The 54,175-nt window shown below is 70.0% G+C and carries 53 protein-coding genes (2 of these 53 only partly in view); 22 read left to right on the forward strand and 31 right to left on the reverse strand.

Going from position 1 to position 54,175, the window contains the following annotated elements:
• Together hemF and FZO89_RS07350 are read left to right on the forward strand one after the other, a co-directional pair.
• On the forward strand, positions 1-5 hold the 3' portion of the coding sequence (gene hemF / locus FZO89_RS07345) for an oxygen-dependent coproporphyrinogen oxidase (RefSeq protein ID WP_149102637.1). The gene continues 925 nt to the left of window position 1, outside the view; 5 of the gene's 930 nt are visible here — the last part of the coding sequence; its start codon lies beyond the left edge, outside the window; its stop codon occupies positions 3-5.
• Between the two features lie 8 nt (positions 6-13).
• Positions 14-760 (forward strand): YggS family pyridoxal phosphate-dependent enzyme, encoded by a 747-nt coding sequence (locus tag FZO89_RS07350; RefSeq protein ID WP_149102638.1) that lies wholly within the window; start codon positions 14-16, stop codon positions 758-760.
• Here FZO89_RS07350 and FZO89_RS07355 read toward each other — a convergent pair.
• Positions 754-2,823: a TonB-dependent copper receptor gene (locus FZO89_RS07355; protein ID WP_149102639.1), complete on the reverse strand. Its 2,070-nt coding sequence runs from the start codon at positions 2,821-2,823 to the stop codon at positions 754-756. The genes FZO89_RS07350 and FZO89_RS07355 overlap by 7 nt on opposite strands.
• Positions 2,824-3,063: 240 nt before the next feature.
• On the opposite strand from FZO89_RS07355, the gene FZO89_RS07360 reads away from it, so the two are divergent.
• Positions 3,064-3,303, forward strand: a complete 240-nt coding sequence (locus tag FZO89_RS07360; RefSeq protein ID WP_149102640.1) for a hypothetical protein — start codon at positions 3,064-3,066, stop codon at positions 3,301-3,303.
• A 195-nt stretch (positions 3,304-3,498) separates the two neighbouring features.
• On the opposite strand, the gene glmS is transcribed toward FZO89_RS07360, so the two are convergent.
• Positions 3,499-5,328 (reverse strand): glutamine--fructose-6-phosphate transaminase (isomerizing), encoded by a 1,830-nt coding sequence (gene glmS, locus FZO89_RS07365; protein ID WP_149102641.1) that lies wholly within the window; start codon positions 5,326-5,328, stop codon positions 3,499-3,501.
• 181 nt (positions 5,329-5,509) lie between these two features.
• Here glmS and FZO89_RS07370 point away from each other — a divergent pair, with 181 nt between their 5' ends.
• The 8 genes from FZO89_RS07370 (at position 5,510) to FZO89_RS07405 (ending at position 13,765) form a co-directional block, all read left to right on the forward strand.
• On the forward strand, positions 5,510-6,805 hold the full coding sequence (locus FZO89_RS07370) for an efflux RND transporter periplasmic adaptor subunit (protein WP_149102642.1): 1,296 nt from the start codon (positions 5,510-5,512) through the stop codon (positions 6,803-6,805).
• Position 6,806: 1 nt separating this feature from the next.
• Entirely contained in the window at positions 6,807-7,019 is a 213-nt protein-coding gene (locus tag FZO89_RS07375) for a hypothetical protein (RefSeq protein WP_149102643.1), read from the forward strand.
• Between the two features lie 124 nt (positions 7,020-7,143).
• Positions 7,144-7,869, forward strand: a complete 726-nt coding sequence (locus FZO89_RS07380; protein WP_149102644.1) for an ABC transporter ATP-binding protein — start codon at positions 7,144-7,146, stop codon at positions 7,867-7,869.
• Positions 7,870-7,960: 91 nt separating this feature from the next.
• Positions 7,961-9,262, forward strand: a complete 1,302-nt coding sequence (locus FZO89_RS07385) for an ABC transporter permease (RefSeq protein WP_149102645.1) — start codon at positions 7,961-7,963, stop codon at positions 9,260-9,262.
• Positions 9,263-9,276: 14 nt separating this feature from the next.
• On the forward strand, positions 9,277-10,509 hold the full coding sequence (locus FZO89_RS07390) for an ABC transporter permease (RefSeq protein ID WP_149102646.1): 1,233 nt from the start codon (positions 9,277-9,279) through the stop codon (positions 10,507-10,509).
• Positions 10,510-10,562: 53 nt separating this feature from the next.
• Positions 10,563-11,042, forward strand: coding sequence for a nuclear transport factor 2 family protein (locus FZO89_RS07395; protein WP_149102647.1), 480 nt, complete (start codon positions 10,563-10,565; stop codon positions 11,040-11,042).
• Between the two features lie 40 nt (positions 11,043-11,082).
• On the forward strand, positions 11,083-12,426 hold the full coding sequence (locus FZO89_RS07400) for a sigma-54-dependent transcriptional regulator (protein ID WP_149102648.1): 1,344 nt from the start codon (positions 11,083-11,085) through the stop codon (positions 12,424-12,426).
• A gap of 13 nt (positions 12,427-12,439) precedes the next feature.
• Positions 12,440-13,765: a sensor histidine kinase gene (locus FZO89_RS07405; RefSeq protein WP_425480426.1), complete on the forward strand. Its 1,326-nt coding sequence runs from the start codon at positions 12,440-12,442 to the stop codon at positions 13,763-13,765.
• A 318-nt stretch (positions 13,766-14,083) separates the two neighbouring features.
• Here the strand turns inward: FZO89_RS07405 and glmU are convergent, their stop codons facing one another.
• Positions 14,084-15,451 (reverse strand): bifunctional UDP-N-acetylglucosamine diphosphorylase/glucosamine-1-phosphate N-acetyltransferase GlmU, encoded by a 1,368-nt coding sequence (glmU, locus tag FZO89_RS07410; RefSeq protein ID WP_149102649.1) that lies wholly within the window; start codon positions 15,449-15,451, stop codon positions 14,084-14,086.
• A 267-nt stretch (positions 15,452-15,718) separates the two neighbouring features.
• On the opposite strand from glmU, the gene FZO89_RS07415 reads away from it, so the two are divergent.
• Positions 15,719-16,102 (forward strand): GtrA family protein, encoded by a 384-nt coding sequence (locus tag FZO89_RS07415; protein WP_149102650.1) that lies wholly within the window; start codon positions 15,719-15,721, stop codon positions 16,100-16,102.
• Between the two features lie 149 nt (positions 16,103-16,251).
• Here the strand turns inward: FZO89_RS07415 and FZO89_RS07420 are convergent, their stop codons facing one another.
• The 10 genes from FZO89_RS07420 to FZO89_RS07465 form a co-directional block, all read right to left on the reverse strand.
• Positions 16,252-17,355, reverse strand: a complete 1,104-nt coding sequence (locus FZO89_RS07420) for a P1 family peptidase (RefSeq protein ID WP_222928099.1) — start codon at positions 17,353-17,355, stop codon at positions 16,252-16,254.
• A gap of 400 nt (positions 17,356-17,755) precedes the next feature.
• Positions 17,756-18,178 (reverse strand): F0F1 ATP synthase subunit epsilon, encoded by a 423-nt coding sequence (locus tag FZO89_RS07425; protein ID WP_149102652.1) that lies wholly within the window; start codon positions 18,176-18,178, stop codon positions 17,756-17,758.
• 168 nt (positions 18,179-18,346) lie between these two features.
• Positions 18,347-19,750, reverse strand: coding sequence for a F0F1 ATP synthase subunit beta (gene atpD / locus FZO89_RS07430; protein WP_149102653.1), 1,404 nt, complete (start codon positions 19,748-19,750; stop codon positions 18,347-18,349).
• A gap of 151 nt (positions 19,751-19,901) precedes the next feature.
• Positions 19,902-20,762 (reverse strand): F0F1 ATP synthase subunit gamma, encoded by an 861-nt coding sequence (gene atpG, locus FZO89_RS07435; protein ID WP_149102654.1) that lies wholly within the window; start codon positions 20,760-20,762, stop codon positions 19,902-19,904.
• Positions 20,763-20,887: 125 nt separating this feature from the next.
• Positions 20,888-22,453 carry a F0F1 ATP synthase subunit alpha gene (gene atpA / locus FZO89_RS07440; RefSeq protein ID WP_149102655.1) on the reverse strand — a complete coding sequence of 522 codons (1,566 nt, stop codon included), beginning with the start codon at positions 22,451-22,453 and terminating at the stop codon, positions 20,888-20,890.
• Positions 22,454-22,601: 148 nt separating this feature from the next.
• Entirely contained in the window at positions 22,602-23,129 is a 528-nt protein-coding gene (locus FZO89_RS07445; RefSeq protein ID WP_149102656.1) for a F0F1 ATP synthase subunit delta, read from the reverse strand.
• Between the two features lie 4 nt (positions 23,130-23,133).
• A complete protein-coding gene (locus tag FZO89_RS07450; protein ID WP_149102657.1) occupies positions 23,134-23,619 on the reverse strand; it encodes a F0F1 ATP synthase subunit B in 486 nt (161 codons plus the stop codon).
• 85 nt (positions 23,620-23,704) lie between these two features.
• A complete protein-coding gene (gene atpE / locus FZO89_RS07455; protein WP_149102658.1) occupies positions 23,705-23,992 on the reverse strand; it encodes a F0F1 ATP synthase subunit C in 288 nt (95 codons plus the stop codon).
• 70 nt (positions 23,993-24,062) lie between these two features.
• Positions 24,063-24,938, reverse strand: coding sequence for a F0F1 ATP synthase subunit A (atpB, locus tag FZO89_RS07460; protein ID WP_149102659.1), 876 nt, complete (start codon positions 24,936-24,938; stop codon positions 24,063-24,065).
• A complete protein-coding gene (locus tag FZO89_RS07465) occupies positions 24,935-25,264 on the reverse strand; it encodes a hypothetical protein (protein ID WP_149102660.1) in 330 nt (109 codons plus the stop codon). Before FZO89_RS07465 ends, atpB begins: the two co-directional genes overlap by 4 nt.
• Before the next feature lie 481 nt (positions 25,265-25,745).
• On the opposite strand from FZO89_RS07465, the gene FZO89_RS07470 reads away from it, so the two are divergent.
• Positions 25,746-26,672: a hypothetical protein gene (locus tag FZO89_RS07470; RefSeq protein ID WP_149102661.1), complete on the forward strand. Its 927-nt coding sequence runs from the start codon at positions 25,746-25,748 to the stop codon at positions 26,670-26,672.
• A gap of 281 nt (positions 26,673-26,953) precedes the next feature.
• Here the strand turns inward: FZO89_RS07470 and lpdA are convergent, their stop codons facing one another.
• Genes lpdA through aceF form a run of 3 tightly spaced genes read right to left on the reverse strand, consistent with a single transcriptional unit; the run spans position 26,954 to position 31,791 of the window.
• Positions 26,954-29,098, reverse strand: a complete 2,145-nt coding sequence (lpdA, locus tag FZO89_RS07475; protein ID WP_149102662.1) for a dihydrolipoyl dehydrogenase — start codon at positions 29,096-29,098, stop codon at positions 26,954-26,956.
• Positions 29,082-30,254 carry a mechanosensitive ion channel family protein gene (locus FZO89_RS07480; RefSeq protein ID WP_149102663.1) on the reverse strand — a complete coding sequence of 391 codons (1,173 nt, stop codon included), beginning with the start codon at positions 30,252-30,254 and terminating at the stop codon, positions 29,082-29,084. Before FZO89_RS07480 ends, lpdA begins: the two co-directional genes overlap by 17 nt.
• Before the next feature lie 7 nt (positions 30,255-30,261).
• The gene (aceF, locus tag FZO89_RS07485) at positions 30,262-31,791 is read right to left on the reverse strand and encodes a dihydrolipoyllysine-residue acetyltransferase (protein WP_149102664.1); all 1,530 of its coding nucleotides are present in this window, start codon (positions 31,789-31,791) and stop codon (positions 30,262-30,264) included.
• A gap of 339 nt (positions 31,792-32,130) precedes the next feature.
• On the opposite strand from aceF, the gene FZO89_RS07490 reads away from it, so the two are divergent.
• Positions 32,131-32,766, forward strand: a complete 636-nt coding sequence (locus tag FZO89_RS07490) for an OmpW/AlkL family protein (RefSeq protein ID WP_149102665.1) — start codon at positions 32,131-32,133, stop codon at positions 32,764-32,766.
• A gap of 152 nt (positions 32,767-32,918) precedes the next feature.
• Here FZO89_RS07490 and FZO89_RS07495 read toward each other — a convergent pair whose 3' ends face one another.
• From FZO89_RS07495 to FZO89_RS07505, 3 genes are all read right to left on the reverse strand, one after another.
• Positions 32,919-33,479 (reverse strand): DUF1453 domain-containing protein, encoded by a 561-nt coding sequence (locus tag FZO89_RS07495; protein WP_149102666.1) that lies wholly within the window; start codon positions 33,477-33,479, stop codon positions 32,919-32,921.
• 20 nt (positions 33,480-33,499) lie between these two features.
• On the reverse strand, positions 33,500-34,411 hold the full coding sequence (locus tag FZO89_RS07500; protein ID WP_262378563.1) for a DMT family transporter: 912 nt from the start codon (positions 34,409-34,411) through the stop codon (positions 33,500-33,502).
• 83 nt (positions 34,412-34,494) lie between these two features.
• The gene (locus tag FZO89_RS07505) at positions 34,495-35,607 is read right to left on the reverse strand and encodes a prephenate dehydrogenase (protein ID WP_149102667.1); all 1,113 of its coding nucleotides are present in this window, start codon (positions 35,605-35,607) and stop codon (positions 34,495-34,497) included.
• A gap of 245 nt (positions 35,608-35,852) precedes the next feature.
• Between FZO89_RS07505 and FZO89_RS07510 the strand changes: the two genes are divergently transcribed.
• Positions 35,853-36,335: a YajQ family cyclic di-GMP-binding protein gene (locus FZO89_RS07510; RefSeq protein ID WP_149102668.1), complete on the forward strand. Its 483-nt coding sequence runs from the start codon at positions 35,853-35,855 to the stop codon at positions 36,333-36,335.
• A 7-nt stretch (positions 36,336-36,342) separates the two neighbouring features.
• Positions 36,343-36,882: a DUF1415 domain-containing protein gene (locus FZO89_RS07515; protein ID WP_149102669.1), complete on the forward strand. Its 540-nt coding sequence runs from the start codon at positions 36,343-36,345 to the stop codon at positions 36,880-36,882.
• Between the two features lie 135 nt (positions 36,883-37,017).
• On the opposite strand, the gene FZO89_RS07520 is transcribed toward FZO89_RS07515, so the two are convergent.
• The 3 genes from FZO89_RS07520 to FZO89_RS07530 form a co-directional block, all read right to left on the reverse strand.
• The gene (locus tag FZO89_RS07520) at positions 37,018-37,698 is read right to left on the reverse strand and encodes an HAD family hydrolase (protein WP_149102670.1); all 681 of its coding nucleotides are present in this window, start codon (positions 37,696-37,698) and stop codon (positions 37,018-37,020) included.
• Entirely contained in the window at positions 37,695-38,405 is a 711-nt protein-coding gene (locus tag FZO89_RS07525; RefSeq protein WP_149102671.1) for a pseudouridine synthase, read from the reverse strand. The genes FZO89_RS07520 and FZO89_RS07525 overlap by 4 nt, the downstream gene beginning before the upstream one ends.
• Positions 38,406-38,559: 154 nt before the next feature.
• Positions 38,560-39,582, reverse strand: coding sequence for a class I SAM-dependent methyltransferase (locus FZO89_RS07530; RefSeq protein WP_149102672.1), 1,023 nt, complete (start codon positions 39,580-39,582; stop codon positions 38,560-38,562).
• Positions 39,583-39,754: 172 nt separating this feature from the next.
• Between FZO89_RS07530 and FZO89_RS07535 the strand changes: the two genes are divergently transcribed.
• Positions 39,755-40,012, forward strand: a complete 258-nt coding sequence (locus FZO89_RS07535; RefSeq protein WP_149102673.1) for a hypothetical protein — start codon at positions 39,755-39,757, stop codon at positions 40,010-40,012.
• A gap of 202 nt (positions 40,013-40,214) precedes the next feature.
• On the opposite strand, the gene FZO89_RS07540 is transcribed toward FZO89_RS07535, so the two are convergent.
• Positions 40,215-40,673, reverse strand: coding sequence for a hypothetical protein (locus FZO89_RS07540; protein WP_149102674.1), 459 nt, complete (start codon positions 40,671-40,673; stop codon positions 40,215-40,217).
• Entirely contained in the window at positions 40,670-41,266 is a 597-nt protein-coding gene (locus FZO89_RS07545; protein ID WP_149102675.1) for an RNA polymerase sigma factor, read from the reverse strand. Before FZO89_RS07545 ends, FZO89_RS07540 begins: the two co-directional genes overlap by 4 nt.
• Positions 41,267-41,409: 143 nt before the next feature.
• Here FZO89_RS07545 and FZO89_RS07550 point away from each other — a divergent pair, with 143 nt between their 5' ends.
• From FZO89_RS07550 to fabB, 3 genes are all read left to right on the forward strand, one after another.
• The gene (locus tag FZO89_RS07550; RefSeq protein ID WP_149102676.1) at positions 41,410-41,736 is read left to right on the forward strand and encodes a DUF6249 domain-containing protein; all 327 of its coding nucleotides are present in this window, start codon (positions 41,410-41,412) and stop codon (positions 41,734-41,736) included.
• A gap of 170 nt (positions 41,737-41,906) precedes the next feature.
• On the forward strand, positions 41,907-42,431 hold the full coding sequence (gene fabA, locus FZO89_RS07555; RefSeq protein WP_149102677.1) for a 3-hydroxyacyl-[acyl-carrier-protein] dehydratase FabA: 525 nt from the start codon (positions 41,907-41,909) through the stop codon (positions 42,429-42,431).
• Positions 42,428-43,660: a beta-ketoacyl-ACP synthase I gene (fabB, locus tag FZO89_RS07560; RefSeq protein WP_149102678.1), complete on the forward strand. Its 1,233-nt coding sequence runs from the start codon at positions 42,428-42,430 to the stop codon at positions 43,658-43,660. Before fabA ends, fabB begins: the two co-directional genes overlap by 4 nt.
• 294 nt (positions 43,661-43,954) lie before the next feature.
• Here the strand turns inward: fabB and FZO89_RS07565 are convergent, their stop codons facing one another.
• From FZO89_RS07565 to FZO89_RS07575, 3 genes are read right to left on the reverse strand one after another with little or no spacing between them, the layout of a single operon-like run.
• The gene (locus FZO89_RS07565; protein WP_262378564.1) at positions 43,955-44,200 is read right to left on the reverse strand and encodes an RNA-binding S4 domain-containing protein; all 246 of its coding nucleotides are present in this window, start codon (positions 44,198-44,200) and stop codon (positions 43,955-43,957) included.
• Entirely contained in the window at positions 44,197-46,722 is a 2,526-nt protein-coding gene (locus FZO89_RS07570; RefSeq protein ID WP_149102679.1) for an ABC transporter permease, read from the reverse strand. The genes FZO89_RS07565 and FZO89_RS07570 overlap by 4 nt, the downstream gene beginning before the upstream one ends.
• Before the next feature lie 7 nt (positions 46,723-46,729).
• A complete protein-coding gene (locus tag FZO89_RS07575) occupies positions 46,730-47,467 on the reverse strand; it encodes an ABC transporter ATP-binding protein (RefSeq protein WP_149102680.1) in 738 nt (245 codons plus the stop codon).
• Between the two features lie 65 nt (positions 47,468-47,532).
• On the opposite strand from FZO89_RS07575, the gene FZO89_RS07580 reads away from it, so the two are divergent.
• Complete coding sequence (locus FZO89_RS07580) at positions 47,533-48,195, forward strand: arylesterase (protein ID WP_149102681.1); 663 nt, start codon at positions 47,533-47,535, stop codon at positions 48,193-48,195.
• Positions 48,196-48,411: 216 nt separating this feature from the next.
• Here FZO89_RS07580 and FZO89_RS07585 read toward each other — a convergent pair whose 3' ends face one another.
• The 4 genes from FZO89_RS07585 to FZO89_RS07600 form a co-directional block, all read right to left on the reverse strand.
• Complete coding sequence (locus tag FZO89_RS07585; protein ID WP_149102682.1) at positions 48,412-50,667, reverse strand: Tle-like phospholipase domain-containing protein; 2,256 nt, start codon at positions 50,665-50,667, stop codon at positions 48,412-48,414.
• 25 nt (positions 50,668-50,692) lie between these two features.
• Positions 50,693-51,640 (reverse strand): ankyrin repeat domain-containing protein, encoded by a 948-nt coding sequence (locus tag FZO89_RS07590; protein WP_262378565.1) that lies wholly within the window; start codon positions 51,638-51,640, stop codon positions 50,693-50,695.
• 79 nt (positions 51,641-51,719) lie between these two features.
• Positions 51,720-52,442 (reverse strand): M23 family metallopeptidase, encoded by a 723-nt coding sequence (locus tag FZO89_RS07595; RefSeq protein ID WP_149102683.1) that lies wholly within the window; start codon positions 52,440-52,442, stop codon positions 51,720-51,722.
• A 4-nt stretch (positions 52,443-52,446) separates the two neighbouring features.
• Positions 52,447-53,403: a L,D-transpeptidase family protein gene (locus tag FZO89_RS07600; protein ID WP_149102684.1), complete on the reverse strand. Its 957-nt coding sequence runs from the start codon at positions 53,401-53,403 to the stop codon at positions 52,447-52,449.
• 234 nt (positions 53,404-53,637) lie between these two features.
• Here FZO89_RS07600 and FZO89_RS07605 point away from each other — a divergent pair, with 234 nt between their 5' ends.
• Positions 53,638-54,175 carry the 5' portion of a DUF3016 domain-containing protein gene (locus tag FZO89_RS07605; RefSeq protein ID WP_149102685.1) on the forward strand. 29 nt of this gene lie beyond the right edge of the window, so 538 of the gene's 567 nt are visible here — the first part of the coding sequence; its start codon is at positions 53,638-53,640; its stop codon lies off the right edge, out of view.

Genomic DNA, 54,175 nt, shown 5'->3' on the forward strand with positions numbered 1-54,175 from the left:
CCTGAGCATCGCGATGGATGCCACCGCGCAACTGCAGGCCAGCCTCGACGCGATCCGTGCGCGGATCGCCGCGGCCTGCCGCGCCGCCGGTCGCGATCCGTCCGGCGTACGCCTGCTGCCGGTGAGCAAGACCGTCGATGCCGCCCGGCTGCGGCTCGCCTACGATCTCGGCATCCGCGAGTTCGGCGAGAACAAGGTGCAGGAAGCGCTGGCTAAGTCCGAGGCGATGGCCGACCTGCCCGACCTGCGATGGGTGCTGATCGGCCACCTGCAGACCAACAAGGCCAAGCATGCGGCGCGCTTCGCCGGCGAATTCCAGGCGCTCGACAGCCTGCGCGTGGCGCAGGCGCTCGATACCCAGCTGCAGAAGCACGGGCGTGCGCTCGACGTGCTAGTGCAGGTCAATACTTCGGGCGAAGCCAGCAAGTTCGGACTCGCGCCCGGCGAGGTACCCGCGTTCGTCCGCGAGCTGCCCGCGTTTTCCGCCTTGCGCGTGCGCGGGCTGATGACGCTGGCGCTGTTCTCCGAAGACGAATCCCGCGTGCGTCCCTGCTTCGTGCGCCTGCGCGAGCTGCGCGACCGGCTGCGCCAGGAGGCGCCGGACGGCATCGCCATGGACGAACTGTCCATGGGCATGTCCGGCGACTTCGAACTCGCCATTGCCGAAGGCGCGACCACGGTGCGCGTGGGCACGGCGATCTTCGGCACCCGTTCCACGCCCGACAGCGCCTACTGGCCGGACGCGACGGGCCATCAGTAGGACACGTTGAGCTTGACCCAGGCCGTGCGTCCGGGTTCGTGGATGCGCGTCGGATCGGCCGGATATCCGAAGGCGCTGTTGCCCGCGAGGTTGAGGTGTTCAACGTAGTCGCGATCGAACAGGTTGTCGATGCCGGCGGCCAGGCGCCAACGGTCGTCGATTCGGTACGCGCCATTGAGCGAGAACACCGCGAACCCGCTGCTGGGGCCGAGGTCGCGTCCGACCACGTTGCCGAGCGCCGGGCTCACCCTGTCCTGCGCGGCCACCGCGCGCAGCAGCGCGCCGGCCGACCAGGTGCCGTTGTCCCAGGCGGCGTTGAGCCTTGCCTCCAGTGGCGGCATCTGCGGCAGGGCCTGGCCGCTGTCGGCCAGTTCGCCCCACGAGTAGGCGAGCGTGCCGCCGAGCTTCCAGTGTTCGGCCGCGCGCCACTCCACGCCGGCCTCGCCGCCACGGATATCCGCATCGGCGTTGCGCGCGCGCGTGGTGGTCCCGCCCATCGCATCGATGTAGTCGAAGGCGATGTAATCGCTCATGCGCCCGGCATACGCCGAGACCCAGGCATCGATCCGCTTGCCCGCATGGCGCATGCCGACGTCGAACTGGGTGGTGCGCTCGGGCCGCACGCCGGCGAAGGCGTTGGCCGCGCCGTCCGGTCCGCGATTGGGGGAGAACAGCTCCCAGTAGTCCGGCATGCGCCGGGTGTGGCCGATGCCGGCATACCAGCGTAGCGGCCGGCCATCGAGGTCCTGTTCGAAGCGGACGAAGGCCGAGGGCAGCGTTTCCGCGCGCGCCTGTCCCAGGGTCGGGTTGGGCGTCGGCATCATGCCGCCGGTCGTGGCGCGGCGGTCCTGGGCCTCGCTGCGGTCCACGCGCGCACCGGCGATCAGGTGGTTGCGTGCGTCCAGGTGCCAGTGCAGTTCGGCGAAGGCGCCGGCCTGGCGGAAGCGCGCGTCCACCGTCCACGGCTGCGCGAGGTACTGCCCGCGGCCCGTGGCGCTGCGGCGCGAATGGCGGCTGCTGCGTGCGTCGACACCCGCGGTGAGTTCCCAGTGCTCGCCGCCGAAGCCGAACGCGGACCGTCCGCCGCTGGTGCGGTGGGCGACGTTGCTCGCCATCGGCATCGGCATCGCGCCCGCGGGATCGGGTTCGCGCAGCGTGTAGTTGTCCATCACATGGTCGACGTCGTTGTAGTAGACGTTCGCCGCGATCTCGTGCAGCCGGCCCTGCATGCCCTTCTTCTCGAAGCGCAGGCCCCAGGTGGCGCGGTCGAACTGCGTGCCGTCCATGCCGCGTCCGGCATAGCGCGCCTGGCCGTCGCCGGTGCCGACGCTGGCTTCGAGCACGGTATCCGGATCCGGCGTCCAGCCGATGGCGGCGTCGGCGTTCCACTTCTCCCAGGCCGAGGGCACGGGGCGGCCGACGCCGTCCTCGTAGTCGTCCGATTCGGAGCGGTTGGCCGTCAGCCTCCCGTACACCTGCGGACTGCCGGCGATGGCATCGAGCACCTGGTCGTTGCGGCCGTGGCTGGCGAACATGGCGCTGCCGTCCAGGCGCAGGCCGGGCTGGTCGAAGTACGGGATCTCGCGTTCGAACCTCACCGTACCCGCCGAGGCGCCGCCGCCCCACAGCACCGTCTGCGGACCCTTGACGATGGTCAGCCGGTCGTAGGTTTCCGGCGACACGTAGGACATCGCGTTGTCCATGCGCGAGGGGCAGGCGCCCATCAGCGCGCCGTCGCCGGCGAGCAGGTTCAGGCGCGAGCCGAACTGCCCGCGCAGCACCGGATCGCCATTGGTGCCGCCGCTGCGCAGGGTGGCGAAGCCCGGCACGGTCCTGAGGTAGTCGGCGCCGTCGCTGGCCGGCACCGGCTGCCGCGGCAGGCGCGGATCGGTCACCCAGGTCAGCGATGCCACCGGCGCCACGCCGACGACCACCAGGCTGTCGAGGTCGACGATGCGCTCTTGCACTGGCGCGCCTTGCTCCGCCGCCTGCGCCCCGGCCGCCACCAGTTGCCACAACGCCACCGCGCCCGCGACCGCCACGCACAGGACCTTGCCTTTCATTTCGACTCCTCCGTTCATGGCGCCATTGCAGCGCCGTTGCGCACACGGAGAAAGGGACAAAATGTCCTGTTCGCGCAGTGGCTTGACCTGCGTCAGGCGGGCCATGCGATCGGCAGATCAGCTGATGCAGGTCAAGGTGGAACGTGCGCGCGCAAGCGATGCTGAGGTCGCCGCGGCGCATGCCGCGAGCGCGCTGCATGCGCACCGCGGGACACCCCCCCTTCTTCCAGGATGCACGCCATGACCCAGTTCAACATCCGCCTCGACCAGCGACTGGACGACCTCGCCACCTTCGAGCGCCGCCTGCAGGCGCAGGATCCCGCGGCCCTGGCCGATACCGATGCCAGCGACATCCTGCGCGTCTCCACCAGCCTGGGCGAGGACGAGATCGCCGCGAGCCTGCGCATGGCCGGCCACACGGGCGAGACGGTGCAGATCGAACGCCAGGCCTCGACCTGCTGCGGCGGCTGCGGAGGCTGATCGATTCGACCACGATGCGCTCGGGACGACGGCCCGGGCTCGACACGACGGCCCCACCCGCCTCCGGCACCATCCACCCGTGGAGGGCGCAATCCCGGAATCGCCGCCTTTCCCTTCTCCCGCGGGCGGGGGAAGGGAAAATCCCTATTCAGAAGATGTGATGGAGAGACAGCAAAGCGGGGGAGGAAACGCGGTTTACTCGACCGTGACCGCCTTGGCCAGGTTGCGCGGCTTGTCGACGTCGGTGCCGCGCGACAGGGCCGTGTGATAGGCCAGCAGCTGCACCGGGATGGTGTGCACGATCGGGCTGAGCACGCCGACGTGGCGCGGGGTGCGGATCACGTGCACGCCCTCGGACTCGTTGAAGTTGCTGTCGGCGTCGGTGAACACGAACAGCTCGCCGCCGCGCGCGCGCACTTCCTGCATGTTCGACTTCACCTTCTCCAGCAGGGTGTCGTTGGGCGCGATCACCACCACCGGCATCGCCGCGTCCACCAGCGCCAGCGGGCCGTGTTTGAGCTCGCCCGCAGGGTACGCCTCGGCGTGGATGTAGGAGATTTCCTTGAGCTTGAGCGCGCCCTCGAGCGCGATCGGGTAGTGCACGCCGCGGCCGAGGAACAGCGCGTGGGCGCGCGGCGCGAAGCGCTCGGCCCACAGCGCGATCTGCGGCTCGAGGTTGAGCGCGTGCTGGATGCTGCCGGGCAGGTGGCGCAGCGCCTCGACGTACTCGCCTTCCTTGTCCGCGTCGAGCCGGCCGTGCAGCTTGCCCAGGGTCGCGGCAAGCGCGAACAGGCCGACCAGCTGGGTGGTGAAGGCCTTGGTCGAGGCGACGCCGATCTCGGCACCCGCGCGGGTGTAGAACACCAGCCGGCTGGCGCGCGGGATCGCGCTCTCGGGCACGTTGCAGATCGACAGGGTCCTGTCGTGACCGAGTGATTTCGCGTACTTGAGCGCCTCCATCGTGTCGAGGGTTTCGCCCGACTGCGAGATGGTCACGATCAGCTGCTTCGGGTTCGCCACCGCCTTGCGGTAGCGGTACTCGCTGGCGATCTCGACGCTGCACGGCAGCCCGCTGATCGCCTCGATCCAGTAGCGCGCCACCGAGCCGGCGTAGAAGCTGGTGCCGCAGGCCAGGATCTGCACGCCCTCGACCCCGGCCAGCACCTCGCCTGCGTCCTTGCCGAACAGCGCCGGCTCGAACGCATTGGCGTCGATGATCGCCTCGAGCGTGTCGGCGATCGCGCGCGGCTGCTCGTGGATCTCCTTCTGCATGAAGTGGCGGTACGGGCCGAGCTCCAGCGACGCAAGCGAGACGTCCGACAGGTGCTCGTCGCGCTGCACCGGCGCATCGTCCGCGCCGAACACGCGTACGCCCTCGCGGCTGATCTCGGCGGTGTCGCCTTCCTCGAGGAAGATCACCCGGCGCGTGTACTGCACGATCGCCGAGACGTCGGAGGCGACGAAGTTCTCGCCCTCGCCCAGGCCGACCAGCAGCGGGCAGCCCATGCGCGCCACCACCATGCGGCCCGGCTCCTTGCGGCTGATCACCGCCAGCGCGTAGGCGCCGTGCAGCTCCTTGACCGTGTGCTGCAGGGCGCCGAGCAGGTCCTGGCCGCCCTTGAGGTAATGGTGGATCAGGTGCGCGATCACCTCGGTGTCGGTCTGCGATTCGAACGCGTAGCCGAGCTGCTGCAGCCGTTCGCGCTGCTGCTCGTGGTTCTCGATGATGCCGTTGTGCACCAGCGCCACGCCGTGGCTGATGTGCGGATGCGCGTTGGCTTCGGTGACGCCGCCGTGGGTGGCCCAGCGCGTATGGCCGATGCCGAGCGAGGCCCGCACGCCTTCGGCATGGGCCGCCGCCTCCATTTCCGATACGCGGCCGGTGCGGCGCACGCGGCGCACGTCGCTGCCGTCGACCAGGGCGATCCCGGCCGAGTCGTAGCCACGGTATTCCAGACGCTTCAGTCCGTCGATCAGGACCGGAACCACATCGCGATCCGCGATCGCGCCGACGATGCCGCACATGTATCCGCACCTCCCCGAATGTCCGCCAAGTGTACGGGAAAGGCCCGTCCGACCGGACAGCCGGAGTGTCCGCGCGGACACCCGGACAGACGCCTTTTCCTTTTCCGATCAACGACATCGCCGTTGGCACGGAGGTTGCGTGCAACCTTCCTGCCTCCCTCGACATCCATTGACCTTGCCCATGGACCAACCCGCCCGCATCCGCGACACCTCCGGCCAGGACCAGGTGCTGGCCCGGCCGTCCGGTCTGCGCCGGTTGCCGAAGGCCTGGCTGTTCGGCGCCGCCACGGTGGTGGTGCTCGGCCTGCTCGCGGCCTGGGTGATCGGGGGCTGGGCCTCGGGCTCGAGTTCGTTCGACGCTTCGCGCGTCCGCATCGCCGAGGTCACCCGCGGCGACTTGGTGCGCGACCTGTCCGCCGACGGCCGCGTGATCACCGCTAACAGCCCGACGCTGTACGCGATCGCCGGCGGCACGGTGACGCTGAAGGTGGTTGCCGGCGATGTCGTGAAGCAGGGCCAGGAACTGGCGGTCATCGACAGCCCGGAACTGCGCAGCAAGCTGGTGCAGGAGGAATCGACCCTGGCCAGCCTGCAGGGCGAGGCCAACCGGGCCGTGCTCGACGCCCAGCTCACCCGCTCGGACGCGCAGAAGCTGCTCGACCAGGCGCAGATCGACCACACCGCCGCGCAGCGCGACGTGGAACGCTACCAGCGCGCCTTCGAGGGCGGCGCGGTGTCGAAGAACGAGTACGACCGCGCGCTCGACGGCCTCAAGAAGGCCGACCTCGGCCTGGCCGCGGCGCGCAAGGATTTCTCGCTGCAGGGCGAGGGCGCGGGCATCGACGCGCGCAACAAGCGCCTGCTCGCCGAGCGCCAGCAGGCGGTGGTGGGCGAACTGCGGCGCCAGGTGGAGGCGCTGACGCTGCGCGCGCCGTTCGACGGCCAGGTCGGCCAGGTGCAGATCGCGCAGGGCACCAACGTCGCGGTCAACGCGCCGATCCTGAGCGTGGTCGACCTGAGCATGTTCGAGGTCGAGATCCGGGTACCGGAAAGCTTCGCCCGCGACCTGGCGATCGGCGTGCCGGCGCAGGTCACCAGCAGCGGCAACCGCTACGCGGCGCTGGTGTCGGCGGTCTCGCCCGAGGTGGTCAACGGCGAGGTCACCGCGCGTCTGCGCTTCGACGACGGCCAGCAGCCGCCCAACCTGCGCCAGAACCAGCGCTTGTCCTCGCGGATCGTGCTCGACACGCGCGAGGACGTGCTGATGGTCGAGCGCGGCCCGTTCCTGGAGCAGGACGGCGGGCGCTTCGCCTGGGTGGTCGACGGCAGCAGCGCCGTGCGCCGCCCGATCCAGGCCGGGGCCGCCAGCCTCAGCGCCGTGGAAATCGTATCGGGACTGGAGGCGGGCGATCGCATCGTCGTCTCCGGGACCGACCAGTTCCCCAACGCGGACCGCGTCCGCATCTCCGGACAATGACATGAACGCCTTCGCCCACTTCCCCGCCCGCCTGCACTGGACCGCGCAGCAGCTCGCCGATGCCGTCCCGCTGCGCCTCCACGAAGTGTTCGCCTTCGACGCCGCGCGCGACAACAGCGGCCGCTCCGCTGCCAACGGCGAGCGCAGGCGTGCACGCGCCGCCACCGCGTACGCGATGCGCTCGGCGTTGCCGCCGCGCTTCGGCGTGCACTGAGTCCCCCCACTTTTTCCATCCCGGTCCACCGGGGCGCGTCCGTCTCTCTCCGGACAACGCCCCGCGGCCTCACCGCCACGGCCGGGATGGCCCTTCTCCACCGCCGCGCCCGAAGGAACCCACCATGCTCGACATGCGCCAGGTCACCAAGGTCTACCGCACCGAACTCGTCGAAACCCATGCCCTGCGCTCGCTCGACCTGCAGGTGCGCGATGGCGAGTTCGTCGCCGTCACCGGCCCCTCGGGTTCGGGCAAGACCACCTTCCTCAACATCGCCGGCCTGCTCGAAACCTTCACCGGCGGCGAATACCACCTCGACGGCGTCGACGTGAAGGGACTGAGCGACAACCAGCGCTCGCGCCTGCGCAACGAAAAGATCGGCTTCATCTTCCAGAGCTTCAACCTGATCCCCGACCTCAACCTGTTCGACAACTGCGACGTGCCGCTGCGCTACCGCGGCATGCCCGGCAACGAACGCAAGCTTCGGATCGAGCAGGCGCTGTCGCAGGTCGGGCTGGGCTCGCGCATGAAGCACTACCCGGCGGAGCTCTCCGGCGGCCAGCAGCAGCGCGCGGCGATCGCGCGCGCGCTCGCGGGCAGTCCGCGATTGCTGCTGGCCGACGAACCCACCGGCAACCTCGACTCGCAGATGGCGCGCAGCGTGCTCGAGCTGCTGGAGGACATCAACTCGCGCGGCACCACCATCGTGATGGTCACCCACGACCCGGAACTCGCCGCGCGCGCGCAGCGCAACGTGCACATCGTCGACGGCATGGCGACCGACCTGTCGGTGGAGCCGAGCCTGGCGCGCGTCGCCCGCCGGGAAGCCGAGCCCGCAGGCGCCGCGTAGGGCGCACCCGTTCCGGCATTCGCGCCCGTCGACTGGCGACGGCACTGCAACCGACACCGGCGGGCCAGTCCCCGCCCTACGGAGCCAATCCATGTTCGGCTACTACCTCAACCTCGCGCTGCGAAGCTTCAGGCGCAACAAGGTGCTCACCGCGCTGATGGTGCTGGCGATCGCACTGGGCATCGGCGCGTGCATGACTACGCTGACCGTGTTCCGGGTGCTGTCGGGCGACCCGATGCCCGGCAAGAGCGGACAGCTGTTCTACGTCCAGCTCGATCCCGCCACCATGCAGGGCTACAACCCGGGCGAAGAGCCGAGCGAGCAGGTCACGCGCTACGACGCAGAAGCGCTCCTGCGCGAGAAGCGGGGGGACCGCCAGGCGATGATGACCGGCGGCGGGGTGTCGGTCACTCCCGGCGAAGCGGGCATCGCGCCGTTCCTGTCCGATTCGCGCTATACCAGCGCCGATTTCTTCCCCATGTTCGAAGTGCCCTTCCTGCAGGGCCGCGGGTGGACGGCGAAGGAGGACGAGGCGCACGCCCGCGTCGCGGTGATCTCCAAGGCGTTGAACGAACGGCTCTTCGGCGGCGGCAACAGCGTCGGCCGGACGCTGCGCCTGGACCAGGACGATTTCACCATCGTCGGCGTGATCGACGAATGGCGTCCGACGCCACGCTTCTACGACATGAACAGCGACCGCTACGGCGAGCTCGAGGAGGTGTTCCTGCCGTTCACCACTTCGCGCGACCTGAAGATGGGCCGCAGCGGCAGCATGGACTGTTGGGGCGACAGCGGCGGCGATGCCACCAGCGCCACCGCCCCCTGCGTCTGGATCCAGTACTGGGTGGAGCTGGGTTCCGCCGAGAAGCACAGCGCGTATCTCAACTACCTGACCAACTATTCCGACCAGCAGCGCGCGGCCGGGCGCTACGAGCGTCCGACAAACGTACGCCTTCGCAATGTCATGGAGTGGCTGGATTACAACCGGGTCGTGCCCAGCGACGTGGTGATGCAGTTGTGGCTCGGCTTCGGCTTCCTGCTGGTCTGCCTGCTCAACACCGTCGGCCTGTTGCTGGCGAAGTTCCTGCGCCGCAGCAGCGAGATCGGCGTGCGCCGCGCGCTCGGCGCATCGCGCATGGAGATCTTCAAGCAGTGCCTGGTCGAAGCCGGCACCGTCGGCCTGGCCGGCGGCATCCTCGGCCTCGGGCTGTCGCTGCTCGGGCTGTGGGCCGTACGGCAGCAGCCGTCGAGCTACGCCGAACTCGCGCACCTCGACGTCGGCATGCTGTTCACCACCTTCGCGCTCGCGATCGTCGCCAGCCTGTTCGCCGGCCTGCTGCCCGCCTGGCGCGCGATGCAGGTGACGCCCGCGCTGCAGCTCAAGTCGCAATAACACCGGAGAACGCCATGGAAATCCGCCCCATCCTCTCCACACTGCTGCGCCACAAGACCGCCGCGACGCTGATCGTGCTGGAGATCGCGCTGACCTGCGCCATCATCTGCAACGCGTTGTTCATGATCGGCGAACGCATCACCCAGGTGAACGAAGTCAGCGGCATCGCCGAAGACGAACTGGTCAGGGTGCAGCTCACCGCGATCGGCAACGACGACAACGCCGAGGCGCAGACGCGCTCCGACCTTGCGTCGCTGCGCGGCCTGCCCGGCGTCACCGCCGCGACCGTGCTCAACCAGGTACCGTTCGTGAACTCCTCGTGGAACAGCGGCGTGCGCCTGAGCCAGGAGCAGACCCAGTCGACGCTCAACGCCACCACCTACATGGCCGAGGACCAGTTCGTGGAAACGCTGGGGCTGAAGCTGGTGGCCGGACGCGATTTCGAGCCCGACGAGTACCTCGAGTTCGAGACGGTGAATGGCACCCCGGGATCGTTCAGCATCCCCGCCACCATCATCACTCGGGTGATGGCAGAGAAGCTGTTCCCCGGCGAAGACCCGATCGGCAAGACGTTCTACAGCTGGGGCGAAGAGCCCATCCGCGTGGTAGGCGTGGTCGAGCACCTGGTACGGCCGAGCATGCAGGGCGGGCCGGCCCAGCGCGAGTACACGATGGTGTTCCCGCTGCGACCGACCTACAACCTCGGCGGCAACTATGTGATCCGCACCTCGCCGGAACGACGCCAGGAGGTGCTGGAGGCCGCGGTCGACCTGCTGCGCAAGAACGGCCCGAACCGGATCATTCTCGACGAGAACACCAAGACCTTCGAGCAGTTGCGCAGCGAGTTCTACCAGCAGCCGCGGTCGATGGCCTGGCTGTTGGCCATCGTCTGCATCGGCCTGCTGCTGATCACCGCCTTGGGCATCGTCGGCCTCGCCAGCTTCTGGGTGCAGCAGCGCACCAAGCAGATCGGCGTGCGCCGGGCGCTGGGCGCGACCAAGGGACAGATCCTGCGCTATTTCCAGACCGAGAACTTCCTGCTCGCCACGATCGGCATCGTGCTCGGCATGTTGCTCGCATACGGCATCAACCAGTTGCTGATGGGCAAGTACGAACTGCCGCGGCTGCCGCTGTACTACCTGCCGATCGGCGCCCTGGCGTTGTGGCTGCTGGGACAGATCGCGGTGTTCGGGCCCGCGCGCCGCGCGGCCGCGGTGCCGCCGGCGATCGCGACCCGGAGCGTCTGATGGCGTGGCCGCGGACATCGCATGCGGCGTCTGTCCCGGGCGCCGGGGTGCGGATGTTCGCCAAGCCATTGCTTGGAGCCTTGCTGGCCCTCGTCGCCTGCCACGTGCAGGCCACGCAGGCACCCCCCCCGGAGGGCCTCGCCGAAGCGATCGCCGCCCGCGACGCCGCGGTGTTCGAGGCCTTCAATCGCTGCGCCGATCCGGCCCAGCTGGAAGCGCACGCCGGCCATTTCGATCCGCAGGTCGAGTTCTACCACGATACCGGCGGCGTCACCTGGACCCGGGACGAGATGCTGGCGAACACGCGCAGGCATGCCTGCGGAACCTACACCCGCGAACTCGTCCCGGGCAGCCTGCGGGTGTATCCGGTGCACGGATTCGGCGCGATCTCGCAGGGCACGCACCGCTTCTGCCGGGCCAATTCGGGGGCCTGCGAGGGCGTCGCGGACTTCACCATGGTCTGGCGCCATGCGGGCGGCGCGTGGCGCATCACCCGCGTGCTCAGCTACGGCCATCGTGCCGTCGCGGACTGATCGGCTTACGATACGCGCACACTCCATTCCCGCCGGCACGATGCCCACCGTCCTCGTCATCGACGACAACCCCTCCGTCGCCACCGCCCTGGACCTGCTGTTTTCGCTGCACGAGATCCAGGTGCTGCGCGCGGAGACGCCGGAAGCGGGCCTGGAGCTGCTGGAACGCGGTGGCATCGACCTGGTCATCCAGGACATGAACTTCCGCGCCGACACCACTTCCGGCGACGAGGGCGTTGCGCTGTTCCGCGAGATCCGGACGCAGCACCCGGACATGCCGGTGATCCTGCTCACGGCATGGACGAGGCTGGAATCGGCGGTCGACCTGGTCAAGGCCGGCGCTGCCGACTACGTGGGCAAACCCTGGGACGACCACAAGCTGCTGGCGTCGGTGAACAACCTGCTCGAACTGTCCGAGACCCGACGCGAGCTGGCCGCGCGCAGCGGAGGCGAGCGCCGCCGGCGCGAGGCGCTGGCGCGCCAGCACGACCTGCGCGGCCTGGTGTACGACGACGTCGCCAGCGAAACCGTGCTGGCGCTGGCGCTGCAGGTCGCGCGCTCGGAACTGCCGGTGCTGGTGACCGGGCCCAACGGCGCCGGCAAGGAAAAGTACGCCGAGATCATTCACCACAACTCGGCGGTGAAGTCGGGTCCGTTCGTGGCGGTGAACTGCGGCGCGCTGCCGAGCGAACTGATCGAGGCCGAGCTGTTCGGCGCCGAGCCGGGCGCCTACACCGGGTCCGGGAACAAGGCGCGCACCGGCAAGTTCGAGGCCGCCGACGGCGGCACCCTGTTCCTCGACGAGATCGGCACCCTGCCGCCGGCCGGGCAGGTCAAGCTGTTGCGCGTGCTGGAAACCGGGCGCTTCCAGCGCCTGGGCGGCAACCAGGAGCGCAGCGTGAAGGTGCGCGTGGTCAGCGCGACCAATGCCGACCTGCCGGCGATGATCGCCGACGCCCAGTTCCGCGAGGACCTGTACTACCGGCTCAACGGCATCGAGCTGCGCGTCCCGCCGCTGTCGCGGCGGCCACGCGACATCCTGCCGCTGGCACGCCATTTCCTGCCCGCCGGCAAGCAGTTCGGCGAAGGCGCCGAACGCGCGCTGCTGCGGCACGCCTGGCCCGGCAACGTGCGCGAGCTGCGAAACGCGGTGCAGCGCGCGGCACTGCTGTCGGGCGAGCGCATCGAGGCAGAGGCGCTGGGGCTGCAGGCGCTGGCATCGTCCCCGCACGCGCATGCCGGGGGCGACGAACCCGATCGCGCCGCGATCGAGGCCGCGCTGGCGCGCAGCGGCGGCGTGCTCGCGCAGGCGGCGGCCGACCTCGGCCTGTCGCGACAGGCGCTGTATCGCCGGCTCGACCGCTACAACATCCCGCGCGGCTGACAGCGACGCATCGATGCGCATCCTCCGCGTCCTGCCGCTGGCGATCCGCATGGTCGCCCTGGTGCTGTTCGGCGTCGCCGCGACCGCCGCATGCACCGCGCTGCTTGCCGGATGGCTGGCGCCGTGGCAGGCGGCCCTGGCGGCGGCCGCCATGGTCGGCGCCGCGATGGGGATCGCGGTCTGGCGCACGTTCGTGCCGTTGCGCGCGCTGTTCCGCGCGCTCGCAGGCACCGTCGCCGGCTACCGCGACGGCGATTTCAGCTTCGGCATCACCTGGGACCGCTACGGCGACCTGGTCGAACTGGTCGACGCCCACAACGAACTCGGCCAGGCCCTGCGCGACCAGCGCCTTTCGCTGGTGCAGCGCGAGCTGCTGCTCGACACCATGGTCCAGAACACGCCGGTGGCGATGCTGCTGCTCGACCCGTCCCGCCGGGTGGTGCTGGGCAACATCGCCGCGCGTCGCATGCTCGGAGATGGGCGACGACTGGAGGGCCACGCGCTCGACGAATTGCTCGACGCCGCGCCCGCCGCGGTGGGCGAGGCCTTCGCTCGCGGCGGCGACGGCATGTTCACCGTCGGCGACGAGGATCACGAGGACATCTACCACCTGGCCAGGCGCATGTTCCGGCTCAACGGCCGCCGGCACGAACTGGTGCTGCTGCGGCAGATGACCGCCGAACTGCGCCGCCAGGAAGTGCAGACCTGGAAGAAGGTGATCCGGGTGATCAGCCACGAGCTCAACAACTCGCTGGCGCCGATCGCCTCGCTGGCGCATTCAGGCGCCGAGCTGTTGCGCCGCGGTCAGTACGAAAAGCTGCCGATCGCACTGGCGACGATCGAGGAGCGTGCGCGCCACCTGGAAGGCTTCCTGCGCGACTACGCGCGCTTCGCCAAGCTGCCGTCGCCACGGACCGAGCCGATGCGTTTGCCGCAGTTCGTCGAGAAGCTGCGCACGCAGATGGACTTCGCGATCGATGGCACGGTCCCCGACGAGGTGGCGCGCTTCGACCCGGCGCAGCTGGAGCAGGCGCTGCTGAACCTGATCAAGAACGCGCACGAATCGGGCACCGCGCCCGGCACGGTCTCGCTCGCGGTGCGGCGCATCGCCGACGGCTGGCGCATCGACGTGCTCGACCGCGGCAGCGGCATGAACGAATCGGTGCTGGAGAACGCGCTGCTGCCGTTCTATTCGACCAAGCGCAGCGGCACCGGCCTGGGACTCGCGCTGGCGCGCGAGATCGCGGAAGCGCATGGCGGTCGCATCGCCCTGCTCAACCGCGATGGCGGCGGGCTGTGCGTATCGGTGGTGCTGCCGCGCCAGACCGACAACGGCTGAATATCCCGGACGGCGCAACACAGCCTTCGCGGGCGACGATCCTGCCCCCCACATGGGAAGCGAAGGCATCGCACTCCACGCGCGCCATTCACGGGCTTCGGAACGAGGCCGCGTCCTGGCGGCCGGAAACCGCTTTCCCTCGGTCAGGGCCTCCTGCCCTGACTCGGGCGCGTGCCATCCATGGCACGCTTGCCGCAGCTCCCGGCCGCCAGGACGCGGCTCATTGCGATCCCTCGCCAACCCCTTCGGCGGCGTACCCCACTGCCGCGAAGAGATTCGGGCTTCCCGAGCCGGGCAACGCGCCAGTCCCGTCGCCGCCTACCCCTTCTTCTGCGGCCGGGTCCAGCCCTCTATCGCGACCTGGCGCGCGCGCGCGAGGGTGAGCTTGCCTTCCGGTGCATCGTGGCTCACCACGGAGCCTGCGCCGATGGTCGCGCCAGCTCCCACCGTCACCGGCGCCACCAGCGCGGTGTTCGATCCGATGAAGGCGCCATCTTCGATCACGGTCTTCGATTTGTTCACGCCGTCGTAATTGCAGGTGATGGTGCCGGCGCCGACGTTCACCTTGGCGCCGATCCGGGCATCGCCGAGGTAGGTGAGGTGGTTGGCCTTGCTGCCCACCCCGAGGACCGCGTTCTTGGTCTCGACGAAATTTCCCACGTGCACGCCGTCGGCCAGCACCGTGCCGGGCCGCAGCCGCGCGAACGGGCCGATGGTCACCGCGCCTTCGGCACGCGCGCCGTCGAGGTCGCAGTGCGCACGCACCTCGGTTCCGGCGCCGAGGACCACGTCCTTCAGCCGCGTGAACGGCCCGATGCGCACGCCGTCGCCGAGTTCGACCCGGCCCTCGAGCACCACGTCCACGTCGATCTCGACGTCGCGCCCGACGATCACTTCGCCGCGGATGTCGATGCGCGCGGGATCGGCGACGCGCGCGCCCTGCAGGCACAAGGCCCGCGCCGCGCGCAGCTGGAACGCGCGCTCGAGCTGCGCCAGCTGCCACGGGTCGTTGGCACCCTCGGTTTCGCGCGGATCGTCCACGCGCACGATCTCGGCTGCGTTGAAGTCGGCCGCGGCCATGCCGGCCACGTCGGTCAGGTAGTACTCGCCCTGCGCATTGTCGTTCGACAGCCGCGACAGCCATTCCTTGAGGGCGGTCGCGTCGGCGACGATCACCCCGGTGTTGACGAGGCGCACCGCGCGCTGTTCGCGATTGGCGTCCTTTTCCTCGACCACCGCGGCGACGTGTCCCTCGGCATCGCGCAGCACGCGGCCGTAGCCGGTGGGATCATCGAGTTCGGCCACCAGCAGCGCCAGCCGGCCCTCGGCCGCGAGCAGCCGGCGCAGCGTCTGCGCGGTGAACAGCGGCGCGTCGCCGTACATCACCAGCACGCGTGCATCGTCGGGTACGTCCGGCATCGCCTGGCGCACCGCATGGCCGGTGCCGAGCTGTTGCGCCTGTTCGGCCCACTGCAGATCGTCCTGCGCGGCGAATGCCTCGCGCACCTGGTCGCCACCGTGGCCATGGACCACGTGGATGCCGGCCGGCTGCAGTTCGCGGGCGGTCGCGATCACGTGTGCCAGCATCGGCCGCCCGGCGACCTTCTGCAGCACCTTGGGCAGCGACGATTTCATGCGCTTGCCCTCGCCGGCGGCGAGGATGACGACGTGCAGGGGGGTGTTCATGGCGCTTCCATCGGGACCAGAACGTGATTCTAGGGCGGCCGGGCAGCGATGTCCGGTCTCGGGGCAGACTTGCCTTGCGTGGACTTGCCGGATGCGGCCTCCGGCCTTATCCGGGCTACGCTGGTCCGGGCCGTGGCGCGGGCAAGCCCAGCGCAGACCCCGGCCGCCGCGCGCGCTTGGGAATGTTCTATTCACTTCGCGGCGGTTAGGCTTGCCGCCGATGAGCTTCCTGCCCGCCCTCCGAAACCCGCTCCCGGAGCGCGGCCCATGAGCCTGCGCCGCCAAGGTAGTCACTTCCTCGCGATCGGCGTGCTCCAGTACCTGGTGGACTGGGCCGTCACGGTCTGGCTGTCCCACATGGGCATGGCGATCGAGGCGGCCAATGTCACCGGGCGCATCTGCGGGGCGCTGCTGGGGTACTGGCTCAACGGCCGGTTCACCTTCGCCGGCGAGGACACCGCGATGGGCCGCGTGCAGTTCCAGCGCTTCGCGCTGCTGTGGCTGGGCACGACCGCGGTCAGCACGCTGGCGATGAGCGCGATCGACGACATGCTCGGCCTGAAGTCGGCGTGGCTGGCGAAGCCGGTGGTCGACGCCGGACTGGCGTTGGTCGGCTTCGTGCTGTCGCGGCACTGGATCTACAAGCGCTGAGCCGGGCCTCGGGGCCGCGCCGGCCCGGACGCCCTGGTTGCGCGTCGGCGGACCAGCGATGCCGCCACGGCAAACCGGCCCATCGACGATGGTTGCGCCGTATCCTGCCGGATTTTGCCGTAGCTGTGAGGCCTTCCTGGGGCGGCCGGTCAAGGCGCCACGGTGTTGGCCCTGCGCAGCCGCGGCAGCACCCGCTCCAATGGCAGGGCCGGTACGGCACCCCGATGCCCGCGCTTGCCCGTGGCCCGGAACAGGGAATTGACGATCGCCTCTTCCGTGGCCTCGGCCACGGCTTCGAACAGCGGCGTCATCGCCTCGTTGGGCAGGACCTGCTGCGCGTGGCGTCGCGCGCCCAGCGCGCGGCGCACCTGGGTGGCGGTCGAAAACGCGATCACGTAGTCGCCCGAGCCGTTGCTCATCGACGAGCCGGTCCGCCCGACGCCGAGCAGCGCGCGCGCCGCCAGCCGGCGCAGCAGGCGGTCGTCCAGCGGCGCGTCGGTGGCGACCACGATCATGATGCTGCCGTCGCCGGTCGCGGGCGGCACTGCGTTCGCGCCGCGCGATGCGGAGCGTGCCGGGCGGACATCGTCGAGCGCCACGCCGCCGATCGTGAGCCGGCCACCGTAGTTGCTCTGGACCAGCACGCCCACGGTGTGGCCGCCTTGCGCATCGTCGAGCCGGCGGGAGCTCGTGCCGATGCCGCCCTTCCAGCCGAAGGCCACGGTGCCGGTGCCGGCGCCGATTGCGCCCTCGTCGACGTTGTCCGTCGCGGCAGTCTCCAGCGCCTGGACGACGTGCTCCGCGCGCAGGGGGCGGGCACGGATGTCGTTGAGATAGCCATCGTTGGTCTCGCCGACCACGGGGTTGAGCGATCGCACGTCCTCCATCCCCGGCCGCGCCAGCTGCCACCCGACCAGGGCGTCGGCCGCGCGCCAGACGCCGAGCGTCCCGGTCAGCAGGATCGGGGTTTCCAGTTCGCCCAGTTCGGCGACCTGGCTGATGCCGAGCAGCTTGCCGTAACCGTTGCCGATCACGATCGCCGCGGGCACGCGCTCGCGATAGAGGTGACCGGGGTGCGGCAGGATCGCGGTCACGCCGGTGCGGATGGCCTCGCCCTCGACCACGGTGGCATGCCCCACCGCCACACCGGGAACGTCGACGATCGCGTTGCGCGGGCCGGTCGGCAGCACGCCGATGACCACGCCGGCCTCGCGCGCGCGCGGCCGCTCGAGGCTCGTGTCAGGGAGTTCCATTGCCTGCGCTGGGCCGCACGCCACGGCAACCAGTAGCCAGACACTTCTCCAGTTCGCCATCGCTCGTTCCCGGGATCGACAGGGCGTCCATTGTGTCGCAATCCTCGCAGGCGGTGACTTTCGGGCAATCGCGATCATGCTGCGTCTGCCGCAGACAGCAGCGCGGAGCCCGTCGTCCGCGCGAAGGCGGCGACGAGCACCTACCGTCGCTGCAGGCGTGATCCCCGTGATTCCCGCCTTCGCAGGAATCACGGCGTGGTCGCGGGAGTGGCGGCGTCGGCTGTGGGAATGACTGCGAAACCCAGCCATCACGCCGCGGTTTGCAGTGACTGCCGGCGCCGGAAAGCAGGACGCCGGCGCATGGCCGGCGTCCCGATTCCCGCATGAACAGCAGCGGCCGTCAGTGCTTGAGGTTCTTGCGCAGGCGCTCGAGCGCCGACAGCTGGGCCATCACCTCGGCCATCTTCTGCTGCGCCTCGGCGATGTCCATCGCCTCGCCGCGGCCGGCCAGCACGCGCTCGGCTTCTTCCTTGGCCGCGCGGACCGATGCCTCGTCGATGTCGTCGGCGCGGATCGCGGTGTCGGCCAGGATCGTCACCACCTGCGGCTGCACCTCGAGGATGCCGCCACCGATGGCGAAGTCGAGCACGCTGCCGTCGGCCTGGGTCACCACGACCTTGCCGGGCTTCAGGCGCGTGATCAGCGGCGCGTGGCGCGGCGCGATGCCGAGCTCGCCCATCTCGCCGGTGGCCACGACCAGGGTCGCTTCTCCCTGGAAGATCTCGGCCTCGGCGCTGACGATGTCGCAACGGATGGTGGTCATGGCTTTTCCTCGCTACGCTCGGAGGGGATTCGGGATTCGGGAGTCGGGATTGGGAAAAAGGCATGTGCCTTCTCTACCCTCCTCGACCCCGAACCGGTGCCCGCTCTCTCTAATCCCTAATCCCGAATTCCGAATCCCGAGAAGATTTCCGCCCTCGCGGAAATCTTCTTATGCGGCAATCTTCTTCGCCTTCTCGACCGCCTCGTCGATGGTGCCGACCATGTAGAACGCCTGCTCGGGCAGGTGGTCGAATTCGCCGTCGACGATACCCTTGAAGCCGCGGATCGTCTCCTTCAGCGAGACGTACTTGCCCGGCGAGCCGGTGAACACCTCGGCCACGTGGAACGGCTGCGAGAAGAAGCGCTCGATCTTGCGCGCGCGGGCCACGGCCAGCTTGTCCTCTTCGCTCAGCTCGTCCATGCCCAGGATCGCGATGATGTCCTTGAGCTCCTTGTACTTCTGCAGCGTCGCCTGCACCCGGCGCGCGGTGTCGTAGTGCTCGTGGCCGATCACGTTCGGGTCGAGCTGGCGCGAGGTGGAGTCGAGCGGATCGACCGCCGGGTAGATACCCAGCGACGCGATGTTGCGGCTCAGCACGACGGTGGCGTCGAGGTGGGCGAAGGTGGTCGCCGGCGACGGGTCGGTCAGGTCGTCCGCAGGCACGTACACGGCCTGGATCGAGGTGATCGAACCGGTCTTGGTCGAGGTGATGCGCTCCTGCAGCACGCCCATTTCCTCGGCGAGCGTGGGCTGGTAGCCCACTGCCGACGGCATGCGGCCCAGCAGCGCCGACACTTCGGTACCTGCCAGCGTGTAGCGGTAGATGTTGTCGACGAACAGCAGCACGTCGCGGCCTTCGTCGCGGAAGTACTCGGCCATGGTCAGGCCGGTCAGCGCGACACGCAGGCGGTTGCCCGGCGGCTCGTTCATCTGGCCGTAGACCATCGCCACCTTGGACTTGGCGTGGTCCTGGATGTTGACGACGCCCGACTCCTGCATCTCGTGGTAGAAGTCGTTGCCCTCGCGGGTACGCTCGCCGACGCCGGCGAACACCGACAGGCCCGAGTGCTCGGTCGCGATGTTGTTGATCAGCTCCATCATGTTGACCGTCTTGCCCACGCCGGCGCCGCCGAACAGGCCGACCTTGCCGCCCTTGGCGAACGGGCACATCAGGTCGATGACCTTGATGCCGGTCTCCAGCAGTTCGGTGGTCGAGGACTGGTCCTCGTACGACGGCGCCGCGCGGTGGATTTCCCACGACACGTCGGACTTGACCGGGCCGGCCTCGTCGATCGGGCGGCCCAGCACGTCCATGATCCGTCCCAGCGTGCCCAGGCCCACCGGCACCGAGATCGCGCGGCCGGTGTTGTCGGCGACCAGGTTGCGCTTGAGGCCGTCGGTGGAGCCGAGCGCGATCGTGCGCACCACGCCGTCGCCGAGCTGCTGCTGCACCTCGAGGGTGATCTCGGTGTTCTGCACCTTCAGTGCGTCGTACACCTTCGGCACTTCGCCGCGCGCGAACTCCACGTCGACGACCGCGCCGATGATCTGAACGATCTTGCCCTGACTCATTTTGATGCTCCGGTTAACTTTGTTCTGTCCGGACGGCATCTGCCATCCGGTTGGGTTTTCGTGATTGGTGATTCGTCATTCGTGATTCTGGAAAGCGCGCTTCGCTGCCTTTTTCGAATCACCAATCACCAATCACGAATCACCGCCGTCGTCAGACGGCCGCCGCTCCGCCCACGATCTCGGAAATCTCCTGGGTGATCGCCGCCTGCCGTGCCTTGTTGTAGACCAGGTTGAGCGTGTCGATCAGCTTGGTGGCGTTGTCGCTCGCGGACTTCATCGCGACCATGCGCGCCGCGTGCTCGGACGCCACGTTCTCCATCACCGCCTGGTAGACCAGCGACTCGACGTAGCGGGTGAGCACGTAGCCGAGCACGGATTCGGCGTCGGGCTCGTAGATGTAGTCCCAGTCGTGCTGGGCCACGGCCTCCGACGGCGGAAGCGGCAGCAGCTGGTCGAACGCCGCGCGCTGGGTCATGGTGTTGACGAAGTCGTTGTAGACCAGGAAGACCTTGTCGACCTCGCCGGCATCGTAGGCGTCGAGCATGACCTTGACCACGCCCACCAGCTGCTCGACCTGCGGCTGGTCGCCGAGATGGCTGACGCTGGCGCGCATCTGCAGCTTCAGGCGGCGGAAGAACACCGTGGCCTTCTGGCCGATGGTGACCACGTCGACCTCGACGCCCTTGTCCTGCCACTGCCGGATCTCGCCCAGCAGCTTGCGGAACAGGTTGTTGTTCAGGCCGCCGGCCAGGCCGCGGTCCGACGAGACGATCACGTAGCCGACGCGCCTGATCTCCTTGCGCTCGACCAGGTACGGATGCTGGAACTCGGAGTTCGCCTGCGCGAGGTGCCCGATCAGCTGCCGCATGGCGCGTGCGTACGGGCGCGAGGCCTTCATCCGCTCCTGCGCCTTGCGGATCTTCGAGGCCGAGACCATTTCCAGCGCGCGCGTCACCTTGCGGGTGTTCTGCACGCTCTTGATCTTGGTCTTGATTTCCCTGCCACCGGCCATCTAGCTCGCTCCGCTCGCGGTAATTCGTGATTGGTCATCGGTGATTCGAACAAGCGAATCCCGGCCCGTCACGCACCTGCTGTTGTTGTTGCCGTTACCAATCACGAATCACCAATCACACCGGCTCAGTAGGAGCCGGTCTTCCTGAAGTCCTCGATGCCGGCCTTGTAGGCGGCCTCGATCTCGTCGTTCCAGTTGCCGCTGCCGTTGATCTGTTCGATCAGCTCGCCCTGGGTGTTGGCGAAGTGCGCGTGCAGCGCTTCCTCGAACGCCAGGATCTTGCCCACCGGCACGTCGTCCATGTAGCCCTTGTCCACGGCGTAGATCGACAGCGCCTGGTAGGCGATCGACATCGGCGCGTACTGCTTCTGCTTCATCAGCTCGGTCACGCGCTGGCCGCGCTCGAGCTGCTTGCGGGTGGCTTCGTCGAGGTCGGACGCGAACTGCGCGAACGCCGCCAGCTCGCGGTACTGCGCCAGCGCGATGCGGATGCCGCCCGACAGCTTCTTGATGATCTTGGTCTGCGCCGCGCCGCCGACGCGCGACACCGAGATGCCGGCGTTCACGGCCGGGCGGATGCCGGCGTTGAACAGGTCGGTCTCGAGGAAGATCTGGCCGTCGGTGATCGAGATCACGTTGGTCGGCACGAACGCGGACACGTCGCCGGCCTGGGTCTCGATGATCGGAAGCGCGGTCAGCGAGCCGGTCCTGCCCTTGACCTCGCCGTTGGTGAACTTCTCGACGTAGTCCTCGGACACGCGCGCGGCGCGCTCGAGCAGGCGGCTGTGCAGGTAGAACACGTCGCCCGGGTAGGCTTCGCGGCCCGGCGGGCGCTTGAGCAGCAGCGAGATCTGGCGGTAGGCGACGGCCTGCTTGGACAGGTCGTCGTACACGATCAGCGCGTCCTGGCCGCGGTCCATGAAGTACTCGCCCATGGTGCAGCCCGAGTACGCGGAGATGTACTGCATCGCCGCCGACTCGGACGCCGTGGCCGCGACCACGATCGTGTGCGCCAGGGCGCCATTCTCTTCCAGCTTGCGCACGATGTTGGCCACGGTCGAGGCCTTCTGGCCGATCGCGACGTACACGCACTTGATGCCGGTGCCCTTCTGGTTGATCACCGCGTCGATCGCCATCGCGGTCTTGCCGGTCTGGCGGTCGCCGATGACCAGCTCGCGCTGGCCGCGGCCGATCGGGATCATGGCGTCGACCGACTTGTAGCCGGTCTGCACCGGCTGGTCGACCGACTTGCGCCAGATCACGCCCGGCGCCACGCGCTCGACCGGCGCGCTCAGCTTCGCCTCGATCGGGCCCTTGCCGTCGATCGGCTCGCCCAGCGCGTTGACCACGCGGCCGAGCAGTTCGGGGCCGATCGGCACCGACAGGATCTGGCCGGTGGTCTTGGCGGTGTCGCCCTCGCGCAGGTGCTCGTAGTCGCCCAGGACCACGGCGCCGACCGAGTCGCGCTCCAGGTTCAGCGCCAGCGCGTAGGTCGGCGTGCCGCCTTCCGCGGCGGGCAGCTCGATCATCTCGCCCTGCATGGCGTCGGCCAGGCCGTAGATGCGCACGATGCCGTCGGACACCGAGGTGACCGTGCCTTCGTTGCGCGACTCCGCGGCCAGCTTGACCTTGTCGATGCGGCTCTTGATCAGTTCGCTGATTTCGGAGGGATTGAGCGTGGTGGTTGCCATTTCTTCGTTTCCTGGTCGCATGCCGCGGTTGCGGCATTCGGATTTCTATTGTCTGTTCGTGATTGGTGATTCGTGATCAGTCATTCGGATGAAGCCTCAGTGCCTTCTGCTTTTCCGAATCACGAATCACCAATCTGCGAATCACGCGTCAGCTCGCTAACGCACTCTGCAATCGCGAGAGCTTGCCGCGCAGCGAACCGTCGATGACCACGTCGCCGGCGGCGATGATCGCGCCGCCGATCAGGGCCTCGTCGACCGCCGTCTCGATCTCGACCTCGCGGCCGAAGCGCTTGCGCAGCGCGGCCTTGATGGTGTCGAGCTCGGTGGCCGGCAACGCCGTGGCCGAAGTCACCGTCGCCTTGACCACCTGCTCGGCCTCGTCGCGCAGGTCCTCGTACAGGCCCGCGATCTCCGGCAGCATCGCCAGCCGGCGGTTGTCGGCCAGCAGCGCGAGGAAATCGCGGAACGCGGCCGGGGCGCCGTCGGGCGAGAGCAGTTCGACCGCCTGCTCGCGGACCAGCGCCGGATGTCCGAGCACCGCCGCCGCCTGCGGATCGGCCGCGACCCGCGCGGCGAAGCCGAGCGCGTCCGACCACGGCGCGAACGCGCCGGCGTCCTTCGCGATCATGAACGCGGCGCGGGCGTAGGGACGGGCGAGCGTGAGGGCCTGGCTCATCGGATCAGGCCGCCTGGTCCGACAGCTGCGTCGCCAGCTCGTCGAGCAGCGCCTTGTGGGCGCTGGCGTCGATCTCGCGCCGCAGCAGCTTCTCGGCGCCGGCCACCGCCAGCGTCGACACCTGCCTGCGCAGGTCCTCGCGTGCACGGTTGGCGGACGCGGCGATCTCGGCCTCGACCAGCGCCTTCTGCCGCTCGCCCTCGGTGATCGCCTCGGCCTTGGCCGCATCGACGATCTGGTTCGCGCGCTGGTGCGCCTGCTCGATGATCTCGTTGGCCTTGGCGCGCGCCGCCTTGAGTTCCTCGGCGACCCGCTCCTCGGCCTGCGCCAGGTTCTTCTGCGCGTTGTCCGCGGCCGCGAGGCCTTCGGCGATCTTCTGCTGGCGCTCCTCGATGGCGTTCATCAGCGGCGGCCAGACGAACTTCCAGGTGAACCAGATCAGGATCGCGAACGCGAGGCCCTGGCCCAGGAATGTGGCATTGAATTGCATCGTGATGCTCCGCGATTGTCACACGGGCGCGGGTCGCGCCCGACCGTGCCGCACGCCGTCGAACGGCGCGCGGCAACCAGCCCGATCAGCCGCCGGCGGCAGTCTGGACAGCGCTGAGCAGCGGGTTGGCGAACGCGAAGAACAGCGCGATCGCGAGGCCGATGATGAACGCGGCGTCGATCAGGCCGGCGAGCAGGAACATGCGGCCCGACAGCATCGGCACCAGTTCCGGCTGGCGCGCGGCGCTCTCGAGGAACTTCGAGCCCATGATGCCGATGCCGATGCAGGCGCCCAGCGCGCCGAGGCCGATGATGATGCCGATCGCGAGCGCGGTGTTGCCCTGGACGGCGGCGATGAGAGCGGTGAGTTCCATGGTGACTTCCTCGGTGGATCTACAGGGTGAAGGGGAAAACGACTTCGGGGACGTGCGGCCTGGGCCGCGGTCAATGCGCTTCGGACGACATCGAGAAATAGACGACCGACAGGATCATGAAGATGAAGGCCTGGAGGGTGATGACCAGGATGTGGAAGATCGACCAGGCCGCACCGGCCAGCACGGCGCCGATGAAGGCCAGCGCGCCGCCGGCCTTGGCGCCGAGCGCGGCTTCCATCATCAGGTTGCCGCCGGCCGCGCCGAGCAGCGCGATCAGCAGGAACACCAGCTCGCCGGCGTACATGTTGCCGAACAACCGCATCGCCAGGCTGACGGGCTTGGACAGGTATTCGATGACGTTGAGGCCGAAATTGGCCGGTGCCAGCACGATCTTCATCACCGTGCCCTCGGCATGGAACGGCGCGGTGAACAGCTCCTTGCCGAAGCCGCCCACGCCCTTGGCCGCGACTGCGAAGCCCAGCATCAGCAGCAGCACCGCCAGCGCCATGGCCGAGGTGATGTTGAGGTCGGTGGTGGGCACGGCGCGGAAATATTCCTGGCCGGCGGCCGCAGCGGCGCCCGGGAAGAAATCGACCGGAATCATCTTCAGCGCGTTCATCGCGAACACCCACACGAAGATGGTCAGCGCGACCGGCGCGACGAAGCTGCGGTTGCCGTGGAACACGTCCTTCACCTGGGTGTCGATGAAGCCGACCACGATTTCGATGAAGGCCTGGAACTTGCCGGGCACGCCCGCCGTCGCACGGCGGCCGACCATGTAGAACGTGCCGATGGTCAGAACGCCCAGCAGCACCGACACCAGCAGGCTGTCGACGTTGAGGGTCCAGAACGCGCCATCGCCGATCGAGACCTGCCAATGCTTGAGGTGATGGGTGACGTATTCGCTGGGGCTGTCGCCGGCAACGCGGAGGAGATCACGGATCATCGAAGCAACCAGGGCAAGCCGATCATGGACACCAGGAAGGCCGTCAGGGCCCCTCCCAGCACGAATTCCGCAGGCAGACCGGCGCCACCCATCGCCAGGACGAGCCCGGCACCGATCACCAGCCACTTGAGCGAGGTTCCCACCAGCAGACGCGCGAACATGCGTCCTGCGGGAGCCACCGGCGTACGCCCCGCGGTGCGCCAGCCGAACATCGCGAACCCCGTCGCGATCACGGCCGCCCCCGCCAGGAAGGCCGCCGCGGGAAGCCCCCCGGCAGCCACCGCCAGCACCCCCGCGCCGGTCAGTCCGACCGCGGCCTGCGCCATCGGCAACCGCAGGGCGGCGCGACGGGTCGGATCGGGTCGGGGACTTCCTGGCTCGGGCTGCTGCAAAGCCTGAAAAGTATAGCAGTGGGGCATTTTCCGGGGCAACCTTGTGCGGTGCACCATGCCGCGGCGGCGCGTTCAGGAAGCCCCCGGCCCGCACCTGGCGCGACGCACCCTGCCTGGCCCGGCGAAGGACGCGGCGCGGCGTCCTGCTCGTCCGCAGGCCTGGACGCACGCTCGCGCGGCCGGGGCATTCGCTTTCGAGCGCGAAAGCGATTGCGACAGCGCGCAAGCGGACAGCCTGCGCTTGGCGATGTCCAGCTTCTCGCCACGCCCCGCAGCACCCCCAGCCATCGATGGGCGATACCGCAGGTGACCGAGGCCGCATGCCTCCGTTGCGCGTCCGCGCTTCACGGCAACTGCACCGCGCAATGCGGAGGATGCGCACCCTCGCAAGCATCCCCCACTGCAGGAGTACCCAGTGACCCATCGTTCCAGGATCGCCACCGCCGTTGCCGCCGCACTCGTGCTGCCAACCGCCTTCGCCGCACAGGCGCAGGATTTCGCCGACCCCGCCCGCTTCGAACTGCGGCTGTCCGCGTTCAACCCGGAAGCCAATATCGCCTTCCGCGGCGACGGCATCGCCACCGATGGCGAGAGCACCGAGGAACTGGAGGCCGTGGGCGACATCGGGGTCGACGGGCGCTGGCGGCCGCGCGGCGAGTTCGCGTTCAACATGACGCCGCGGCAGTCGCTGCGCGTGAACTACTACGACTACCGGCGCGAGGAGTCGTGGCGATTCGACGGCGAATGGGTCGATCCGGGCGGCATCTTCGACGAAGTCGAGCTGCCGGGGGATCCGGTGGAAGTGCCGAGCGTCGACCTGGACGGCCGTCTCAGCTTCGAACTGGCGAGCGTCAACTACGATTTCGCCGTCGTCGACACGCCACGCTTCGAGTGGGGCCTCGGCCTCGGCATCACCCACGCGTCGCTGGAGGCGCGTGCCACCGGCCGCTCCACGGGGACCGACGAACTCGACCCGGAGTGGGAACGGGTGAGCTGGAAGCGCGACGGCACCTCGCCGAACCTGCATACGCGGCTGGCGTGGACGCCGGCGCCGCGCTGGCGAGTGGAAGTCCAGGGCCAGTACCTCGACACCCGCTGGGGCGACTTCATCGACGAGCGCGGCCACTTCGAGCGTGGCGGCCTGCTGGTGGAGTACCTGCTGACCGATCGCGTGGCGATCCACGCCGGCTACGACTGGTTCCGGCTCAAGCTCAGCGACGACTACCGGGGCTCGTTCGAGGCGCCGGACGAGTCCGGTATCGGCACGGTCGACGTCAGTGGCCGGGTCACCGGGCAGTTCAAGGTGCACGGCCCGATGGCCGGCGTGACGTTCAGGTTCTGAACTGCGTCCGGGTGATCCCGGCGGGGGGCGGGGAACCTTCCGGCCCCGAAAGGGTCCACTGAACCGGTGGGCCGGTTCCGTATCCTCGTCGACCTCAGGATCGGCCCATTCGCGAAGCCCCGGCAGCCCCGGGGCTTCGTTCATTTCCGTGTTGGAACGTGGCGCGGTGCCACGGCCGGATGGCCGCGCGCGGGGCTGGCGTCCCGCTGCGGCGTGGTGGCCTCCCGCCCGCCGGCACGCAAAGCGGGGGCCTGCGGGGCACTCCAGGCGGGCGGCGCAGGCTATTTCTTCTTCGGCAGGTAGAGATCGGTGATGGTGCCGTCGAACACCTCGGCCGCCATGCCCACCGATTCGCTGAGCGTGGGATGCGGGTGGATGGTGTGGCCGATGTCGGCCACCTCGCAGCCCATCTCGATCGCCAGCGCGGCCTCGGCGATCAGCTCGCCCGCGTGCACGCCGACGATGCCGGCGCCGATGATCCGGTGCGTGGCCTCGTCGAACACCAGCTTGGTGAAACCTTCCGTGCGCGACAGCCCGATGGCCCGACCCGAGGCCGCCCACGGGAACTTGCCCACGCCGACCTTGAGCCCCTTAGCCCTGGCCTCGGTCTCGGTGACGCCGACCCAGGCGATCTCCGGATCGGTGTAGGCCACCGACGGGATCACCCGCGCCACCCATTCCTTCTTCTCGCCGGCCGCCACTTCCGCGGCGAGCTTGCCCTCGTGCGTGGCCTTGTGCGCCAGCATCGGCTGGCCGATGACGTCGCCGATGGCGAAGATGTGCGGGACGTTGGTGCGCATCTGCGCATCGACGTCGATGAAACCGCGCTCGCCCACGCGCACGCCGGCCTTGTCCGCATCGATCTTCTTCCCGTTCGGCGAACGGCCCACGGCCACCAGCACGCGGTCGTAGACCTTGCCCTCGGGAATGTTCTCGCCGTCGAACGTGACCTCGATGCCCTTCTTGGCGGCCTTGGCCTCCACCACCTTCGTCTTCAGGTGGGTGGACACGCCGCCCTTCTTCAGGCGGTCGGCCAACGGCTTGACCAGGTCCTTGTCGGCGCCCGGCATCAGCTGGTCGGCGAGTTCGACCACGGTCACCTCGCTGCCCAGGCCGCGGTACACCGTGGCCATCTCCAGGCCGATGATGCCGCCGCCGACGACCAGCAGCCTCTTCGGCACGTCGGCCAGGTCCAGCGCGTCGGTCGAATCCATCACCCGCGGGTCGTCCCAGGGGAAGCCCGGCAGCTTCAGGGCCTGGCTGCCGGCGGCGATGATGCACTGGCCGAAGCGCAGCAACTGCACCTTGCCGTCGTCGCCGGTGATTTCCATCTCGTTGGCAGAGACGAACCGGCCCGTGCCCTGCAGCACGCGCACCTTGCGCTGCTTGGCCATGCCGGTCAGGCCCCTGGTGAGCTGGCCCACCACCTTGTCCTTGTAGGTGCGCAGCTTGTCGAGCGCGATCTTCGGCTTGCCGAATTCGACGCCGTATTCGCCGGCGTGGCTGGCCTGTTCGATCACGTCGGCCGCGTGCAGCAGCGCCTTTGAGGGGATGCAGCCGACGTTGAGGCAGACGCCGCCGAGCGCGGCGTAGCGTTCGACCAGCACGGTGTCGAGGCCGAGGTCGGCGGCGCGGAACGCGGCGGTATAGCCACCCGGGCCCGCGCCGAGCACCACGATGCCGCATTCGACATCGGCCTGGCGGCCACTGGCGGCCGCCGCCTGCGGACCCGGCTCGGCCGGCGCGCGATGCGACGGTGCCACCGGCGGTTTGCTGCCCGGGGCCACCTTCTGGCTCGCGCTCACCGGAGGCGACGGCGGCGAGGCCGCTGCGGTTTCGATGATCGCGACCACCGCGCCTTCCGACAGCGTGTCGCCGACCTTGACCTTCACTTCCTTCACCACGCCCGCGGCGGACGAAGGCACCTCCATCGTCGCCTTGTCCGATTCCAGCGTGACCAGGCCCTGGTCCTTGGCCACCGTGTCGCCGGCCGCAACCAGCACTTCGATCACCGGGACGTCGCTGTAGCCGCCGATGTCGGGCACCTTCGCCTCGACGGTGCCGCCACCGGACGCAGACGCAGGCGCAGGTGCGGAAGCGGGCGCCGGCGCCTGTCCGGACTGCGGGGCAGATGGCGCGGCGGCGGGCGCGGACGCAGCGGGCGCCGCCGGCGTCTCCTCGCCGGACTCGGCCTCGACCACCACCACCACGCTGCCTTCCGACACCGTATCGCCGACCTTGACCTTCAGCGCCTTGACTACGCCGGCATGCGAGGACGGCACTTCCATCGTCGCCTTGTCCGATTCCAGCGTGACCAGGCCCTGGTCCTTCGCCACCGTGTCGCCCACCGCGACCAGCACCTCGATCACCGGCACGTCGTCGTATCCGCCGATGTCGGGGACCTTCACTTCAATCGGGTTGGCCATCGCTTGCTCCTCTGGTTCCGGGTGCGCCGGCGTCGGTGGTCGACGCCTGCTGTTCGCGTAGTTCGGCTTCGCGCGCGTCTTCCTCGATCGCGCGCCGGGTGTCTTCGCCCGCGTCGTTGCGCGCCAGTCGCGCGCGCTCCTCGCGTGGCAGCGACGCTTCCGCCCTCGCGGGGGCATCGTCCTCGTCGCGACCGGGCGCCTGTCCGCGCAGCAGGGCCAGCGCGTCCTCGCCGCTGCGCCCGAACGCGCTGCGCAGGTGCAGGTCGCGTTGCGGGAAGGGGATCTCGATGCCGTGCTCGTGCAGCGCGGTGTCCAGTTCCCACAGGTACGCGGCCCTGATCGCGGCGTTGCGGCGCGCCGCCTCCTCGGTCAGCCACACCGCGAGGATGTATTCCACCGCGCTGTCGCCGAAGTTGACCAGCCATACCTGCGGACGCCGGTCGTCGTCGTTCGCGAGCGTGAACGGCACGCGCGCCGCCGCTTCCAGCGCCGCCTTCTTGACCAGCAGCTTGTCGGTGCCGTAGGCGACGCCGAAGGGCACGCGGATGCGACGATGGTCGGTGCCGTGGGTCCAGTTCACCACCCGCCCGCTGACGAACTCGGAGTTCGGCACCAGCACGTCGATGGCGTCGTTGGTGGTGATCAACGTGGAGCGGATGTTGATGGCGCGCACCACGCCGCGGATGTCGTTATCGAGCTCGACGAAATCGCCCACCTTGAGCGAACGGTCGAACAGCAGGATCAGGCCCGAGACGAAATTGCTGAAGATCGCCTGCAGGCCGAAGCCGAGCCCGACGCCGATCGCGCCGGCGAACACCGCGAACTGGCTGAGCGGCATGCCGGCCACGTTCATCGCGGCCAGGAAGCCGATCGTGATCAGCACGTAGTGCGCGAGCCGCGATACCGTGTAGAGCGCCGGCTGGCTGACGCCGCCGCTGCGGCCACCGTAGCGGGCGATCGCGCGCTGCAGCAGCTGCGACACCACCCAGGCCACGACCAGCACCACCAGCGCGGCGATCATCGCGCCGATGGTGATGCCGCCCAGGCCGAACGCCTGCAGCGGCGCGTAGCCGAGCACGGCGCCGACGCCGTCGCGCGCCTGCCCGGCGGCTGCGGCGGCCTGCGATGGCGCGGCGGCGGCTACCGCATGCAGCATCCGGCGCCTACAGCAGCACGCGGCGCATGTCCGCGAGCAGTTGCGCGAGGTAGGCGGTGAAACGCGCGGCGGCGGCGCCGTCGATCACGCGGTGGTCGTAGCTCAGCGACAGCGGCAGGACCAGGCGCGGCACGAACTGCTTGCCGTCCCACACCGGCTTCATCGACGACTTGGACACGCCCAGGATCGCGACCTCCGGCGCGTTCACGATCGGCGTGAACGCGGTGCCGCCGATGCCGCCCAGCGAGCTGATCGAGAAGCAGCCGCCGGACATCTCGGCCGGGCCGAGCTTGCCGTCGCGCGCCTTCTTCGCCAGCTCGCCCATCTCCTGGCTGATCTGCAGCACGCCCTTCCTGTCCACGTCCCGCACCACCGGCACCACCAGTCCGTTCGGCGTGTCGGCGGCGAAGCCGATGTGGAAGTACTTCTTCAGCGTCAGCGTCTCGCCGGCGGCGTCGAGCGAGGCGTTGAAATCGGGATACTTCGCCAGCGCGTTGGCACTGGCCTTGATCAGGAAGGCGAGCATGGTCAGCTTGATGCCGGACTTGCTCTTCTCCGCCTCCTGGTTGAGCTGCACGCGCAGCGCCTCGAGGTCGGTGATGTCGGCATCGTCGAACTGGGTGACGTGCGGGATCATCGCCCAGTTGCGCGCGAGGTTGGCGCCGGAGATCTTCTTGATCCGCGAGAGCGGCTTCTCCTCGACCTCGCCGAACTTCGAGAAATCCACCTTCGGCCACGGCAGCAGATTCAGGCCGTTGCCGCCACCCGCGCCGGCCGGTGCGGTGGTCGCGCCGGAGAGCACGCCCTTGACGTACTTCTGCACGTCCTCCTTCGTGATCCGCCCACCCTTCTCCGTGCCGGTCACCTGCGACAGGTCCGCGCCGAGCTCGCGCGCGAACAGGCGTACCGCGGGGCTGGCGTAGGGCACCTTGCCCGGGATCAGGGCCTCGGCCTCGAAACGCACCGGCGGCTCGACCGGGCCCGCCGCCTTGCCGGCCTGCGCATCGATCGAGGCCTGGGCGATGTTGTCGGGCTTGCCACCCACCGCGACCGGCTCGACCACCGGATCGGGCTCCTTCGGCTTCGTCGGCGCGGGCGCGGCAGCCGCTGCGGGGGCGGCTGCCTCCGGCGTGTCGCCCGCGGCCGCGGCCGCCTCGATCACCGCGACCACGGCGCCCTCCGACAGGGTGTCACCGAGCTTGACCTTCAGCTCGCGCACCACGCCGGCGAACTCGGCGGGCACTTCCATCGTCGCCTTGTCCGATTCCAGCGTGACCAGGCCCTGGTCCTTCGCGACCGTGTCGCCGACCGCGACCAGCACCTCGATGACGGGGACATCGTCGTAGCCGCCGATATCGGGGACGCGGGATTCTTTCAGGTCGGCCATACGGCCCTCTCGAGGCGGCAAGGGGATTCCTATTGTGTCCGCATGTCCACCGCGCGCCAACCATGGCGCGCGGCGGCGGTGCGCGCGATCCCCGTGGGAGGGAGGCCGTGGCGCAGGTTTGCCGCCGATGCGGCCTGCTCCCGGGCGCATGGTTGCGTGTGCAACGTCCCAGGGCGGCGGGACGCCTGTCCGTCCGCGTGCGCCGGACGTGTCGCCGGGCGTTCACCATGGAGCGAGGAACACTGCATTCCGGGGACGAGGTGCCGCTCCTGACGGCCATCGTGCAGGGCGGATGGCGAGCGGCCCGCGTGGCGTCCGCATACGCGCTGGTCACCACGATGAACGCGCGCCCCACGCACGCAACCGATTCGCCTCACGCGCGCGCTTCGATTCATCCAGGCGTCGCTACGGTGTGCGCGCCCATCCCAGATGGGCAATGCCCACCTCAAGGGCAAACGGCTACACCCACAACCACATGAGGAGTCCCCCATGCAGTCCTTGCGTTCACTTGGTCTTTCCGCCGCCATCGCTTCGCTCCTGGTCGCCCCCGCCGCCTTCGCGCAGGACACGGGCGACAGCGCTTCCGGCAAGCGTTTCTCCGTGGTCGGCAGCGCCACGATCCTGCAACCCGATTCCGATCCCCTGCCCGGCTCGCGCATCGACGCCGACGGCGACGTCGCGCCGACCCTGAGCGCCACCTACCACGTCAACGACAATATCGGCGTGGAACTCTGGGGTGCGGCCGACAAGTTCAACCACCGCGTGCGCGGCGACGCGGGCAAGATCGGCACGGTCGACTCGCAGCCGATCGCGCTGAGCGGCCAGTACCACTTCGGCGATGCCGACAACACCTTCCGCCCGTTCGTGGGCCTGGGCTACCACCAGACCAACATCAGCGACGAGGACATCGCCACCGCCGACGGCTCGCATGTCGGCCTGACCTCGCCCAAGGGCGCGATCGGCACCGTGGGCGTGGACGTGAACATCACCCCGACCTGGTTCGCGCGCGCCGATGCGCGCTACCTGGACGGCGACGCGGATGCCAAGCTCGCCGGGCAGACGGTCGAGCGCGACGTCAGGTTCAACCCGTGGACGGTGGGGGTCGGCGTCGGCGCTCGGTTCTGACCGGTCGCCGACGGCCCCCTGCGGCCGGACATGCGCCACGCTCCATGCAACGGGCCCTTTCGGGCCCGTTGTTCATTGGTGTGCAGCTTGCGACGTGCGGCCCGGGGCATGCGCGCGACCCAACGGCATGAGGCCGGCGGATGCGCCGACGCTCAGCGTGTCCGGCGCCGCGACAGCATGCCCAGCCGCCGCAGCTGTCGCCGCAGTCCCCAGGCGAACGCCAGGTGGTAGCCCAGCAGCAGGCCGCCCATGGCCCAGAGGCTGGCGGGGTCGGCCAGCCACGGCCAGGGCACCGGTGCGGGCACGCCTTCGAAAGCGCGGTGCCAGGCCTGCCACGCGCCCAGTGCGATCCGCGCCGCGACCAGCAGGACCAGGGCGGCCACCAGCCACGCATTGGCGGTGTAGTGCAACCGGCCGTCGCCGGCTTCCAGACGCGCGAGCCACAGGCCGGCGACGCCGATCGCGACGCCCGCCAGCAGCCCGGCGCCGGCATTCGACGCCGCGCCATCGATCCAGATCGCGCCGATTCCCGCGCCCAGCAGGAACAGCACCGACGAGAGCAGCAACGCGAACGCGTTGAAGCTCACCCAGCCCGGCCGTGCCCGGCGCCTGGAACGACCGGCACGATAGCGCTGCCACAGCCCCAGCGGCCACAGCAGCAGCGCGAGCGCGAGCAGGACCAGGAGCACGAACGGGAGCAGCAGCAGGGGCATGGCGGGATGCCGGTGCGCGGTTACGGCGGCGGCGTCTGCGCCGCGTCGGGCGGGCGCGGACCGGCGACGATGCGTTCGCGGCGGATCAGGTACAGGCCGCTGGCGATGATGATCGCCGCACCCAGCCAGGTCATCGAATCGGGCAACGCCTGCCAGACCAGCAGGTCGAGCAGCACCACCCACACCAGCGCCGCGTACTCCAGCGGCGCGATCTGGCTGGCCTCGCCGAAGCGGAAGGCGTGGGTCAACGCCACCTGCCCGAGGGCGCCGGTGACGCCGATGAGCGCGATCACCGGCCAGTGCGCGCGCTGCAGCGGATGCCAGTCGAACACCGCGACCGCGCCGGCGAACACGCCCAGCAACACCAGGAACCAGAACACCATCGCCTCGGGGCTGTCGCGCATCGCCAGTTTGCGCACCGTGATCGCCGCGATCGCATAGCTCAGTGCCGCCAGCACCACGGCCAGCCCGGCGAGCGTCGCCACGCCCTCGCCGGTCGGGCGCAGCACCACCAGCACGCCCACCAGGCCGACCGCGATCGCCGCCCAGCGCCGGGGCCCGACCTTCTCGCCGAGGAACGGCACCGCCAGCGCGGTGACCATCAACGGCGCGACGAAGACGATGGCGTAGGCGGTCGACAGCGGCATCCGCGCCAGGCCGTAGACGAAGCCCGCCATCATCGCCACGCCAAGCAGTCCGCGCAGCAGGTGCAGCCGCCAGTGCACGCGCAGCAGGGTGCCCGCGCGCCCGCTCATGGCGATCCACAGCAGCACCAGCGGCAGCGCCGAGACGCTGCGCAACACCGCCACCTGGAACGGCGGGTAGTCGTTGGCGATCCACTTCATGCCCGCGTCCATCAACGCGAACAGCAGCCCGGCCGCCAGCATCCACGCCGCCGCCGTGCCGGGGCGATGTGCGGCCGCGGGCGTCATGCGGCGTGCAGGCTGGCGATGTCGATCATGGGGCGATCCCGATGCGGGGGAAGCCATGATGCCGCATCCGCCGGCCGCGCGGTTCAGCCGCTTTCGAGCACCCGGCCGATGCCGGTTTCGTCGATCTGCGCGACCGCCGCGGCCAGCGCCGCCGGGTCGGTGCCGCGGACGAAGCCGATGCGGAAATGCACCTCGCCCGCCGGCGTGCGCGAGGAATGGATCGACTCCAGGCTGACCCCGTGGCTCTCGAACACATGCAACAGCGCGCGCAGCGAACCGGGCCGGTCTTCGGGCAGGTGCACGCTGGTGAACTGGCGCGCGACGAGGTCGGCGAGCAGGTAGCCGACCCGCTCGTAGGCGTGGTTGCCCTCGGCCAGCGCCTGTTCGCCGAACGCCTCGCGGCTTTCCAGGAAACGTTCGCGGAAGCGCGCGCGCGCCGCGTCGTCGCCCTGGCGGACGAGGTCGCGCAGTTCCGAGAGCTGCGCCAGCAGGCTGTCAAGCACCTCCGCCGAATGCCGGTTGCCGAACTGGATCTCCTCGTAGATCTCGGGATTGAGCGAGAGGATGCGCGCGGCGATCGCGGCGTCGAGTTCGAACGAGGCCGAGCGGAACGGCATGATCGCGGACATGTCGCCGACACGACCGGCGTATTCGCCCAGCACGCCGGCCTGGGCGAGGTGGGAGGCGTGCACCATCGCCTGCACCAGCGCCATCATCCGGTCGTGGCGCTCGGCGCCGGCGTGTACGCATTCGCCTTCCAGCGCGTCCAGCAGCGCCTGCAGCCACGGCCGCCAGCGGTCCAGGCGCGCCTCGCACACCACCACCACGCGGCCCTTCATGGTCGGCGCCTTGGGCGGCGCGGTCATCGGGTGCAGGCCCACCACCTCGGCGCGCGAGCGCAGCATCGCCTCGACCGGGCCCTGCTTGATCGAGGTGATGTCGAGCCACAGCCGGCCGGCCTCGCGTCCGCCGGACAGGCGCACGTACTCGTCCACCAGCGCCGCGGTGGAGCGGATCGGGGTCGCGAACAGCAGCACGTCGGCGCGTTCGAGCAGCACGTCGCGCGCGTCGCTGCCGGCATCGCCCGGGTCGTGGCCGATCACCCGCAATCCCATGCGCCGTTCGAAGAAGCCGCGCAGCCAGCGGCCGTAGGTGCCGGCGCTGCCGACGATGCCGATGAGCGGGAAAGGGGTCACGCAGCGTTCCGCAACGCGCCCACGCCGGGCGCGCCTTCACGTTAAGGTCTGCCACGCCCCCGTGCATCCGTTGCGTGCGCAACCATGCGGTACCCTATGCTCCCGCGAGCATTCCGCAGGAGCGGCTTCAGCCGCGAACAGCGTTCGATCGCTGGCGGCAGGCGATCGCGCCGAAGGCGCTCCCGCAGTTGTCGAGCCGGGGCGACGATGCCGCCGCTTCCACCCATTCACGATACCGGACCGCCATGCCCTCCTTCGACATCGTCTCCGAAGTGGATACCCACGAATTGATCAATGCGGTCGACCAGGCCAACCGCGAACTGTCCACCCGTTTCGACTTCAAGGGCGTCGAGGCGAGCTTCGTGCGCGAGGACGCGGTGATCACCCAGTCCGCGCCCAGCGAATTCCAGCTGCAGCAGATGACCGACATCCTGCGCGCGCGCCTGATCGCGCGGAAGATCGACGCGCGTTGCCTGGAGTTCGGCGACATCGACACCAACGTCGCCGGAGCGCGGCAGAAGGTCACGGTGCGCCAGGGCATCGAGCGCGAGCTGGCGAAGAAGATCCAGGGCACGCTCAAGGACGCCAAGCTCAAGGTCGACAGCCAGATCAACGGCGACAAGCTGCGCGTCAACGGCAAGAAGCGCGACGACCTGCAGGCCGCCATGGCCCTGCTGCGCGGCGAGGACTTCGGCCTGCCGCTGCAGTTCGACAATTTCCGCGACTAGCGCGCCGATGGACGCCGCCGCGGTCGAGCACGACATCCGCCGCTGGCTGGAGCGTGCGGTGATCGGCCTGAACCTGTGCCCGTTCGCCAAGGCGGTGTACGCCAGGCAACAGGTGCGGATCGTGGTCAGCGACGCCAGCACGCCGCGCGCCCTGCTCGAACAGCTGGGCGAGGAGATGGCGTTGCTGCGCGACACGCCGGCGGAGCGCGTGGACACCACCCTGCTGGTGCATCCGCAGGTGCTCGACGATTTCCTCGACTTCAACGACTTCCTCGACGATGCCGACGCGCTGGTCGAGGCGATGGCGCTCGATGGCGTGCTGCAGGTGGCGAGCTTCCATCCGGACTACCGCTTCGCCGGCTGCGCGCCGGACGATGCCGACAACCTGACCAACCGCGCGCCGTGGCCGATCCTGCACCTGCTGCGCGAGGACAGCGTGGACCGGGCGGTGGCGGCCTACCCGGAACCCGACGCGATCATCGAGCGCAACATCGCCACCGTGCGTACCCTCGGTTTCGACGGCTGGCGCGAACTGCTGGAGGAATGACGCGAAAGTCGCGTGGATGGCCCCGGGCCTGCGTGCGGGCGCAGGCTGCACGCGGGACCGGATCGACACATCGCGACATCGAACGCGATGCAGCGTCCGCCGCGGTCGTACGCAGGTGGATCCGGGCGAGCGGCCCTAGCCCACGAACCGCGCGTCGAGCAGGCGCAGCGCGTCATCCAGCGAGTCCACGATGCGGTGGCCGAGCGCGCGGGCCGCGGCATCCGGCGCCAGCATGTCCGGCACCTGCACCGGGGTCATGCCGGCCGCCAGCGCGGCGCGCACGCCGGTGGGCGAATCCTCGAGCACCAGGCAGCGCGCGGGCGCGACGCCCAGCCGCGACGCCGCCAGCAGGTAAACGTCCGGCGCCGGTTTCGGCGACGCCACGTCGCTGCTGGTACAGACCGCGTCGAACCGGTGCAGCAACCCGGCCGCGCGCAGCTTGCGCAAGGCCAGCGGGCGCCGGGTCGAGGTGGCGACCGCGCGCGGGATGGCGCGTTGTTGCAGCCAGTCGAGCAGTGCCACGATCCCGGGCCGGTGTGGCACGCCGGCGTCGACGCGCGCCTCGTAAAGGGCCTGCGAACGCTGCAGCAGGGCCTGCGCATCGTCGGCACCGAGGCGCTCGACCAGCATCTCGCGGCAGACGGCATCGCCCAGGCCGACCATCGACAGCCACAGCGCCTGTTCCAGCGGATGCCCGGTTTCGGCGGCGGCCCGCGCCAGGCAGTCGATGATCGCGCGTTCGCTGTCGAGCATCAGCCCGTCCATGTCGAACACCACCGCCTCGGGCATGAAGGGCAACGGCTCGATCCGGCTCATGCGCCGCGCCCCGCGAACAGCCGCTCGATGTCGCTGGCGTCGAGCGCCCGCCACTGCCCTTCCGGCAGGCCGTCCAGCGCCAGCCCGCCGATGCGCTCGCGATGCAGCGCCTGGACATGGTTGCCGACCGCGGCGAACATGCGCCGCACCTGGTGGTAGCGGCCCTCGGTGATCGTCAGCCGCGCACGGGTGTCGTCGATCGCTTCCAGCAACGCCGGCTTCAGCGGCGTCTTCTCCGATTCGAGCATCAGGCTGCCGCCGGCGAAGACCGCCGCCTCGTGCCCGCGCAGCGGTTGCGCCAGCGTCGCGAGGTAGGTCTTGGGCAGGTTCGCGCGGGGCGAGATGATCCGGTGCAGCAGCTGGCCGTCGTCGGTCAGCAGCAGCAGGCCGCTGGTGTCGCGGTCGAGCCGGCCCACGGTCGACAGCGCCGGATCGCGCAGGCGGAAGCGCGGCGGCAGCAGGTCGTACACCAGACGTCCGGCGTCCTTCGTCGAGCAGGTGTGGCCCACCGGTTTGTGCAGCATCAGCACCAGCCCGGGCGCGGGATCCAGCGGCTCGCCGTCGATGCGGACGCTTTCGTGGGCGATCCGGTCGTCCGCATACAGCACCGCGCCGTCGGCGTCGGTGATGCGGCCTTCGCCGAACATCCCCTGCACCTGCCGGCGGCTGCCGTAGCCGAGGTTGGCGATGTGGCGCAGCAGTTTCACGCGATCCGCCGTCCGCGCATCGCATCGCCGATCCGGCGCTGCGTCCCCGCCAGGGCGATCGATCCGGCGCAGGCAGGCGGTGGCCACGCACGCGGCCTGGACCCGCCATCCGCAGGCAGGGACGATGCGCCCGCGGGGGAACGCCTGCAATCGCTCACCGCCCGCGCACCGCCTCGATCACCTTGAACCCGCCGCGCTGGGCGACGATGCGCACGGCGGCGAAACGCGAACCGAACGCCTCCTCGTAGGGCAGGTGCCGGTTGGCGACCAGCCACAGCACCCCGCGCGGCTGCAGCGCCTCGGCCGCCGCGGCGATGAACGCACGGCCGATCTCCGGACGCGATTCGCCGCGCAGCGCATGGAACGGCGGATTGGTGACGATGAAATCGTAGCGGCGGTCGAGGCCGGCGGTGACGTCGAGCCAGCGGAAATCGAGCGCGACGCGCGACGCGTGCGCGGCGAGGTTGCCGCGCGCGCAGTCGAGCGCGCGCATCTCGGCCTCGACCACATCCAGCGCGGTGACGCCCGGACAGTGCGCCAGCACTTCAGAAGCCAGATAGCCCCAGCCGGCGCCGAGGTCGGCGCCGTGGCCGGAGAGCGTGACCGGCAACTGTTCGGCCAGCAGCGCGGAGGCCGCGTCGACGCGATCCCAGGCGAAGACGCCGGGGCGGCTGGTGAAACGCCCGCCCAGGATCGGTCGCGGCGCATCCAGTTTCCGCCACGAGGCCGCCAGCGCGGTATCGGCGCGGTCCACCGACGCCCAGAACACCCGGCACTTGTGCTTGCTCAGCACCGAGGACGGGCCGAACAGCGCCTCGAAGTCGGCCTGTCCGGAACGCGCGCCGGCATCGTTCGGCATCGCCGCCACGACGATCCCGCCGGGCGCGCATCGCGAAAGCGCCCGGGCCAGCAACGCCCGCGCCTCCTCGCGCTGCCGCGGCGGCAGCACCAGCACCCGCGCGTACGCGCCGTCGCCGTCGACGCGGGCGTCGAAGCCGGCGCGCTGCAGCGCCTCGTGTTCCGGCCGGAACGACTGTTCGCACACCAGCGAGCGCGGCGCGTGCGCATGCAGCGCCGCGCCTTCCCGGGCGCGCAGGAACAGCGCGCCGGCCGCGGGCCAGTCGAGCTGGCCGCCGGCGAACGGCAGCATCAGCGCATCGAGGGCGGGGTCTTGCATCGTCGCGTCGCATCCGGATCCAGGCGCCGGATTCTACCGGGGTCGTCCCTGCGCAGGGGACGCGCCCAACGTGCCGCGTACGCGGCGTTGACCGCGCGGGAACATTCGCACGGGCAGGCTGTCCATCAAGGGAGCGAGGGCCACTTCCGGAAAACCCAAGGAGCAAACCCCCATGCGTGCATTGTTCGTCGGCGGCGTGATCGACAACAACGAACTCGACCTGGACGGCAACGAGCCGCCCAGGCATTACCCGCCGCAGACCGGGAGTGGACAGTCCCGCTACCGCCTGCACGCCGTCGGCCACGGCAACGGCGGCATCGCCTGCGCGGTCTACGGCGCGCCGGACATGGAGCCGGGGGAGATCCTGCGCGTCAGCGACGAGCGCGGCTACGCGCGCCGCTTCGAGACGGAGCTGCAGATGGTGGACTGAGTGGCCGCAGCCGGTGGCGTGGCGGCCGCCGGGTCGCCGGCGCCGTGATGGAAACCGCCGCGGGGCGACCGCCAAGCGCCGCGCTGCCCCGGCGGCCGGCGCACCGGCCGCATCCGGACTCCCGGGATTCCCCGGGCCGTCGCGACGACTTCCGGTGCCTGCTGCCGCACCGATCTCCTCTCCCGCCGCCCGGAGCGTCCGGTCAGGCCGGCGTCGGCGTGCGCGTCGCGTCCAGCAGCCGGCGCACAGCCTGCGGCAGCCACGACAGCAGCAGGCACAGCCCGGCGAACGCGGCCCACAGGGTGGCCTGGGTGCCGAACATTTCGCCCGCCAGCGCCCACCACCGGCCGCCGTACATCGCCACCGCCCCCGCCCCGGCCAGCGCCATCGCCGCCAGCAGGACGTGGAGCAGCACGCGTTCGAGACCGGATTCCGCGGCTGCCTCGCCGCCGTCCCGCGCGGCGATGCGCGCGACTGCGCTCGCGAAATCCGCAGGCGGCCGCGACAGCGGCATGGTGCGCAGCGCGCGCGCGAGCAGCAGGTCGCGACGGTCGGCCGTCGCACCCGACAACGCACGTTCCTGGGCCTGCCAGTCGCGTTCGGCCACGCCCGGGCGGTTGTCGTCGACGGGACGACGATCCGATGGCCTGGATGTATTCATGCGGCGAAGACTCCCACGGTCGGTTCCAGCAGGCCCCGCAGTTGCCTGCGGCTGCGGAACAGGTGGCTCTTGATCGTACCTTCGGCGAGCCCGGTGACCCGTGAAATCTCGCCGATCGGCAGTTCTTCCAGGTGATACAGCGTCAGCAGCGTCCGCTGCAGCGGCGGCAGGCGGTCGATCGCCGCTTGCAGCAGGGCGACGGCCTCGCCGTCCGAAGTGGCGCCCTCGAGGTCGAAGCCGTCGCCGACGTTCTCGACCAGGGACCAGCCGTCCTCCCCGCCCGGCATGTCGGCCAGCGGGATGCGCTTCTTCTCCAGATGGCGCTTGGCCACCGAATAGGCGACCTGGGCGATCCAGGATTTCAGCGCGCTCTCGCCGCGGTACTGGTGCAGGGCCTGGTGCACCCGCAGGAAGGCCTCCTGGCACAGCTCGCGGGTGTCCTCGGGGTGACGGACCATGCGGTCGATCACGTGCCAGCACAGGCCCTGGTACTCGCGCACCAGCCGCTCGAAGGCACCCGGCGCACCCGCGAGCACGGCCTCGACCAGGACGCGGTCGGCCTGGGTGTCCTGGGGATCGGGGGAGGCGGGCATGGGGACAGGGATACGCCGGTCGCGCGGGCGGTTGCAAGGCCGGAACGTCGTGCCCGGCAAGCCGGGCTGCAACCGGCCGCGCCGGGCCGGTATCTCCTGTTCCGAACCCGTCGTAGCCGCTCCATCAACCGGATCCCGCCACCATGGAAATCGAAGTCCTCATTCCCATCACCCTGTTCATCTGCATCTACCTCGCGATCAAGGCCGTGGTCGACGCGCGAGCGCGCAAGCACATGCTCCAGTCCAACGGCTCGGAGGAGATGCTGCGCACGCTCATCGACGGCGAGGAAACCCGTCGCCGCCAGGCCTCCCTGCGCTGGGGCGTGATCCTGGTCGCGCTGGCGATCGGGTTCGGCCTGATCGAAGCGGTCGACTGGCAGGATGCGTCGCCCGGCCTGTTCGCGATCCTGCTGGCGGCCACCGGCGTCGGCAACCTCGCCGCGTACTACATCGCACGCCGGGCGAAGTAGCGGACCCGCCGCCCCGCCGCCCGCGGCTGCGCGCGTCGCAGTCGCGGGCGGCGACTGCGACTTTGGTCGAAATCGGTCCCGCCGGGCCCCGAACCTACCCGTGCGTACGGCTTGTGCACGGCAATTCCGCGATACTTCACGACCACGAAGCTCGCGGGTCGCCCGGTACGATGAAGGATTCATTCAGCTACGAACAACTGATCGCCTCCGGCGAGGGCAGCCTCTTCGGCCCCGGCAGCGGCCGCCTGCCGCTGCCGCCGATGCTGATGTTCGACCGCATCACCCATATCGACGACGACGGCGGCGCGCACGGGCTGGGCCGGATCGAGGCCGAACTCGACATCCGCCCGGACCTGTGGTTCTTCCAGTGCCACTTCAGCGGCGACCCGGTGATGCCCGGCTGCCTCGGCCTGGACGCGATGTGGCAGCTGATCGGCTTCTACCTCACCTGGCGCCGGCTGCCGGGGCGCGGGCGCGCGCTCGGCGGGGGCGAGGTCAAGTTCACCGGCGAGGTCGGACCCGAGGCGAAGCTGGTGCGCTACGAAATCGACATCAAGCGGGTGATCCAGCGCAAGCTGATCCTCGCCATCGGCGACGCACGCATGCTGGTCGACGGCCGCGAGATCTACACCGCCGGCGACCTGCGCGTGGGCCTGTTCCAGCGGACCGACGGCCAGGGGGACGGCACGGCATGAGCATGCTTCCCGGCCATCGCCGCGTGGTGATCACGGGCGCGGGCATCGTCTCGTGCATCGGCAACGATGCCGACACGGTCGCCGACGCGCTGCGCCAGGGCCGCTCCGGCATCCGCGCCGATGCCTCGTACGCCGAAAAAGGCCTGCGCAGCCAGGTGTCGGGCATGCCGCAGGTGGACCTGGAGGCGCTGATCGACCGCAAGCTGCGGCGCTTCATGGGCGATGCCGCGGCCTACGCCTACCTGTCGCTGCGCGATGCCATCGCGCAGTCGGGGCTGTCCGATGCGCAGGTCTCCAACCCGCGCACCGGCCTGATCATGGGTTCGGGCGGCGGTTCGCCGACCAACCAGATCGAGTCGGCCGACACCCTGCGCGAGCGCGGCATCCGCCGCGTCGGGCCGTACCAGGTGACGCGCACGATGAGTTCGACGGTGTCGGCCTGCCTGGCGACCGCATTCGGCGTCAAGGGGCTGAACTATTCGATTTCCTCGGCCTGCGCGACCTCGGCGCATTGCATCGGCGTTGCCGCGCAGCAGATCCAGGCCGGGCTGCAGGACGTGGTCTTCGCCGGCGGTGGCGAGGAGGCCAGCTGGGGCATGGCGATGCTGTTCGACGGCATGGGCGCGCTGTCGAGCAGGTACAACGACACGCCCGAGCGCGCTTCCCGCCCCTACGACGCCGATCGCGACGGCTTCGTCATCGCCGGCGGCGGCGGCGCGGTGGTGATGGAAAGCCTGGAACACGCGCAGGCGCGCGGCGCCACGATCCTCGGTGAACTGGTCGGTTTCGGCGCGAGTTCGGACGGCGCGGACATGGTCGCGCCCTCGGGCGACGGCGCCATCGCCTGCATGCGCACCGCGATCGACGGCCTCGACGGCGGCATCGACTACGTCAACACCCACGGCACCTCGACCCCGGTGGGCGACGTCAGCGAACTGCGCGCGATGCGTGAGGTGTTCGGCGATGCGATGCCGCCGTTCTCCTCGACCAAGTCGCTGACCGGCCATTCGCTCGGCGCCACCAGCGTGCAGGAGGCGATCTTCTGCCTGCTGATGCTGCAGCGCGGCTTCATCGCCGGTTCGATCAACGTCGACACCGTCGACCCCGAGGCGGCCGACCTGCCGCTGGTGCGCGAGAGCCGCGATGCGCAGCTGCACACGGTGCTCTCGAACAGTTTCGGCTTCGGCGGCACCAATGCCAGCCTGGTGTTGCGCCGCTGGGAGGGTTGAGACGCGCCGGAATCCGTTCCCGGGTGCGCTTCGCTTACCCGGGCTACGCGCCTGCGAGCCCGTCTCGCGTGGCCCGGATAAGGCCGAAGGCCGCATCCGGGGGCGACCCGGACGCGATACCGGTAACGGTTCCCGGATGCGCTGCGCTTATCCGGGCTACGCGCTTGGGTGCCCGTCTCGCGTAGCCCGGATAAGGCCAAAGGCCGCATCCGGGGGCGACCCGGACGCGATACCGGTAACGATTCCCGGACGCGATACCGGTAACGATTCCCGGATGCGCTGCGCTTGTCCGGGCTACGGCTGCGCGGCCGACGGCTCCGCAATCACTGCGATCCGCACGCCGCCGGCCTCCACCGTCTGCCCTGCGCGGATCTTGCAGGTGCGCCGCAGTTCGACCACGCCATCCACGCGTGCCGCGCCGCTGGAGACCAGCGCCTTGCCGGCGCCGCCGCTGCCGACGACGCCGCACAGCTTGAGCAGCTGGTGCAGCTCGACGAAGTCGCCTTCGAGCGCGAATTCGATCACCGCCGCCGCGCTCACCCCTGCAGCTCGCGCAGGGTCGCCGAGGGCGGCGCATCGAGCACCTTGCGCGTGGCGTACAGGCCCGCGAGCAGCGTGACCAACACGCCCACCGCGCTGCCGACCGCCGCCAGCGTCCAGTTCGCGCGCCACGGCAGGTCGAACACCTGCACCGAGATCACGCCCGCCAGCACCGAGGCCGCGATCGCCGCGACCAGCCCCGCCAGCAGCCCGATCGCCGCGAACTCGGACACCTGCGCCATCCGCAACTGCGCGCGGCTGCCGCCCAGCGCTCGCATCACCCCGCCTTCCAGCAGGCGCTCGTCCTGGCTGGCGCTCACCGCCGCCAGCAGCACCAGCACGCCGGCCAGCAGCGAGAACCAGAACACCACCTGGACCACGGTGGAGACCTGGTCGGCGGTGTTGCGTACCTGCGCGAGCACCGCGTCGACGTCGATCACCGACAGGTTCGGGAACCGCTGGACGAGTTCGGCGGTGAAGCGCGTGCGTTCCGGCGGTACCTGCACCGCGGTGATGTGGCTGGCCGGATAGCCGTCGAGCGCGCCGGGCGAGGCGAGCACGAAGAAGTTGGGCTGGAAGCTTTCCCATTCGACGTCGCGCAGGCTGGTGATCGGCGCCTCGAAACGCTGGCCGGCGATGTCGAAGGCGATGCGGTCGCCCACCTGCCAGCCGAGGTCCTGCGCGAAACCTTCTTCCACCGACAGCTGCGGGGTCGCCGGCGTGCCGTTCCAGAACTCGCCGGCGGTGACCTTGTTGTCGTCGCGCAGGGTGGCGGCCATCGACAGGTTGAACTCGCGGTCGGCACGCCGCTGCGCCTGCCTGTCCTGCTCCGGGTCGCCGGAGCGATCGGCGTAGTCCGCGCCCGAAGTCGGCGCGCCGTTGCGCGCGACCAGGCGCGCGCGGACCATCGGGAACAGCACCGGCTCGGACACGCCCTGCGAGGCGATGAACTCGCGCACCGGGCCGACCTGGTCGGACTGCACGTTGATGATGAACCGGTTCGGCGCGCTCTCCGACAGCGCCAGTTGCCAGCGGTCGAGCAGGTCGGTGCGCACGAAGGTCAGCAGCAGCAGCGCCATCAGGCCCAGGCCCAGCGCGCTGACCTGGGCGATGCTGGTGCCGGCGCGGCGGCTGACGTTCGCCAGCCCGTAGCGCAGCGCGCCGCGCAACCGCGAACGCAGCCGGCGCACGGCGATGATCAGCGCCCAGGCGATGAGCGCGAGCACCGCCAGCGTCACGGCGATGCCGACCAGCATCGACAGCGCCAGCGTCGCCGAACCCGCCTGCCACCACAGCAATGCGGCCAGGCCGCCGAGTCCCGCCAGCGCGACCACCCAGGCCGAGGGCTCCGCGCCATCGAGGTCGCGCCGCAGCACGCGCAGCGCGGGCACACGCCGCAGCGCCAGCACCGGCGGGGCGCCGAACGCGAGCAGCACCACCATGCCCACGCCGTAGCCGTGCAGCGCAGGCCACACGCTGGCCGGCGGGATCTCCACCTTCAATGCCTGCGCCAGCCAGCCGGCGATCGACCATTGCAGGGCGAACGCGATCGCCACCCCGATGGTGCAGGCGATCAGCCCCAGCAGCACCAGCTCGCCGACATGGATGCCCACCAGGGTGCGCTGCTGCGCGCCGAGGCAGCGCATCACCGCCACCCCCGACAGGTGCCGCTCGCTGTGCCGGCGCGCCGCCATCGCCACCGCCACCGCCGCCAGCACCACCGACACCAGCGCGGCCAGGCCGAGGAAACGCCCCGCCCGATCGAGCGAGGAGCGCACTTCCGGCCGCGCATCGGTGATCGTCTCGATGCGTTGCCCGCGGCCGAGGTTGGCCTTGGCCGCAGCGGTGAAGCCCTCGACCGCCGCCGCGTCGCCGGCCACCACCAGCCGGTAGCGCACGCGGCTGCCTTCCTGCACCAGGCCGGTGGAGGCAAGGTCGGCGAGGTTGAGGAAGGCCTTGGGCGCGACGTTGAAGTAGTCGATCGAGGCGTCGGGTTCCTGCACCACCAGCGCGGCCAGACGGAACTCGCGCGTGCCGATGCCGATGCGGTCGCCGACGCGCGCGCCGAGCGTGTCGGCGCCGGCGCGGCTGAGCCACAACGTGCCGGGTTCGGGAATCGCGGCGGCATCGCGCTCGACGCCGTCGTCACCGGCGATGCGGAACGTGCCGCGCAACGGGAAGCCTTCGCCCAACGCGCGCAGGTCGCCGAGTCGCAGCTGTGCCTCGTCGCCGGTGCCGACACGGATCATGCTGTCGAGCTCGACCGTTTCGGTCCGTCGCAGCCCGGGGGCGTCCGCCGCCTCCAGCACCGCGCCGGCGATCGGGGCGTCGCCGCGCACCAGCGCGTCGCCGCCGAGCAGGCGGTTGGCCTCCATCGCAAGCGCGCGTTCGGCGCGGTCGGTGACGAAGCCCACCGAGGACACCGCCACCACCGCCAGCACCAGCGCGCCGGCGAGGATGCGGATGTCGCCGGCCTTGATGTCGCGGCGCAGTTGCCGCCAGGCGAGCGCGAGCGTCTTCATGCGCGGCTCACCGGGTTTCGTCCGACACCAGCCGGCCGCTGTCCAGCCGCAGGGTGCGGTGGCAGCGCGCGGCGAGATGGTCGTCGTGGGTCACCAGCACCAGGGTGGTGCCCGCCTCGCCGTTCATCGCGAACAGCAGTTCGATGATCGCCTGTCCGGTATTGGTATCGAGGTTGCCGGTGGGTTCGTCCGCGAACAGCAGCGACGGCCGGGTCACGAACGCGCGCGCAAGCGCGACGCGCTGCTGCTCGCCGCCGGAGAGTTGCTTGGGGTAATGGTCCAGGCGTTCGCCGAGGCCGACCTTGCGCAGCATCTCGCGTGCCGGCGACTGCGCGTCGGCGTCGCCGCGCAGCTCCAGCGGCAGCATCACGTTCTCCAGCGCGGTGAGCGAGGGCAGCAGCTGGAAGTTCTGGAACACGAAGCCGACCTTGTCGCCCCGCACCTTCGCGCGGCCGTCCTCGTCGAGCGCCGAGATCTTCGCGCCGTCCAGCGCCACCGCGCCGGCACTGGGCGTGTCGAGGCCCGCCAGCAGCGACAGCAGGGTGCTCTTGCCGGAGCCGGAGGCGCCGACGATCGCGACCACCTCGCCGCGGGCGACATCGAAGCCCACGCCGTCGAGGATCGTCAACTCGCCGGAAGGCAGCATGACCCGCTTGCCCAGGCCGGTGACATGCAGCGCGGGCGCTGCGGACGGGTTCGGCGAGCCGTGGGGGACGGCGGCAAGCGGCGCGGGGGCGTCGGCCATGTTCATTCCGGATTGGTTATCGTGGACCGCAAGCGCCACAGCGCGCGAGACGGACGAGGACACAGATGACAGAAGGTTATGCGGCCTGCCGGCGCCCGATGCAATGGGCCATCGGTTTACTCTTGCTGCTGGCGCTGTGGCCGGCGTTCGCCCAGCCCGCGCCCGCCGCGGATCCGGCGCCGCGCACGGTGCTGGTGATGGGCGATTCGCTGTCGGCCGGCTACGGCATGGCCGCGCCGGAAGGCTGGGTGTCCCTGCTGGGCGAGCGGCTGGCGGAACGCAAGCCCGGCTGGCGCGTCGTGAATGCCAGCATCAGCGGCGAAACCACCGCAGGCGGATCCGCGCGGATCGTCGGCGAGGTCCTGCGGCACCGGCCCGACGTGGTGGTGATCGCGCTCGGCGCCAACGACGGCCTGCGCGGACTGCCGCTGGCCGAGGCGCGGCGCAACCTGGCGCGCATGATCGGCGCCTCGCAACACGTGGGCGCGAAGGTGCTGCTGGTGGGCATGCGCATGCCGCCCAACCTCGGCGCCGACTACACCGCCGGCTTCGAACGCAACTACCGCGACCTGTCGCGGCTGTTCGACACCGCACTGCTCCCCTTCCTGCTCGAACCCATCGCGCTCGAACGCGAGGCCTACCAGGACGACAACCTGCACCCCACGATCGCCGCCCAGCCGAAGCTGCTGGACCACGTGTGGACGGCGCTGGAGCCGTTGCTGCAGTAGCTGTCGCAAGGCCGCGTCGGGCACGGGCGCGGTGCGATCCGGGAAAGAACGCCGGTCGATCCCGGCATGCCTCGCGACGACCCGGGCAGGCGCGCAACCCGGATCGCTGCGCTCGCCCCGGGGCGCCCGATCGCAGGTCGGACAGCCGCCGGGACCGGGGGCGCGGCGGTGGCAACGCGCCTGCCACATGCGCGGGACCGGAGGGGACCGAGGCAGCTATCGGGCGAGCGTCGCTGCCGGTGGTTGCATGTTCACCGGGTCGGCCACCAGCTCCGGGCGTGTCGCCGTTGGCGCGCGCGTGGGCGCAGCGTCGAGCCGCGCGTGTCCGCCGGCCAGCCAGGCCTGCGCGGCGCGCGTGTCCATCAGGCGCTTCGAGGTTTCGGAAATCGCCGCCGCGTCCCCTGACTTCAGCGCGCCGAGGAACTGGTCCAGCGCCTGTCCGGCCTCTCCCGGCAGCAGCGGCCTGCGTGCGGGTGGCATCGGCATCGGCATCGGAGCCAGGGGGTCGCGACCACCCGTTTCCTCCGTATGCGACGCGGCAGCCCTTGCCTGCAGCAGCGCGCGAGCAGCCTGTTCGCGCCGCGCGATCTCGCTGTCCAGGCTCGGGATCACGGCGCTGGCCATGCCGTGCCGCTCCAGCGCCTCCCGCACACCGGGGCCAAGCTCCTGCCGCAGCCGCACCGAGCTGGCCACGTCGATGGCGGTGAACGGATCGCCCGGGCGGTAGGTCACGACGGTGCCCACCAGCATGCCCGTGGTCCCGCCCAGCGCGGCGCCGGCCGCCGGGGCACGACCGGTGACGCCGCGGATGCCGTCGCCGGTGGCGTCCAGCCTGTCCTCCACCCGCTCGCCGACCCGCACCAGCTGCTCGCGCATGGCCGCACCGCTGCGTTCGATGCGATCGCCGATGGCGTCGCCGACGGCGTCCGCCGCCAGGCGCAGGCCCGTCGCCGACACCTGTCCTCGCGCCATGGCCTCGGCCGCCTGTGCGTGGCCGCGTTCGCGCGCCAGCGCGCCGCGCGATTCGAATGCGTCGGCGCGCGCCTCGAGCCCGCGCTGTCCTTCCGCGGAGACGGTGCCGACGATCGACCCGAGCAGGCGTGTGCCCGCGGCGGCGGCCGAGTCGCCACGTTCCTGCAACCAGCCGTTGGCGCGCCAGGCGAAGGCACCTGCCTGCGCCTTGGTCTCGTGCCATTGGGCGGCCGCCTCGCCCAGCGCCTGCGTGCCGTGCTCGACAGTGATGCCCGCCACGCGGTATGCATGCCCGGAGAACGTGCCGGCAAGGGACAGGGTGCCCGCGGCACCGTCCCCGGCGACCTCGAGGCCGCGATCCGCGAGCTTCCCCCCCGCGGCGGGAATCTCGCCCATGGCGCGCCCCGCATCGGCGCCACGCGCCGCAGCCGCGACCACCGTCAGCAGCGGACCGGCCAGACGGTGGAGCTCGCCCAGCGAGGCCGCGTCCTCGCGCCGCACCAGTTCGCGCTCGTGTTCGGTCATCGCCACCAGCGGCGGCTTGCGTTCGCCCGCGGCCTGCGGCAGGTCGCGGATCAGCTCCGCGGCGTTGCCGCGTTCGAGGCGGTCGAGGAAAGCGTGGATCGACGGATGCGAGGATTCGGGAATGCCCGCAAGCAGCGCCTGCTCCAGGACCTGTCGCGCCTCGGGCACGTTGCGCAGGACCGACGCGGTATCGGACATCACACCCGCCAGGCGCAGGCGCTGGCGCGCGCCCATGTCGGCGAGGTCGCCCTGTACGCCGTCGTTGAGCAGGTCGCCCTGGACGTGCCAGGCAGTCACGCTGCGTGCGGTGTCGTAGAGCGGCAGGCCGCCATTCTCAGCGGCGAAGCGCCTCGCGGTCTCCGGGTGCAGGCCGGCCGCATTGAAGGTCACGGCAGACATTCCGGTGACGGCGGACGCGGCGGCGGACTTGCCTCCTGCAAGACTGTGACCAGCGATGTCGAAATCCAAGCCAGCTCGCTTCAGTACTGTTGCGACCCTCATCGCGCGATCGTAATAGTCGGTCTGCAGACCGACCGACTGCGGAAAATTGTTGCCGAGGAAATCTTCGGTTGTCGTATCCCGCCGACTCCCGTCTGCATCGAGCACTTCGCCCGCCGAGCCTTTGAAGACCAACACCGGCTTGTAGCCGGGCCCCAATATCGCCGGGTCAGGAACATAGATTTCAGCACGAAATCCGGAGTCCTTCGGCCGCAAGAGTTCGCGCCAAACATCATCGGTCAAGTTCGCACCCGGAACAGCGCGCCGCAGCAACGCCATATCCTCGCTGCCCCGCGACCACCCCGCCTCGGGACTTCCGGTTCCAACCACCGCGTCGTAGATGTCAGACGAGACCCCTGCCATCTCGCGCGCATGGTAGAGCTCTTCGAGCTGCTTCGCCTCATCGCGTAAGGCCGGGTTACCACTCGTGCTCAGCTCATCAAGCAGTGCGCGACGCTTCTCTCGGGTCGTTGGCATGTTGACGTTTCCTTGTCATTCCGGCTCACAGAAGTGGGATGCGTGATTCTTCGTGCGGAAATCCAAGCCGCTCACGCATCAACCGATAATGCTCGGGCATTGCAGGGCGCTCATGCCCATTCCCGATCAGCCACTCCTGACACTTGCGTTGCCAGGTCGGGTCATCGGGATTACCTGGATGCCAGAACACCGCCTCGATCGTATGCGAATCGGGGCCATGCACCGGCTTGTCATATGCATAGTCGAGCGTCGGATCCGCACCATGCTCCAGCAGCCAATGGACCATCATGAAACCGCCATTGGATGCGTAGTGTCCGATGAGTGTGCCGCCCATGCCGACAGAAGCATTCACATCCGCCCCCCGCTCCACCAGCAACTGCACATTTCGCCACTGGTTCTGCTTGATGAAGGCGTGGAACAGCAGCGCTTCGTTGTTGGCGTTGCGGGTGTCGGGGTCGCCGCCGTGGTCGAGCAGCAGTTGCAGGTACGCCGGGTCTTCCTGCTCGGCGGCCCAGACCATGGCGTTGGCGTGGTAACGCTCGCCGCGGTCACTGGGCGAGCGCTTCTTCACGTTGGGGTCGGCGCCCGCCTCCAGCATCGCGCGCAGGCCTTCGGGACTCCTGCTGTAGATCGGCCAGGCCAGCAGCGGCATGCCGCCGTCGCTGCCGCCGAAGATCTCGTCCGGGTCGACGCCCTCGTCGCGCATCAGGCGCCGCACTTCGCCGGCGTCGCCCTGCTCGGCGGCGATCGCAAGCGCCTGCGCGCGCGGATCGGGGAAGGCGCGTTCGAGCACTCCCTGGTGGCGCGAGCGCGGCTCCGAGGCCGACAGGTCGAAATCGCAGGCCGACAGCCACAGCACGCAGGCCACCACCAGCCACGTCGCGCGCCATGCATGGCGAACCCGTACGAACGTCGCGCCCATCGCGGCGCGCGGCGCCGTCGATCGGGAATCCTTCCCCTTCACTCCGTCCATGGTGGGTCCTGCGCCATCGGGTGAGGGGCCTAGATTAGCGGAGAATCGGGCGGGGCGCCCGCAGGCGCCGGCGCGCCGCTCAGCGCTCGCCGACGCCGGCAAGCAGCGGATACGGATTGACCGGCGTGCCGGTCCACCACTGCCGCTCGGGCGTCAGCGCGAACACCGCGAAGTGCAGGTGCGGCGCGGCGGGGTCGGCGTTGCCGCTGCTGCCCACGAAGCCGATCACCTCGCCCCGACTGACTTCCTTGCCCTCGGCCAGGCCGGGTGCATAGGCCTGCAGGTGCGCGTAGTAGTAGCACCAGGTTCCGCCCGGCTCGAACTGGTAGATCGTGAGGCCGCCGCGTTCGCTGTCGAAGAGCTTCTCGATGCGGCCATCGGCGACCGCGAGCACCGGGGTGCCGGCTGGCGCCATGATGTCGAGCGCCTCGTGCATGCGTTCGCCGCCGCGGGCATCGCCGAAGGTGTCCTGCAGGTCGGCCGCGGCGACGCCCTGCACCGGCACGACCAGGCCCGCCGCGGACGGCGGCGGCTCCAACGGCGGGGATGAGCCGGCGATCGCGTCTTCCGCGGCTGTTGGCGTCGCGACGACGTCCCCTGCGGCCGGCGCAGGAGCGCGCTGCGATTCGCGAGTTCCCGCGGAGACCGGCGAAGCCCGCGGCGGCGGCTCACCCACCGCGACGTCGGGGCCCACCACCGGCGTGGGGCTTTGCCGCCACAGCGGTCCGTCGTGGCCGCGCATCGCCCACCAGGCCAGGTTCGCGGCCAGCAGCGCCAGCACCAGCCCGATCAACCAGCGCATGCGCTTACTCCTGCAGCAGCGCCGGCGTGCCGGGCTCGACCGCATCGGCCACGGCGCGGGCGCTCCAGTTGGTCATGCGGATGCAGCCATGCGATTCGGTCTTGCCGATCTGCGCGGGCTCGGGCGTGCCGTGGATGCCGTAGTGTTCCTTCGACAGGTCGATCCAGACCGTGCCGACCGGGTTGTTCGGGCCGGGCTTCAGGATCGCCTTGGCATGCGACTCGTCGGCGTCCCAGAACAGCTCCGGGTTGTAGTGGAAGGTGGGATCGATGGCGACACCCTCGATCTTCCACTCGCCGATCGGCAACGGATCGTGTTCGCTGCCGGTCGAGGCCGGGAACTGCGCGTAGACCTTGCCCTCCGCGTCCTGCAGCCGCACCACCGAATCGCTCTTGTCGACGACCACGGTGGCCGCCGGCGTCAGCGCCGGCAGGCCGGCGACGTTGGGAACGACGATCTCCACGCCCGCCGCCAGTTCCTTGCCCGGATTGAGTCGCGCCAGCAATGCCGGCGAGGCATGGAACTTCTCGCCGAGCGCCTCTTCGACCGAAGTGAAGCCGAGCGCTTCGAGCTTCGACTTCTCCATGGTGTCGTCGGGAATCCTGCGGAATGGGCCGGCCACGTCTTCCGCGGCCAGCGTGTGGCTGACCAGCGCCGGGGAATCGTCCTCGGTCAACGCCTTCCAGGTGGCCCCGTCGAGTTCGCCGGTCGGTTCCAGGTCGCGGGCGCGCTGGAAGCCGGCGATCGCGCGCGCGGTGTTGCTGCCGGCGCCGCCGTCGATCTCGCCGGGAGAGAAGTGCGCGCGTTCGAGCAGCACCTGGGCGCGCAGCACGGCGCCGGCGTCGTCACCGCTCGCGGTGTTGACCTGGTCGGGCGCGAGGGCGGCCCGGGGCGAGCCGGCGACGACGGGCGCCGCCGCGAGCGCGAGCAGCAGGCAGAACATTGGGGAGAAGCGGGTCATGTGCGGATTCTGTTGCGGAACCGGTCGCATCATGGCGTCGCGTATTGCGTGCGCGACGTGAATGCCTACGGCGACGCGCGCGAGCCATTCAGGCTCCTGGCCTAGCCTGCGGCTGCGGGCATCCGAAGCGCCGCCCGTCGAGCACCGCCACCGGCCGCGTCCGGGCGCAACGCGGTTTTCCGAACCGTTAAGCCCGGGGGGCGCAGACTTGCTCCGTCACCCCGGAGCCCTGCCATGACACGCACCGCACGCCTGCTCCTGATTCTCCTTGTCCTGTTCGCAACGGCCACCGCCGGCGCCAGGACCCGCAACGTCACCGACCCCGAGGCTCCGCGCAGCCTGCCCGCCGAAGGTGCGGTCAGCGTGCAGTGGACCGATCCTGCCGGTTTCACCGACCTCAAGTACAGCGGCAACCGCTGGCGCGCCAGCCAGGGCAACTGGGTGTACCAGTTGGCCGAGCACCTGCGCGAGTCGGCCGAAAAGCACCTGCCCGAGGGCGAGCGCCTCGAAGTCACGATCACCGACATCGATCGCGCCGGCCGCTACGAGCCGTGGGGCGGCGTCCGCCTGCAGGACGTGCGCATCCTGCGCGACCACTACCCGCCCTCGATGAAGCTCGAATTCCGCCAGTTCGCCGCCGACGGCACCCTGCTCGCCGAGGGCAGCCGCGAGCTGCGCGATACCGGGTACCTGATGGGCGGCAGCAACATCGGCACCCACGACAACCTGTATTACGAAAAGCGCATGGTCGACGAGTGGGTGCGCGACGAAA

The organism is Luteimonas viscosa, assembly GCF_008244685.1.
GTDB lineage: Bacteria > Pseudomonadota > Gammaproteobacteria > Xanthomonadales > Xanthomonadaceae > Luteimonas > Luteimonas viscosa.

What these genes read in the sequence shown, in the direction of transcription:
- atpG (WP_149102654.1), bottom strand. Translation starts at nt 20,762, where the DNA reads ATGGCCGGTGGCAGGGAAATCAAGACCAAGATCAAGAGCGTGCAGAAC.
- FZO89_RS07510 (WP_149102668.1), top strand. Translation starts at nt 35,853, where the DNA reads ATGCCCTCCTTCGACATCGTCTCCGAAGTGGATACCCACGAATTGATC.
- aceF (WP_149102664.1), bottom strand. Translation starts at nt 31,791, where the DNA reads ATGCGCCCGGGAGCAGGCCGCATCGGCGGCAAACCTGCGCCACGGCCT.
- FZO89_RS07540 (WP_149102674.1), bottom strand. Translation starts at nt 40,673, where the DNA reads ATGAATACATCCAGGCCATCGGATCGTCGTCCCGTCGACGACAACCGC.
- FZO89_RS07425 (WP_149102652.1), bottom strand. Translation starts at nt 18,178, where the DNA reads ATGACCACCATCCGTTGCGACATCGTCAGCGCCGAGGCCGAGATCTTC.
- FZO89_RS07590 (WP_262378565.1), bottom strand. Translation starts at nt 51,640, where the DNA reads ATGGACGGAGTGAAGGGGAAGGATTCCCGATCGACGGCGCCGCGCGCC.
- FZO89_RS07580 (WP_149102681.1), top strand. Translation starts at nt 47,533, where the DNA reads ATGACAGAAGGTTATGCGGCCTGCCGGCGCCCGATGCAATGGGCCATC.
- atpE (WP_149102658.1), bottom strand. Translation starts at nt 23,992, where the DNA reads ATGGAACTCACCGCTCTCATCGCCGCCGTCCAGGGCAACACCGCGCTC.
- atpD (WP_149102653.1), bottom strand. Translation starts at nt 19,750, where the DNA reads ATGAGTCAGGGCAAGATCGTTCAGATCATCGGCGCGGTCGTCGACGTG.
- FZO89_RS07520 (WP_149102670.1), bottom strand. Translation starts at nt 37,698, where the DNA reads ATGAGCCGGATCGAGCCGTTGCCCTTCATGCCCGAGGCGGTGGTGTTC.
- FZO89_RS07370 (WP_149102642.1), top strand. Translation starts at nt 5,510, where the DNA reads ATGGACCAACCCGCCCGCATCCGCGACACCTCCGGCCAGGACCAGGTG.
- FZO89_RS07535 (WP_149102673.1), top strand. Translation starts at nt 39,755, where the DNA reads ATGCGTGCATTGTTCGTCGGCGGCGTGATCGACAACAACGAACTCGAC.
- FZO89_RS07375 (WP_149102643.1), top strand. Translation starts at nt 6,807, where the DNA reads ATGAACGCCTTCGCCCACTTCCCCGCCCGCCTGCACTGGACCGCGCAG.
- FZO89_RS07600 (WP_149102684.1), bottom strand. Translation starts at nt 53,403, where the DNA reads ATGACCCGCTTCTCCCCAATGTTCTGCCTGCTGCTCGCGCTCGCGGCG.
- FZO89_RS07480 (WP_149102663.1), bottom strand. Translation starts at nt 30,254, where the DNA reads ATGCTGCATGCGGTAGCCGCCGCCGCGCCATCGCAGGCCGCCGCAGCC.
- glmU (WP_149102649.1), bottom strand. Translation starts at nt 15,451, where the DNA reads ATGAACACCCCCCTGCACGTCGTCATCCTCGCCGCCGGCGAGGGCAAG.
- FZO89_RS07415 (WP_149102650.1), top strand. Translation starts at nt 15,719, where the DNA reads ATGAGCCTGCGCCGCCAAGGTAGTCACTTCCTCGCGATCGGCGTGCTC.
- FZO89_RS07350 (WP_149102638.1), top strand. Translation starts at nt 14, where the DNA reads ATGGATGCCACCGCGCAACTGCAGGCCAGCCTCGACGCGATCCGTGCG.
- FZO89_RS07490 (WP_149102665.1), top strand. Translation starts at nt 32,131, where the DNA reads ATGCAGTCCTTGCGTTCACTTGGTCTTTCCGCCGCCATCGCTTCGCTC.
- FZO89_RS07445 (WP_149102656.1), bottom strand. Translation starts at nt 23,129, where the DNA reads ATGAGCCAGGCCCTCACGCTCGCCCGTCCCTACGCCCGCGCCGCGTTC.
- FZO89_RS07355 (WP_149102639.1), bottom strand. Translation starts at nt 2,823, where the DNA reads ATGAAAGGCAAGGTCCTGTGCGTGGCGGTCGCGGGCGCGGTGGCGTTG.
- FZO89_RS07495 (WP_149102666.1), bottom strand. Translation starts at nt 33,479, where the DNA reads ATGCCCCTGCTGCTGCTCCCGTTCGTGCTCCTGGTCCTGCTCGCGCTC.
- FZO89_RS07585 (WP_149102682.1), bottom strand. Translation starts at nt 50,667, where the DNA reads ATGCCAACGACCCGAGAGAAGCGTCGCGCACTGCTTGATGAGCTGAGC.
- FZO89_RS07550 (WP_149102676.1), top strand. Translation starts at nt 41,410, where the DNA reads ATGGAAATCGAAGTCCTCATTCCCATCACCCTGTTCATCTGCATCTAC.
- atpA (WP_149102655.1), bottom strand. Translation starts at nt 22,453, where the DNA reads ATGGCAACCACCACGCTCAATCCCTCCGAAATCAGCGAACTGATCAAG.
- atpB (WP_149102659.1), bottom strand. Translation starts at nt 24,938, where the DNA reads ATGATCCGTGATCTCCTCCGCGTTGCCGGCGACAGCCCCAGCGAATAC.
- FZO89_RS07395 (WP_149102647.1), top strand. Translation starts at nt 10,563, where the DNA reads ATGTTCGCCAAGCCATTGCTTGGAGCCTTGCTGGCCCTCGTCGCCTGC.
- FZO89_RS07530 (WP_149102672.1), bottom strand. Translation starts at nt 39,582, where the DNA reads ATGCAAGACCCCGCCCTCGATGCGCTGATGCTGCCGTTCGCCGGCGGC.
- FZO89_RS07570 (WP_149102679.1), bottom strand. Translation starts at nt 46,722, where the DNA reads ATGAAGACGCTCGCGCTCGCCTGGCGGCAACTGCGCCGCGACATCAAG.
- fabB (WP_149102678.1), top strand. Translation starts at nt 42,428, where the DNA reads ATGAGCATGCTTCCCGGCCATCGCCGCGTGGTGATCACGGGCGCGGGC.
- FZO89_RS07405 (WP_425480426.1), top strand. Translation starts at nt 12,440, where the DNA reads ATGCGCATCCTCCGCGTCCTGCCGCTGGCGATCCGCATGGTCGCCCTG.
- FZO89_RS07450 (WP_149102657.1), bottom strand. Translation starts at nt 23,619, where the DNA reads ATGCAATTCAATGCCACATTCCTGGGCCAGGGCCTCGCGTTCGCGATC.
- FZO89_RS07545 (WP_149102675.1), bottom strand. Translation starts at nt 41,266, where the DNA reads ATGCCCGCCTCCCCCGATCCCCAGGACACCCAGGCCGACCGCGTCCTG.
- FZO89_RS07500 (WP_262378563.1), bottom strand. Translation starts at nt 34,411, where the DNA reads ATGACGCCCGCGGCCGCACATCGCCCCGGCACGGCGGCGGCGTGGATG.
- glmS (WP_149102641.1), bottom strand. Translation starts at nt 5,328, where the DNA reads ATGTGCGGCATCGTCGGCGCGATCGCGGATCGCGATGTGGTTCCGGTC.
- FZO89_RS07465 (WP_149102660.1), bottom strand. Translation starts at nt 25,264, where the DNA reads ATGGCGCAGGCCGCGGTCGGACTGACCGGCGCGGGGGTGCTGGCGGTG.
- FZO89_RS07380 (WP_149102644.1), top strand. Translation starts at nt 7,144, where the DNA reads ATGCTCGACATGCGCCAGGTCACCAAGGTCTACCGCACCGAACTCGTC.
- FZO89_RS07385 (WP_149102645.1), top strand. Translation starts at nt 7,961, where the DNA reads ATGTTCGGCTACTACCTCAACCTCGCGCTGCGAAGCTTCAGGCGCAAC.
- FZO89_RS07360 (WP_149102640.1), top strand. Translation starts at nt 3,064, where the DNA reads ATGACCCAGTTCAACATCCGCCTCGACCAGCGACTGGACGACCTCGCC.
- FZO89_RS07390 (WP_149102646.1), top strand. Translation starts at nt 9,277, where the DNA reads ATGGAAATCCGCCCCATCCTCTCCACACTGCTGCGCCACAAGACCGCC.
- fabA (WP_149102677.1), top strand. Translation starts at nt 41,907, where the DNA reads ATGAAGGATTCATTCAGCTACGAACAACTGATCGCCTCCGGCGAGGGC.
- FZO89_RS07595 (WP_149102683.1), bottom strand. Translation starts at nt 52,442, where the DNA reads ATGCGCTGGTTGATCGGGCTGGTGCTGGCGCTGCTGGCCGCGAACCTG.
- FZO89_RS07515 (WP_149102669.1), top strand. Translation starts at nt 36,343, where the DNA reads ATGGACGCCGCCGCGGTCGAGCACGACATCCGCCGCTGGCTGGAGCGT.
- FZO89_RS07420 (WP_222928099.1), bottom strand. Translation starts at nt 17,355, where the DNA reads ATGGAACTCCCTGACACGAGCCTCGAGCGGCCGCGCGCGCGCGAGGCC.
- FZO89_RS07400 (WP_149102648.1), top strand. Translation starts at nt 11,083, where the DNA reads ATGCCCACCGTCCTCGTCATCGACGACAACCCCTCCGTCGCCACCGCC.
- lpdA (WP_149102662.1), bottom strand. Translation starts at nt 29,098, where the DNA reads ATGGCCAACCCGATTGAAGTGAAGGTCCCCGACATCGGCGGATACGAC.
- FZO89_RS07575 (WP_149102680.1), bottom strand. Translation starts at nt 47,467, where the DNA reads ATGGCCGACGCCCCCGCGCCGCTTGCCGCCGTCCCCCACGGCTCGCCG.